The sequence below is a fragment of the Sediminibacterium sp. FW305-C-269 genome (genome assembly GCF_058231045.1).
In genome coordinates, this window is record NZ_JBIQXQ010000003.1 from 104,723 (window position 1) to 162,393 (window position 57,671).

The 57,671-nt window shown below is 47.2% G+C and carries 51 protein-coding genes and 1 pseudogene (2 of these 52 running past the window's edge); 31 read left to right on the forward strand and 21 right to left on the reverse strand.

All coding sequences use genetic code 11. The features are described 5' to 3' along the window. Nucleotides 1-675, forward strand: the 3' portion of a protein-coding gene (locus ACH3Y6_RS10400) for a sugar phosphate isomerase/epimerase family protein (protein WP_490835548.1). Its footprint begins 255 nt before the window's first position; the window shows 675 of its 930 coding nt (coding positions 256-930); the start codon falls outside the window, past its left edge; its stop codon occupies nucleotides 673-675. Nucleotides 676-801: 126 nt separating this feature from the next. After that, nucleotides 802-3,120: a beta-glucosidase BglX gene (gene bglX, locus ACH3Y6_RS10405; protein ID WP_490835549.1), complete on the forward strand. Its 2,319-nt coding sequence runs from the start codon at nucleotides 802-804 to the stop codon at nucleotides 3,118-3,120. Nucleotides 3,121-3,211: 91 nt separating this feature from the next. Here the strand turns inward: bglX and ACH3Y6_RS10410 are convergent, their stop codons facing one another. The 4 genes from ACH3Y6_RS10410 to ACH3Y6_RS10425 form a co-directional block, all read right to left on the reverse strand. Next, entirely contained in the window at nucleotides 3,212-3,532 is a 321-nt protein-coding gene (locus tag ACH3Y6_RS10410) for a Dabb family protein (protein ID WP_490835550.1), read from the reverse strand. Nucleotides 3,533-3,746: 214 nt separating this feature from the next. Further along, complete coding sequence (locus ACH3Y6_RS10415) at nucleotides 3,747-5,909, reverse strand: outer membrane protein assembly factor BamB family protein (RefSeq protein ID WP_490835551.1); 2,163 nt, start codon at nucleotides 5,907-5,909, stop codon at nucleotides 3,747-3,749. A gap of 86 nt (nucleotides 5,910-5,995) precedes the next feature. Then, entirely contained in the window at nucleotides 5,996-7,189 is a 1,194-nt protein-coding gene (locus ACH3Y6_RS10420; RefSeq protein WP_490835552.1) for a Gfo/Idh/MocA family protein, read from the reverse strand. A 115-nt stretch (nucleotides 7,190-7,304) separates the two neighbouring features. Then, nucleotides 7,305-8,495 carry a nucleoside permease gene (locus ACH3Y6_RS10425; protein ID WP_490835553.1) on the reverse strand — a complete coding sequence of 397 codons (1,191 nt, stop codon included), beginning with the start codon at nucleotides 8,493-8,495 and terminating at the stop codon, nucleotides 7,305-7,307. 149 nt (nucleotides 8,496-8,644) lie between these two features. On the opposite strand from ACH3Y6_RS10425, the gene ACH3Y6_RS10430 reads away from it, so the two are divergent. The 4 genes from ACH3Y6_RS10430 (at nucleotide 8,645) to ACH3Y6_RS10445 (ending at nucleotide 12,286) form a co-directional block, all read left to right on the forward strand. Then, entirely contained in the window at nucleotides 8,645-9,646 is a 1,002-nt protein-coding gene (locus tag ACH3Y6_RS10430; protein ID WP_490835554.1) for a polysaccharide deacetylase family protein, read from the forward strand. 26 nt (nucleotides 9,647-9,672) lie between these two features. Beyond that, entirely contained in the window at nucleotides 9,673-10,398 is a 726-nt protein-coding gene (locus ACH3Y6_RS10435; protein WP_490835555.1) for a ThuA domain-containing protein, read from the forward strand. Between the two features lie 41 nt (nucleotides 10,399-10,439). Next, a complete protein-coding gene (locus tag ACH3Y6_RS10440; RefSeq protein WP_490835556.1) occupies nucleotides 10,440-11,621 on the forward strand; it encodes a glycoside hydrolase family 130 protein in 1,182 nt (393 codons plus the stop codon). 281 nt (nucleotides 11,622-11,902) lie between these two features. Further along, nucleotides 11,903-12,286, forward strand: a complete 384-nt coding sequence (locus ACH3Y6_RS10445; protein WP_490835557.1) for an SET domain-containing protein — start codon at nucleotides 11,903-11,905, stop codon at nucleotides 12,284-12,286. 73 nt (nucleotides 12,287-12,359) lie between these two features. Here ACH3Y6_RS10445 and ACH3Y6_RS10450 read toward each other — a convergent pair whose 3' ends face one another. From ACH3Y6_RS10450 to ACH3Y6_RS10465, 4 genes are all read right to left on the reverse strand, one after another. After that, nucleotides 12,360-13,640, reverse strand: coding sequence for a TolC family protein (locus tag ACH3Y6_RS10450; protein WP_490835558.1), 1,281 nt, complete (start codon nucleotides 13,638-13,640; stop codon nucleotides 12,360-12,362). A gap of 107 nt (nucleotides 13,641-13,747) precedes the next feature. Next, nucleotides 13,748-15,331 (reverse strand): DHA2 family efflux MFS transporter permease subunit, encoded by a 1,584-nt coding sequence (locus ACH3Y6_RS10455; RefSeq protein WP_490835559.1) that lies wholly within the window; start codon nucleotides 15,329-15,331, stop codon nucleotides 13,748-13,750. A gap of 39 nt (nucleotides 15,332-15,370) precedes the next feature. After that, on the reverse strand, nucleotides 15,371-16,411 hold the full coding sequence (locus tag ACH3Y6_RS10460) for an HlyD family secretion protein (protein WP_490835560.1): 1,041 nt from the start codon (nucleotides 16,409-16,411) through the stop codon (nucleotides 15,371-15,373). A gap of 60 nt (nucleotides 16,412-16,471) precedes the next feature. Further along, complete coding sequence (locus tag ACH3Y6_RS10465) at nucleotides 16,472-17,125, reverse strand: TetR/AcrR family transcriptional regulator (RefSeq protein ID WP_490835561.1); 654 nt, start codon at nucleotides 17,123-17,125, stop codon at nucleotides 16,472-16,474. A 478-nt stretch (nucleotides 17,126-17,603) separates the two neighbouring features. Between ACH3Y6_RS10465 and ACH3Y6_RS10470 the strand changes: the two genes are divergently transcribed. The 4 genes from ACH3Y6_RS10470 (at nucleotide 17,604) to ACH3Y6_RS10485 (ending at nucleotide 22,835) form a co-directional block, all read left to right on the forward strand. Next, nucleotides 17,604-18,962, forward strand: a complete 1,359-nt coding sequence (locus tag ACH3Y6_RS10470) for a GH1 family beta-glucosidase (protein WP_490835562.1) — start codon at nucleotides 17,604-17,606, stop codon at nucleotides 18,960-18,962. A 74-nt stretch (nucleotides 18,963-19,036) separates the two neighbouring features. Further along, nucleotides 19,037-20,656: a DUF3472 domain-containing protein gene (locus ACH3Y6_RS10475; RefSeq protein ID WP_490835563.1), complete on the forward strand. Its 1,620-nt coding sequence runs from the start codon at nucleotides 19,037-19,039 to the stop codon at nucleotides 20,654-20,656. Nucleotides 20,657-20,754: 98 nt separating this feature from the next. Beyond that, on the forward strand, nucleotides 20,755-22,260 hold the full coding sequence (locus ACH3Y6_RS10480; RefSeq protein WP_490835564.1) for a S10 family peptidase: 1,506 nt from the start codon (nucleotides 20,755-20,757) through the stop codon (nucleotides 22,258-22,260). Between the two features lie 110 nt (nucleotides 22,261-22,370). Next, entirely contained in the window at nucleotides 22,371-22,835 is a 465-nt protein-coding gene (locus ACH3Y6_RS10485) for a hypothetical protein (protein WP_490835565.1), read from the forward strand. Between the two features lie 3 nt (nucleotides 22,836-22,838). Here ACH3Y6_RS10485 and treA read toward each other — a convergent pair whose 3' ends face one another. The 4 genes from treA to nhaD all read right to left on the reverse strand — a co-directional run bounded on the left by treA (nucleotide 22,839) and on the right by nhaD (nucleotide 28,110). Further along, the gene (treA, locus tag ACH3Y6_RS10490) at nucleotides 22,839-24,341 is read right to left on the reverse strand and encodes an alpha,alpha-trehalase TreA (RefSeq protein WP_490835566.1); all 1,503 of its coding nucleotides are present in this window, start codon (nucleotides 24,339-24,341) and stop codon (nucleotides 22,839-22,841) included. Nucleotides 24,342-24,350: 9 nt separating this feature from the next. Then, nucleotides 24,351-25,604 carry an MFS transporter gene (locus tag ACH3Y6_RS10495; RefSeq protein WP_490835567.1) on the reverse strand — a complete coding sequence of 418 codons (1,254 nt, stop codon included), beginning with the start codon at nucleotides 25,602-25,604 and terminating at the stop codon, nucleotides 24,351-24,353. Nucleotides 25,605-25,635: 31 nt separating this feature from the next. Next, nucleotides 25,636-26,754 carry a lactonase family protein gene (locus ACH3Y6_RS10500; protein ID WP_490835568.1) on the reverse strand — a complete coding sequence of 373 codons (1,119 nt, stop codon included), beginning with the start codon at nucleotides 26,752-26,754 and terminating at the stop codon, nucleotides 25,636-25,638. Nucleotides 26,755-26,829: 75 nt separating this feature from the next. Continuing rightward, nucleotides 26,830-28,110 (reverse strand): sodium:proton antiporter NhaD, encoded by a 1,281-nt coding sequence (gene nhaD / locus ACH3Y6_RS10505; protein ID WP_490835569.1) that lies wholly within the window; start codon nucleotides 28,108-28,110, stop codon nucleotides 26,830-26,832. A 186-nt stretch (nucleotides 28,111-28,296) separates the two neighbouring features. Here nhaD and ACH3Y6_RS10510 point away from each other — a divergent pair. Next, a pseudogene (locus tag ACH3Y6_RS10510) lies at nucleotides 28,297-28,695 on the forward strand (PPC domain-containing DNA-binding protein); the annotation flags it as partial. A 76-nt stretch (nucleotides 28,696-28,771) separates the two neighbouring features. Beyond that, nucleotides 28,772-30,016, forward strand: a complete 1,245-nt coding sequence (locus tag ACH3Y6_RS10515) for a peroxiredoxin family protein (protein WP_490835570.1) — start codon at nucleotides 28,772-28,774, stop codon at nucleotides 30,014-30,016. A 57-nt stretch (nucleotides 30,017-30,073) separates the two neighbouring features. Here ACH3Y6_RS10515 and ACH3Y6_RS10520 read toward each other — a convergent pair whose 3' ends face one another. Then, the gene (locus ACH3Y6_RS10520) at nucleotides 30,074-32,494 is read right to left on the reverse strand and encodes an alpha/beta hydrolase family protein (RefSeq protein WP_490835571.1); all 2,421 of its coding nucleotides are present in this window, start codon (nucleotides 32,492-32,494) and stop codon (nucleotides 30,074-30,076) included. 391 nt (nucleotides 32,495-32,885) lie between these two features. Between ACH3Y6_RS10520 and hisG the strand changes: the two genes are divergently transcribed. From hisG to hisB, 6 genes are all read left to right on the forward strand, one after another. Beyond that, complete coding sequence (gene hisG, locus ACH3Y6_RS10525) at nucleotides 32,886-33,776, forward strand: ATP phosphoribosyltransferase (protein WP_490835572.1); 891 nt, start codon at nucleotides 32,886-32,888, stop codon at nucleotides 33,774-33,776. Nucleotides 33,777-33,946: 170 nt separating this feature from the next. Further along, the gene (gene hisD / locus ACH3Y6_RS10530; protein ID WP_490835573.1) at nucleotides 33,947-35,227 is read left to right on the forward strand and encodes a histidinol dehydrogenase; all 1,281 of its coding nucleotides are present in this window, start codon (nucleotides 33,947-33,949) and stop codon (nucleotides 35,225-35,227) included. Nucleotides 35,228-35,262: 35 nt separating this feature from the next. Further along, on the forward strand, nucleotides 35,263-36,318 hold the full coding sequence (hisC, locus tag ACH3Y6_RS10535) for a histidinol-phosphate transaminase (protein WP_490835574.1): 1,056 nt from the start codon (nucleotides 35,263-35,265) through the stop codon (nucleotides 36,316-36,318). Nucleotides 36,319-36,375: 57 nt separating this feature from the next. Beyond that, on the forward strand, nucleotides 36,376-37,680 hold the full coding sequence (locus tag ACH3Y6_RS10540) for a PQQ-dependent sugar dehydrogenase (RefSeq protein ID WP_490835575.1): 1,305 nt from the start codon (nucleotides 36,376-36,378) through the stop codon (nucleotides 37,678-37,680). A gap of 47 nt (nucleotides 37,681-37,727) precedes the next feature. Beyond that, nucleotides 37,728-38,138 (forward strand): c-type cytochrome, encoded by a 411-nt coding sequence (locus ACH3Y6_RS10545; RefSeq protein ID WP_490835576.1) that lies wholly within the window; start codon nucleotides 37,728-37,730, stop codon nucleotides 38,136-38,138. A 16-nt stretch (nucleotides 38,139-38,154) separates the two neighbouring features. Further along, nucleotides 38,155-39,342: a bifunctional histidinol-phosphatase/imidazoleglycerol-phosphate dehydratase HisB gene (gene hisB, locus ACH3Y6_RS10550; RefSeq protein WP_490835577.1), complete on the forward strand. Its 1,188-nt coding sequence runs from the start codon at nucleotides 38,155-38,157 to the stop codon at nucleotides 39,340-39,342. Between the two features lie 76 nt (nucleotides 39,343-39,418). Here the strand turns inward: hisB and ACH3Y6_RS10555 are convergent, their stop codons facing one another. Together ACH3Y6_RS10555 and ACH3Y6_RS10560 are read right to left on the reverse strand one after the other, a co-directional pair. Next, nucleotides 39,419-39,853: a DUF2147 domain-containing protein gene (locus tag ACH3Y6_RS10555; protein ID WP_490835578.1), complete on the reverse strand. Its 435-nt coding sequence runs from the start codon at nucleotides 39,851-39,853 to the stop codon at nucleotides 39,419-39,421. A 21-nt stretch (nucleotides 39,854-39,874) separates the two neighbouring features. Beyond that, complete coding sequence (locus tag ACH3Y6_RS10560) at nucleotides 39,875-41,146, reverse strand: metal-dependent hydrolase family protein (RefSeq protein WP_490835579.1); 1,272 nt, start codon at nucleotides 41,144-41,146, stop codon at nucleotides 39,875-39,877. 270 nt (nucleotides 41,147-41,416) lie between these two features. Here ACH3Y6_RS10560 and ACH3Y6_RS10565 point away from each other — a divergent pair, with 270 nt between their 5' ends. The 12 genes from ACH3Y6_RS10565 to ACH3Y6_RS10620 all read left to right on the forward strand — a co-directional run bounded on the left by ACH3Y6_RS10565 (nucleotide 41,417) and on the right by ACH3Y6_RS10620 (nucleotide 51,964). Next, entirely contained in the window at nucleotides 41,417-42,832 is a 1,416-nt protein-coding gene (locus tag ACH3Y6_RS10565; RefSeq protein WP_490835580.1) for an anthranilate synthase component I family protein, read from the forward strand. Nucleotides 42,833-42,868: 36 nt separating this feature from the next. Next, nucleotides 42,869-43,471 carry an anthranilate synthase component II gene (locus tag ACH3Y6_RS10570; RefSeq protein ID WP_490835581.1) on the forward strand — a complete coding sequence of 201 codons (603 nt, stop codon included), beginning with the start codon at nucleotides 42,869-42,871 and terminating at the stop codon, nucleotides 43,469-43,471. 2 nt (nucleotides 43,472-43,473) lie between these two features. Further along, nucleotides 43,474-44,466, forward strand: a complete 993-nt coding sequence (gene trpD, locus ACH3Y6_RS10575; RefSeq protein ID WP_490835582.1) for an anthranilate phosphoribosyltransferase — start codon at nucleotides 43,474-43,476, stop codon at nucleotides 44,464-44,466. 1 nt (nucleotide 44,467) lies between these two features. Further along, nucleotides 44,468-45,253, forward strand: coding sequence for an indole-3-glycerol phosphate synthase TrpC (gene trpC / locus ACH3Y6_RS10580; protein ID WP_490835583.1), 786 nt, complete (start codon nucleotides 44,468-44,470; stop codon nucleotides 45,251-45,253). Between the two features lie 22 nt (nucleotides 45,254-45,275). Beyond that, entirely contained in the window at nucleotides 45,276-45,896 is a 621-nt protein-coding gene (locus ACH3Y6_RS10585) for a phosphoribosylanthranilate isomerase (protein ID WP_490836175.1), read from the forward strand. Between the two features lie 13 nt (nucleotides 45,897-45,909). Next, the gene (trpB, locus tag ACH3Y6_RS10590; RefSeq protein ID WP_490835584.1) at nucleotides 45,910-47,100 is read left to right on the forward strand and encodes a tryptophan synthase subunit beta; all 1,191 of its coding nucleotides are present in this window, start codon (nucleotides 45,910-45,912) and stop codon (nucleotides 47,098-47,100) included. Between the two features lie 59 nt (nucleotides 47,101-47,159). Continuing rightward, a complete protein-coding gene (trpA, locus tag ACH3Y6_RS10595; RefSeq protein WP_490835585.1) occupies nucleotides 47,160-47,930 on the forward strand; it encodes a tryptophan synthase subunit alpha in 771 nt (256 codons plus the stop codon). 18 nt (nucleotides 47,931-47,948) lie between these two features. Continuing rightward, nucleotides 47,949-48,530 carry an imidazole glycerol phosphate synthase subunit HisH gene (gene hisH / locus ACH3Y6_RS10600; RefSeq protein WP_490835586.1) on the forward strand — a complete coding sequence of 194 codons (582 nt, stop codon included), beginning with the start codon at nucleotides 47,949-47,951 and terminating at the stop codon, nucleotides 48,528-48,530. 59 nt (nucleotides 48,531-48,589) lie between these two features. After that, nucleotides 48,590-49,303 carry a 1-(5-phosphoribosyl)-5-[(5-phosphoribosylamino)methylideneamino]imidazole-4-carboxamide isomerase gene (gene hisA, locus ACH3Y6_RS10605; protein ID WP_490835587.1) on the forward strand — a complete coding sequence of 238 codons (714 nt, stop codon included), beginning with the start codon at nucleotides 48,590-48,592 and terminating at the stop codon, nucleotides 49,301-49,303. 51 nt (nucleotides 49,304-49,354) lie between these two features. After that, nucleotides 49,355-50,113, forward strand: coding sequence for an imidazole glycerol phosphate synthase subunit HisF (gene hisF / locus ACH3Y6_RS10610; protein WP_490835588.1), 759 nt, complete (start codon nucleotides 49,355-49,357; stop codon nucleotides 50,111-50,113). A gap of 93 nt (nucleotides 50,114-50,206) precedes the next feature. Continuing rightward, nucleotides 50,207-50,860 carry a bifunctional phosphoribosyl-AMP cyclohydrolase/phosphoribosyl-ATP diphosphatase HisIE gene (hisIE, locus tag ACH3Y6_RS10615; protein ID WP_490835589.1) on the forward strand — a complete coding sequence of 218 codons (654 nt, stop codon included), beginning with the start codon at nucleotides 50,207-50,209 and terminating at the stop codon, nucleotides 50,858-50,860. Nucleotides 50,861-50,863: 3 nt separating this feature from the next. After that, nucleotides 50,864-51,964, forward strand: a complete 1,101-nt coding sequence (locus ACH3Y6_RS10620) for a redoxin domain-containing protein (RefSeq protein ID WP_490835590.1) — start codon at nucleotides 50,864-50,866, stop codon at nucleotides 51,962-51,964. A gap of 67 nt (nucleotides 51,965-52,031) precedes the next feature. Here ACH3Y6_RS10620 and ACH3Y6_RS10625 read toward each other — a convergent pair whose 3' ends face one another. Next, complete coding sequence (locus ACH3Y6_RS10625) at nucleotides 52,032-52,388, reverse strand: ArsC family reductase (protein ID WP_490835591.1); 357 nt, start codon at nucleotides 52,386-52,388, stop codon at nucleotides 52,032-52,034. Between the two features lie 93 nt (nucleotides 52,389-52,481). Here ACH3Y6_RS10625 and ACH3Y6_RS10630 point away from each other — a divergent pair, with 93 nt between their 5' ends. Continuing rightward, entirely contained in the window at nucleotides 52,482-54,938 is a 2,457-nt protein-coding gene (locus tag ACH3Y6_RS10630) for a TonB-dependent receptor (protein WP_490835592.1), read from the forward strand. Nucleotides 54,939-54,958: 20 nt separating this feature from the next. On the opposite strand, the gene ACH3Y6_RS10635 is transcribed toward ACH3Y6_RS10630, so the two are convergent. From ACH3Y6_RS10635 to ACH3Y6_RS10655, 5 genes are all read right to left on the reverse strand, one after another. Next, nucleotides 54,959-55,477, reverse strand: coding sequence for a hypothetical protein (locus tag ACH3Y6_RS10635; protein ID WP_490835593.1), 519 nt, complete (start codon nucleotides 55,475-55,477; stop codon nucleotides 54,959-54,961). A gap of 87 nt (nucleotides 55,478-55,564) precedes the next feature. Beyond that, on the reverse strand, nucleotides 55,565-55,786 hold the full coding sequence (locus ACH3Y6_RS10640) for a hypothetical protein (RefSeq protein WP_490835594.1): 222 nt from the start codon (nucleotides 55,784-55,786) through the stop codon (nucleotides 55,565-55,567). Nucleotides 55,787-55,829: 43 nt separating this feature from the next. Then, complete coding sequence (locus ACH3Y6_RS10645; RefSeq protein ID WP_490835595.1) at nucleotides 55,830-56,609, reverse strand: (Fe-S)-binding protein; 780 nt, start codon at nucleotides 56,607-56,609, stop codon at nucleotides 55,830-55,832. A 102-nt stretch (nucleotides 56,610-56,711) separates the two neighbouring features. Further along, a complete protein-coding gene (locus ACH3Y6_RS10650) occupies nucleotides 56,712-57,041 on the reverse strand; it encodes a DHCW motif cupin fold protein (RefSeq protein WP_490835596.1) in 330 nt (109 codons plus the stop codon). Between the two features lie 96 nt (nucleotides 57,042-57,137). Beyond that, nucleotides 57,138-57,671, reverse strand: partial view of a 4Fe-4S dicluster domain-containing protein gene (locus ACH3Y6_RS10655; RefSeq protein ID WP_490835597.1) — the 3' portion only. Its footprint extends 780 nt past the window's final position; 534 of the gene's 1,314 nt are visible here — the last part of the coding sequence; the start codon falls outside the window, past its right edge — the gene reads right to left on this strand; the stop codon is at nucleotides 57,138-57,140.

The following is a 57,671-nucleotide window of genomic DNA, read 5'->3' on the forward strand; positions in this document are numbered from 1 at the left end:
GAATTCGCATCCATGCTGAACGGGATGGGTATGCACTGGCGTTCGCACCATGTATTGGGTGCCCCTTTCAAATTACCGCCCGGTTCCAAAATGCCTGTTGGTGCAGATGGCAAACCCATGGTGATACCGCCGATGAAAAACCTGCGCGATGATTACCAGGAACTGGTTGACCTGGCTGCTGAAGGCGGTGTGAAATACCTTGTCTGCGCCAATACACCCATTGGTTCGCTTGATGAGATCAAATCATCAATCGATACGCTGAACAAATCTGCTGAAGCAGCTAAAAAAGCAGGCCTGCTTTTTGCCTACCATAATCATGATGCTGAATTCAGAACAGTAGATGGCGTAGTGCCTTATGACCTGATCCTGTCGCAAACGGATCAGGATCTTGTGAAAATGGAGTTGGATCTGGGCTGGACGCTGAAGGCCGGTAAAGATCCGGTTACCATGTTTGCACAACACCCAGGTCGTTTTCATCTTTGGCATGTGAAAGATATGGATGCCCGATTTGAACATATCCTGGAAGTGGGTAAAGGACATTTCGATTTCAAACGGATTTTTGATCATGCCGGTGAGTCAGGTATGCAATATTTCTTTATTGAACAGGATGGGGCTCCCAAACCGTTCGAAAATATTGCTGCCAGCTACCAGAATATAAAAAAAATACTGAAATAATCAAAGCAAGCAAGGTTGGTTTCAGGATAGCAATCACCAAGGCCCGCTTAGTAATGGCGGGTCTTTTTATTTTCCTGACATTCGTCAGCCAATAAACAGGCAAATTTTTCTAACTTGGCCCGTCTTATGCAGGTAAACCTGTTTGTCAGCATTCACTTCAAAAATACTTTTATGAAAAAGCTATTTGTGGCCGGGGCATTATTGCTGCTCGCGTATCCATCCTTCTCTCAAAGCACTTATACGGCCAAAGCCAAAGCGCTGATGGCCAAGATGACCCTCGAGGAAAAGATCGGTCAGCTTAACCTGATTATACCCGGCGGCGCTGCAGTAACAGGTTCCGTGGTTAGTACCGACGTGGAGAATAAGATCAAAAAAGGAATGGTGGGCGGATTGTTCGGTATTACTTCGCCCGAGAAAGTCAGAAAAGCACAGGAGCTGGCTGTGAACGGCTCGCGTTTGCATATACCCATGATCTTTGGTCTGGATGTGATCCATGGTCATAAGACCATTTTCCCCATTCCACTGGGATTGTCTACTTCCTGGGATATGGGGCTGATTGAGCAATCCGCCCGTATCGCTGCCAAAGAAGCAACAGCTGATGGATTGAACTGGGCTTTTTCACCTATGGTCGATATTGCCCGTGACGCCCGTTGGGGAAGGATCTCGGAAGGTTCCGGTGAAGACCCTTACCTGGGTGGCAAGATCGCCCAGGCGATGGTGCGTGGTTATCAGGGATCTGATCTGTCAAAGAACAATACCCTGATGGCCTGTGTAAAGCACTTCGCATTATATGGGGCATCAGAAGCAGGGCGTGAATACAATACCGTTGATATGAGCCGCATCCAAATGTATGAATATTATCTGCCACCATACAAAGCTGCCATCGATGCAGGTGCGGGAAGTATCATGAGCTCCTTTAACCTGGTTGATGGTGTACCTGCTACCGGTAACAAATGGCTGCTGACAGACCTGCTGCGAAAAGAATGGGGCTTCAATGGTTTTGTGGTATCTGATTACACTTCGCTGAATGAAATGATCAACCATGGTATGGGCGATCTGCAGGCTGTTTCTGCATTGGCACTGAAAGCCGGACTGGATATGGATATGGTGGGCGAAGGCATGCTGACCACACTGGCCAAATCATTGAAAGAAGGAAAGGTAACTCTGGCAGATATAGACAAAGCCTGCCTGCGCATCCTGGAAGCTAAATACAAGTTGGGTCTATTTGATGATCCTTACCGGTATATCGACGAATCCAGGCCCACTAAAGAAATACTTACAGCCGATAATCGCTCTGCTGCCCGCAATATCGCGGCACATAGCATGGTGCTGCTGAAGAACGATAAACAGGTATTACCGCTGAAACGCTCCGGTACGATTGCACTGGTAGGTCCACTGGCCGATAACCGCAGGAATATGCTGGGTACCTGGGTAGTTGCCGGCGATTGGAATAAATCGGTCAGCGTTTTGGAAGGGTTTAAAAATGTAGCCGGATCAGGCGTGAATATTATTTCAGCCAAAGGCGCCAATATCACGGATGATACGGCCATGTTCCTGAAACGTGTGAATGCCTTGGGAGTAGAGGCTGTGATCGACCCAAGGTCACCACAGGAAATGATCGATGAAGCCGTTGCTGCAGCCAATAAATCGGATGTAGTGGTAGCGGTAGTGGGAGAGTCGGCAAATATGTCCGGAGAATCTTCCAGTCGTTCGGACATCAGTTTACCGGCAAGCCAGCAGGCTTTGCTGAAAGCTTTACACAAAACCGGTAAGCCCTTGGTTGTCGTGCTGATCAATGGAAGACCCCTTACACTTGTGTGGGAGAACGAACATGCCACTGCTATCCTGGAAGCATGGGCACCGGGAACAGAAGCCGGAAATGCCGTTGCTGATGTTTTGTTCGGCAATTACAACCCTTCCGGAAAACTCTCTGCTACTTTTCCACGCAGTGTGGGACAGATTCCTATTTATTACAACCACAAGAATACCGGCCGTCCCTATGATGGAACAGGAGGAGCCAAATTCAAAACAAGTTACCTCGATGAAGTGAATGAGCCCTTGTATCCTTTTGGTTATGGATTGAGTTATACGCAGTTTGATTACAGTCCCATAAAACTGAGTAAGACCGTTTTGAAAGGAGAGGAAAAACTGACGGCATCCGTAACCCTGACCAATAGCGGTAAATATGCCGGTGAGGAAGTGGTGCAATTGTATATTTCAGATCCCGTTGCCAGTGTAAGTCGTTCTGTGAAAGACCTGAAGGGATTTCAGAAAGTGATGTTGCAGCCAGGTGAATCCAGGGAAATAAGTTTCACAATTACCACCGAAGAGCTGAAATTCTTTAACAGCGAACTCAAAAAGGTATGGGAGCCTGGGAAGTTTGTTATTCATATCGGCACCAGCTCTTCTCATGTGAAGTCTGCAGAAGTAGAATGGAATAAATAATCATTGACAGAATAAACGTCATTTCGGTCGTAGTGAGGAAGCGGCTTTCGGTAAGCTTCCTTTTTGTGCTACCGAAATGACGTTTTTATTTTCAGTAGGCCCCGATCGAATCCAACACTTTCACTTCCTTCCACAAATGTTTACAGGTGTTCACAAAATGTAAATGAATCGGATCCACCTGGTATGCATCCTGCGCTTCCTTATTGGGGAAGATGGCCAGCCAGGAAAACTGGTAACTGGTATCGATCACATCTCTGTTGGTGGAAGCGGGTATCCCGATATGGAATTGTTGTATAGCAGGTACTTTGCTTAAAGCTTTCAGGCCGGCCAATAGAGCGGCATGGTCTTCTGGTTTCTCCGGATAAGCCAACCAGAAGTATACGTGGTGGATAAAAAGGTCTTGGGATAACATGGGTGGAGGGTTAATGTGGTTAAACTGGTTAAATTAGTTAAAGCTGTTAAAAGGGTTAAAATAGTTAAACTGGTTAAAAAGGGTTAAAGCCGTTAATAGGTTAAAATGATTCAGGTAGTAGCTGTTACAGTTAACATGTATTGGATCGAATGACTTTCTTTAACTACCCCTTTAACTTTTTTAACCCTTTTTAACCAGTTTAACTTCCTTCCCCTCATCTTCTGCTGTTCAACGTAAATGCAACATAACTGTCGCCCGAGGTTTTGCCGAGTTTGCCGCCGCCGCAGGCGATGACGATAAATTGTTGTCCATTCTTTTCATATACGGAAGGCGTGGCAAAACCTGATGCCGGCAGGTTATATTCCCATAAGAGCTGACCTGTACGTTTATTGAATGCCCGGAAAGTATGGTCGCTGGTGGCGGCAATGAAGACAAGTCCTCCGGCTGTGACCACGGAGCCTCCATAGTTTTCGGTTCCTGAATGGATACCCCGTGCTTTCAGTTCCGGGTAATCGCCAAGGGTTGTTTTCCATTCCAGTTTGCCCGTATTCAGGTTGATGGCGTTTAAGGTACCCCAGGGTGTATCTACCGCGGGATAACCTTCTTTGGTCAGAAACTTGTTATAACCGGTGGAAGTATAGGGCACCTGGGCATAGGCATCTGTTGGTTTGTGTGGCGCCACGAAAGATTTTTCCTGGCTGCTCCTGATCGAAAGTACATAAGATGCAATGGCTTCAGTTTCTGCACTGCTGAGTTGTTTGAATGCCGGCATCATTCTGCGGCCATTGCTGAGTAAGGCTTTAAATGAATCGATCGGATACTTTTTTTCAATGCCCAGCAGGGAAGGATTGTTTCCAGATCCCTGTCGCTGTGCACCATGACAGGACATACAGGTCGTGGTATATAAACGTTTACCGGCTTCCAGGTTGGTTTCCTCTTTCTTTTTCTGGTCTTTAATATCAATCATCGTCAGTATCCAGGGCATTTCGCTGGCATTCACATACAAGATACCGGAGCCGGGATCAAAGGAAGGGCCGCCCCATTCTGCACCACCATCAAATCCGGGAAAAATAACCGTGCCTTGTTTGGAAGGAGGTGTAAAAAGATGCGCATGTTTGGTAGCCAGCCATCTTTTCCTGATATCCTGGTAGGAAGATTCCGGAACGATCCTGTTGAGGTCATTTTCTGTGAGTAATTGCCTGACAAAGGGTTTCGGAAAACTGGGTATGGGTTGTGTGGCCCAGGGTTTTTCTCCTGTCAGTTCTGTTTCGGTAGGAACCGGTGTTTCTGTTATGGGGTATAGTGGTTTTCCGGTTGTTCTGTCAAGAAGGAAAATGAAACCCGATTTGGTCACCTGTGCAATGGCTTCTCTTTTTTGCCCGTCTTTGGTAATATTCACTAATACGGGTGCTGTGGGCAGGTCTCTGTCCCATAAGTCATGGTGTACTGTCTGATAATACCAGATTCTTTTGCCGGTAGCTGCATCCAGGGCCAGTACAGAGTTGGCAAAAAGGTTCTGTCCGGTTCTTTTGCCTCCGTAAAAATCGTAGGAAGCTGAACCGATGGGTGCAAACACAATACCTTTTTCTTCATCCAGACTAAAACCCGACCAGGCATTGGCGCCGCCAATATGTTTATAGGCTTCTTTGTCATCCCATGTTTCGTACCCCTCTTCACCCGGATGGGGTATGGTATGAAAGATCCACCTAAGTTTGCCGCTATAGACATCATATGCACGAATATGTCCGGGTGCAGCAGTGGCTCCTTCGTCAACCCGGGTTCCTATGATGATCATGTCTTTGTAGATGATACCCGGAGTGGTAGAGGCAACATACAGGTCCTTTGCTTCCCGGTCAAGATCATTGTGCAGGTCTAGTCTGCCTGCTGTTCCGAATCTGTTCACAGGTTTGCCGCTGACAGCATCTATACAGTAGAGGTGTGCACCTGCTGCATAAAAAATGCGCGCATCTTTTCCCCGGTTGCTGAAATAAGTAACACCCCGGCAGACATTCATCGAAAAATATCCCTTTCCCTGCACATTGGTAATTGTGTCAACCGGGTCGAAAACCCAGTTCTTTTTTCCGGTAGCGGCATCCAGGGTAAACAGTTTAAGTTTGGGTGATACACCATAGAGTATGCCATTCACCACGATGGGGTTTACCTGTATCTGTGTTCTTTCCTCCGCATCACCTGTATGGTATTCCCAGGCAACTGCCAGTTGGGTCACATTGGAGGTGTCAACGGTTGTCAGTGGAGAATAGTGTATGCCTGTTTTGCTGCCGCCATAGACAGTCCATTCGGAAGGATCGTGTTTGCAGGAAACCAGTGCCATCAGCAAGATGGTTACTGATAACCCTGACCGATGGTTGTATTTCATATGATGATTGCTTGTTTAAAATAAAAACAGGGAAAAGAACAATGAAACCTACACTTCATCATTCAACATTCCCTGTTCATGATTTCTTATTCAACGATCCGTTCAATGATCTTGCCGGATTGTTTGTTTTTGAGGATGAGTTTTTTAGTGCCGTAATGTGTCATCTCTTCTTTTACCAGGTAGTGATCGGCATCGTATTCAACCAGATGGCTTTCCTTACTCAATCCTGTTTTGCCTCTCCAGATATCGAGTTTTACCGGTTCCCATAATTTTGTTTTGGCAGAACGGTAAGCAGCATCCAGTATCGCATTCACCACGTATCCGTCATAGAAGGTTTCTTTCGGGTCAATACCTTTCTCCATAGCGTTGAACATGTCCATGAACATGTGGTTGTAACCCAGTTCGTTCAATTCGTCGCCTACGGGGAATAACCAGCCTGTATTGCTTTCCGCTTTCTCAGCAATATAATCGCCGCCTTTTCCGGTGGTGAACATGTCAAAACCGGTACGCAGGAAACTATTGATCCAGATGGTTCCTTCGCTTCCCATCACTTCATCGCGCAGATCAAGGCCGCCGCGGAAGGTCCAGCTGACTTCGAACTGTCCGATGGCGCCATTTTCGTATTTAACAAGGCCAATGGCATGGTCTTCCGCATCGATCGGTTTTACCTGTGTGTCGGCCCAGCACATGACTTCCACCGGTTTGATGTCTTTGCCGATATAACTACGCGTGATCTCAACGCAGTGACAGCCCAGGTCAAGTATACAGCCCCCACCAGCCTGTTCAATATCCCAGAACCATTCGCTGTGCGGGCCAGGATGGGTTTCTCTTGACTTGGCCCAGAGTATTCTGCCCAATGCTCCTTCTTTTACACTCTGACTGGCTTTGATGAATTTGGGCGTATAGACCAGGTCTTCCAGATAACCGTTAAATATGCCGGCTTCTTCTACGGCCAGTAACATGCGTTTGGCTTCTTCTGCATTGCGACCGAGTGGTTTGGTGGTCATTACGGCTTTCTTGTGTTTGCAACAAAGCAGCACAGCCGTTTCGTGCAGGTTATTGGGAAGGGCGATACAAACAATATCTACCTCCGGATGCGCAATGGCTTCTTCCATCTGGGTGGTCCAGTGCTGGCAGCCATAATCTTCTGCAAATTTCCTGGCACTTTCTTCCCTCCGTGCATAAATACTGAATACTTTATCCCGGCTTCTGTAACCTTGTAATGAGTCGGCATAAAATCGTCCGATAAAACCGGAACCCAGCATAGCAATTCGTTTCATAATTGGTTGTTATTTGTGTGGTTATTGAATTTTGAATGGTCGGTGGTGAGTCGTCAGTGGTGAGTAGTGAGTAGTGAGAATTTTTACTGCCCACTGACCACTCACTACTCACGATTCACGAAACAGCCGTTTTCTTTTCTTTAAAGAATAATATGAAATAAATGAGCACACCTAAGGCGATATAGGCAGGTACCATCCAGATACCTTGCCAGTTATGCGTCCCGGTTGCTAATTTATACTGATCAACCGTAAAACCCGAAAACCAGGTACCGATAAACATACCTACGCCATAGGTGGCAAAAGTGAATAAACCCTGTGCGGCATTTTTGATCTTTTCCCCGGCTTTTTTCTCTGTGTACATATAACCCGTGACAAAGAAGAAATCATAGCAGATGCCGTGGAGGATAATTCCTCCATACAACATCCAGCTGGTGGTTTCGGCATTGCCGTAAGCAAAACAGATATACCTGAGTATCCAGGCGCTCATGCCCATCAGCAACATCTTCTTCACACCTATGCGGTTAAATAGGAATGGGATGGCAAGGATGAATACCGCTTCTGAAACCTGTCCCAGTGTCATCTTGCTGGCAGCGTTTTCAAAACCGATCTCATTCAGGAATGGGTTGGCAAAACCATAGTAGAACGACAGTGGTATGCACACCAGTATGGCAGCGATAAAAAAGATGAGATAGGGCTTTTCTTTGAAGAGTACGAAGGCTTCTGTACCTAAAGCGCTCGATGCATCCGAGGTCTGTGCTTTGGGTGGTGTATTGGGCAGTACAAAACTCAGCAGCCCCAGTCCTGCAGAAACCGCAGCGGCCATATGGAAAGTGGCAGAAGTTTTTTCAATACCCAATTGACCGATGAGCACGCCGGCAACGATCCAGCCAAGGGTCCCAAAAACCCGTATCCAGGGAAATTGCTTACCGGGATCGGTCATTTGTGAAAATGCTACGCTGTTACTCAAAGCGATGGTTGGCATATACAGAAGCGAGTACACCAGGATGACCCAATAAAACGTGTTGCTATGCTCAATCCTGGTGGCCAGGAACAGCAGCAGGGCACCAACAAGGTGTAAGACCCCCATGATCCTTTGCGCTGCAAAAAAACGGTCAGCGATCAGTCCGACAAAAAAAGGGGAGATCATGGTAGCGATGGCCAGCGCACTGTAAGTAGCCCCAATCTCAATACCGGTAGCATGGAGGTGTTCCACCATATAGGTTCCCATGGTCACGTACCAGGCACCCCAGATGAAATATTCAAAAAACATCATGGAAGCCAGTAATGAGCCCGTTTTTGCTTTCATAAGCAGCGTTGTTTTGATTTTCTTTCGTTAGATTTAATCTGTGATTTGCGAGGGTTGAATGTAAGCATAATTAGTAATTAATAATTAGCAATTAATGATTATTTATTGACCTGTTGCGGCTTTCTACGATTGTTTTTTTAAATTCCATTATGAAAAAGATCTTTTTCCTTTTCCTCACTGCCAGCCTGTTCTGCGTTGTTGTTTTTTCGCAAACGGATAGTACTTATGCGGAAAAACTGGGTTATCCCCGCGGGACCAAACTATTGATCCTGCATGTGGATGATGTGGGTATGTCGTTCGACTCGAATGAAGGTGCCATCAATGCCATCACCAAAGGCGTAGCCAGTTCCCTGAGTATTATGATGCCCTGTCCTTGGGTGCCGGCATTTGTCCAGTACATGAAAGCGCATCCGGGATTGGATGCGGGTCTGCACCTGACGCTCACTTCTGAATGGAAAGGGTACCGGTGGGGACCGTTATCGGGTAAGAATACCACACCGGGACTGGTGGATGCAGAAGGTGCTCTTTGGCCGGATGTCAATGATGTGGTGCAACATGCCAGCGGTGATGAAGTGGAAAAGGAAATAAAGGCCCAGCTGGAAAGAGCCCGCGCCATGGGTTTTGAACCTACCCATTTCGATACGCATATGGGTACGCTGCTGGCCACTCCTGAATTTACCCAGCGATATATAAAACTGGGTATCGATAACCAGATACCGGTGATGCTGCCTGCTGGTCATGCAACATTGATCAAAGCACAGATGCATGCACCTGAAGAGCAGATACAACAAATGCGCATGATCGGTAGCCTGTTGTGGAAGGCCGGTTTACCCGTACTGGACGATCTGCACAATGAGAGTTATGGCTGGCCCATCCCAAAAGAGATTGCATCGGATGATGCCAAACTCCAGGCCTACAAGACAAAGAAATATATTGAAGGTGTCCGTTCACTGAAACCGGGTCTTACCATGATGATCATGCATTGTACCGCTACCTCTGATGTGTTTCCGCATATTTCAGATTCGGGCCCGGTGCGCAGGGGCGATATGCTGGCTATGATGGATCCTGCCCTCCGTAAAGCCATCCAGGATGAGAAGATCATCGTTACTACCTGGCGTGAAATGATGGAACGAAGAAAAAAAATTAAATAAGCACTTAACTGTACAAAAAATATAGCATGAAAAAAAATAACAGATTCATTGGTGTCCTCTTGTTGGCAGTCGCATTAGTTTCGTTTGTCAATTCAAAGAAAACGCCGCATATACTGGTATACGCTAAGACAAAAGGGTTTCATCACAAGTCCATTGCTGCCGGACTCGGTGCTATTCAAAAATTGGGTTTGGAAAACAATTTTGCCGTAGACACCACAACGGACTCTTCTTATTTTATTCCGAAAACGCTGAAAAAATATGCCGCAGTTGTTTTCCTGAGCACTACCGGAAATGTGTTGAATGATGAGCAACAGGCTGCTTTTGAGCAATACATACGTTCGGGACATGGTTTTGTTGGAGTGCATGCGGCAACAGATACGGAATATGACTGGCCCTGGTATAACCAGTTGGTAGGTGCTTATTTCCAGAGCCACCCCAAACAGCAGGAGGCAATGCTGCAGGTGATTAATGAAAGCCATCTTTCCACCCAACACCTCCCCAGGTCCTGGAAACGTTTTGATGAGTGGTATAATTTTAAGCGTATACAACCAGGTCTGAATACCCTCATCACCATTGATGAAAAGAGTTATACGGGCGGTACCAATGGCGATGTGCATCCTATGGCTTGGTATCATGATTTTGATGGAGGTCGTTCTTTTTATACAGCCCTCGGACATACCGACGAATCCTACAGTGACCCCCTGTTTCTAAAACACCTCCTGGGAGGGATTTTATATGCGATAAACCCGTAAACAGAGAAAAAAATTTAAATTATCTAAAGAGAATAATTAGCATGAAACTATCCCGCTCGTTAGGTTGTATGATCTGTTTCCTGGTGATACTGACCTCGTTTACTGCCTGTAACAATCCTGCTTCCAAGGAGGGGGCAATCGTAATACTTGACAGCAGCACGGACTGGGCCATGCTTGATTTTGAAAAAGCGGATAACAACAATCCTGTCTTAGCACCAGCCAATAACCAGTTTTTCGATCCGATATGGAAAAAGAAACTGGCATGGGAGGAGAAAGATGTGTTTAATCCTGCCATCGTGGTTAAGGATAATAAAATATATATGTTATACCGGGCACAGGATAAAATCGGTCTGCCCGGGGGAACATCCAGGATCGGCCTTGCCGTTAGTACAGATGGCCTGCATTTTACACGGAATCCGGAACCGGTGTTCTTTCCGGATCATGATGCATTCCAAAAATATGAATGGCAGGGCGGGTGCGAAGATCCGCGCATAGTGGAAGATGAAAGCGGTACCTACTATATGACCTATACCGCTTTTGATGGTAAGACCGCACGTTTGCTGATGGCCAGTTCCCGGGATTTGCTGCATTGGACCAAACATGGGTCTGTCTTTGCGGTTGCAATGAATGGTAAGTATGCAGATCTGTGGTCCAAATCGGGCAGTATTGTTTCCCGATATGAGAATGGCAGGATCATCGCCGTAAAGATCAAAGGGAAATACTGGATGTATTGGGGTGATCAGTATATATGGGCCGCTACTTCAGATGACCTGGTTAACTGGACACCGGTAGAAATGGCCTCCGGAGAAAAAGCACCCATTCCGTTACGGGGACAGGCACTGAATATGCCCGATCTGAAAATAGTAGTGACTACCCGTACCAAAAAATTTGACAGTGACCTGGTTGAATCCGGTCCGCCGGCCATGCTTACGGAAAAGGGTATTTTGCTGATCTATAATAGTCGCAATATTCCTGCTATCGGCGATACCAGTTTGCCTGAAGGTACCTATGCGGTAGGGCAGGTGCTGATCGATAAAAATGATCCCACCAAAGTGATCAGACGGCTCGACAATTATTTTATGAAACCCGATAAACCTTACGAATTAACGGGACAGGTGAACCGGGTTTGTTTTGTAGAAGGACTTGCACAGTTCCAGAACAAATGGTTCCTGTATTACGGAACAGCAGATTCGAAAATAGCGGTTGCGGTGAAGCGTCATTAATGAATCGGCTTGAATTGATTTTTTTCTATTGTTGTGTTTGACCTTTGCTTTTTTAAAGGCATTTCATCATTCTTTATTTCGTACATCACAGAACCGCAGAAATCGGGGAGCTTGCGCTGAGGGCAGCTAACTTCAACATTTTCCGACAAGACGGGATTCCTTGCCTATCTGCCGTCAGGCAGGTTCATATGTTCATATGTTCCTTGCTCCTTGATTCTTGATTCTTGTTCCTTGTTCATCTGTTCATCTGTTCATCCGTTCATTTCTCTTATCTTCATGTCATGATTCTTCCTGTATTAGTCATAGCGCCATCCGGTGATCGGGGCCGGGGCGTGTTTACCACAGAACCGCTTCCGGAAGGAACATTGATAGAAGTTTCTCCGGTGTTGGTACTGAACGAAACCGAAAGAGCAGAAGTAGAGAAGACCCAACTGTACAATTATATTTTTGAATGGGGCCCTGAAAGTAAACAGTGTTGTATTGGTCTGGGCTACCTGTCCATGTACAACCATTCTTACCAGGCTAACTGTAACTACGACATGGATTTTGAAGATGAGCGCATGAGCATCCTAACCGTGCGTCCTGTTGAAGCAGGCGAAGAGCTTTTCATCAACTATAATGCTACCCCCAATGATGAAAATCCCATCTGGTTTGAAGCGAAATAACAGTTAGTAGCCAGTAATACAACACCTGCCATTACTGACTACTAACTTTAGACTATTAATTTTTACCTGTTAACTACCAATACTGATACCCCATTAATCTTGTTAACTCTAGCTTCGCCAGGCACAACTGGTACTCATATTGCAGCCGGGCAAGTGCGGCCCGCTGCAGGTTGGTACTGGTATTGGTGATCTCAAGATTGGTTCCGGTGCCATTTTTCAAACGGACACTGGCCAGTTGCTGGGCAGTTTGTGCCTGCTCAATTTGTCCCTGGGTATTTTTGATACGTTCCAGATTACTACCGATATCGGTCAGCGCCTGTTTAATATCTTTTTTGTAAGTACTGCTCAGGCTCTCCACTGCCATTTCGTTCTGTTTGATGATGTTCTGCTGCAGTTTTTGCTGCTGTTTGTTCTTGCCGCCATTGTAAATAGGTACCGAAAAAGAGATGCCGGTCAGGTAATTAAAACGCATATCGGCTATATATGGTACATAACCGTTTTTTACACCTGCAGCGGCACGCAGGCCGATCACGGGTTTGTCGGCTGTTTTGGCAATGGCCAGGTCACTGTTGGCTTGTTGGATCCTGTCTTTTGCAAGGATAAAATCGGGATTTTGTGTTTGGGCCGTCATCAGGGCATTGCTGGCATCCGTGAGATTCACATCAAAATCAAAGTTCTGTCCATTGTTCTGCTTGCTGCCGGTGGTGTACTCCAGCAGATTCAATTGTTTCTGCAGGCTGTTGTTGAGGTCAACCTTCCTGTTTTTTTCGTTGTCGATGGCTGCCTGTATGTTCAGCAGGTCTATGCGCAACGCAGTACCATTTGCCAGCTGGCTCTCTACAATCCGCCTGTTCTCGTTCAGGAAGCTAAGAACACTGTCCTGAATGCTGATGGCTTTCTGCAGGAACACGATATTGTAGTAGACATTGGCTACCTGGAATGCCAGCTGTGCCTTGGTATATTCTACCTGGTGTTTGGCAAACTGCAGGTCGTCTTTATTGCGGTTGATGTTGGCCTGTAACCTGCCAAAATCGAACAGTGCATAGTTGGCATTAATGGCTCCATTCAGGTTATGCAAGGGCGCAAACTGGAATTTTTCGCCGTTGATAGGTAATTCGATCTTGGGCCGGACATAAGCGTAAGAAGCATCCGCCGTAACCTCAGGAAATTTGTTCAGCTGGGTGAGTGCCAGTTTTTCCTGGGCAGTGACAACAGTATTTTCTACTTCCTTCAGTTTAGGAAAATACCCGAACGACTGCCCGATCAGGTTTTTCAGTTCCGCATTCACTTTCACCTGTGCATGACTGGCCAGGCTGATCAATGAAAGGGTTGATACAAAGATTATTTTTTTCATTTTACGTTTATACTTTTAAAAACCAGTCCGAAGATTGGCGGATAGTTATTATTTATATTCTTTCACTCCATTCACTCATTCACTCACCCACTCATTCACTCATTGCCCTAATGCGTTTCCGCAGCTGCTTTCATCGAAGCGGCGATCTCCGCAGCAGATTTTTTCTTTACCCGCAGGAAAGCTACCAACGGTATTACCAGGACAAAGAAAATGGCCGTTAGCCGGAACGTATCGAGATAGGAGAGATAATATGATTGCCTGTCAACAATGGCATTAATGGTGGCCAGTGCTTTGTTGGCAGCTCCGGCCACATCACCCGAACGGGCAATAAAACCCTGGGTAAGTGTATTGCTTCTTTCGAGGAACATCTGTGACTCACCGGTTACTTTACTTACCAGGTCGTAACGGTGTTGTGCGTATTGATGGGCGATATAATTATTGGCCAGTGCAATACCGAATGCACCGCCCAGCTGACGTATCATGTTATTAAGTGCAATACCTGCAGCGTAGTCTTTAGGCTGTAAACCTGCTACTGCCTGGTTGATCAGGGGTAATTGTACCATACTGATACCCACAGCACGTAAGGCAAGCGGAACAAAGAAATCCTGCTTACCTACATCCGGACTAACACTGGCGCTCATCCAGGCGTAAGCAGCGAACAGCAGAAAACCAATTACCACAAAAGGTATGGGAGAAACGCCTTTGCTCATGGTTTTCCCGATAATGGGCATCATGAGCACCGTAATGAGGGTGGGCGCCAGCAGGGTCAGACCGGTCTCATATGCCGTAAATCCCAGTGTGCGTTGGGCCAGTACAGGGAACACGAATACGGAAGTGAAAAGCCCTACACCCACTACAAAAGTGAAGATGGTGGTGAAAGCCAGGTTACGGTTGCCCAGCACACGCAGGTTCACTGCAGGATTCTTGATACTGAGCTCATACCAGATAAAGCCTACCATACCGATAAAGGCCAGTACTGCGGTGATGCGGATGATGTTGCTGCTGAACCAGTCCTCGGATTCGCCCCGTTCCAGCACATACTGTAAACAGCCGATGCCTATGGATAGCAGCAGGATGCCGGTATAGTCGATCTTGATCTCTTTTTTTCGTTTTCCTTCTCCTTCTTTTTTTTCAATGAAAGTGAACGAAAGGAAAGTGGCGAGGATACCGATGGGTATGTTGATCATGAAGATCAACGGCCAGGAAAAATGATCGATGATATAACCGCCCAGTGTAGGTCCCAGTGTAGGACCCAATACGATTCCCATCCCGAACAGGCCGGAAGCGATGGGGCGGTCTTTAGGTTCAAATGCATCGAACAGGATGGCTTGTGAAGTTGACAGCAATGCACCGCCGCCCACACCCTGTATGAACCGCCAGATGATCAACTCCACCAGTGTGTCAGACTGTCCGCACATGTACGAGGCAATGGTGAAGATGATCATGGAAACGATGTAATAATTTTTTCTTCCGAAATATTCTGCGAGAAATCCGGTTAGCGGGATGATGATCACATTGGCAATGGCATAGGAAGTAATTACCCAGCTCATGTCCTCAATGTTCACTCCCAGACTGCCGCTCATGTCGGTCAGAGCCACGTTTACGATGGAAGTGTCGATCAGTTCCATCACTGCGGCTGTGACTGTTGTCAGCACAATGATCGCTCTCGCAAATCCCTTAGGTGTTGCCATGTATATAATTTATCCTCCTGCAAGGAGGCCAGGATTTAGTTAATGGATTTCTGCACTTACATATACGCTCAAACCGGCGCGCAGCATATTGCGGTACTGGTTGATGTTGTTGATCAGGATTTTCACCGGTACGCGCTGGGTGACTTTCACAAAGTTTCCACTGGCATTATCGGGAGGCAGTAAGGAGAATTTAGCACCAGTGGCTTCACTCAAACTTTCGATGGTACCTTTGATCTTCACATCCGGGAATGCATCCACTTCTACATCCACTTCCTTGCCCGGGTAAAGTTTCTTCAACTGGTTCTCTTTAAAGTTGGCCACGATCCAGTAAGTGGTATCGTTCACGATCGAGAAAAGTGGGGTTCCGGCTTGCACATACTGTCCCTCCGATACATTTTTCTTGCCGATACGGCCAGCCTGTGGCGCAAATATTTTGGTGTAGCTGATCTTGAGTTTGGTCTGCTCAATCTTTGCTTTTTTTACATCCAGCGCAGCAGTGGCTTTCTGCACACCTGCCTGTAATACTGCAATACGGCTTTGGGCCGCAGTAAGATCGGTGCGACTATTTTCCAACTGTTGTAATGCGGTCTCCGCATTGAACTTTGAATCGTCCAGCTGTTTGCGCGTGATGGCCTGTTCGGCATAGAGGTTCTGGTCGCGTTTCAGGTCATCTTCCGCTTTCTTGCGACGTACCTGGCTCAGTTCGATATTGCCCTTGTTGACTTTGAGTGATACCACGGCGTTGTTAAGTGCCGCTTTGGCGTTGATGATGTCTACTTCTGCCTGTCGGTAATCGGCTTCCATCTCCAGTAACTGGGTCTGCAGTTCCGCATCATCCAGCTCTACCACCAGTTCACCTGTTTTTACCGAATCATAATCCTTTACGGCAATATGTTTCACATAACCCGCCACACGGGGTAATACCGGTGTGATCTGGGTCTCTACCTGTGCGTTATCGGTGGTTTCATGGGTAAGGGCAAAATGGATCTTCTTATACCCGTAAAAACCGGCCACCAGCAGTGCCAGGACCAATACGATCAGTTTTACCGGTGATTTTTTTTCGTTACTTGCTTGCGACATAAGGTTGTGTATTTACTTGTTATGGTTGTTTACATGATTCATCATTCCTTGTTAGTATGTTCATCTGCTCCTTTCTTCCATCAGGTAGGAATGCATCACCTGCTTCAGGTGTTTGATAACCCTTTTCTGGAAGGTATCGTCCGTATAAGGGTCAAAATTATCCTTGGACTCGACCAGCATCACACACAGCGATTTGGATAACATCACCTGGTTGATGGTGCCGATCAGTGTGGCCATGGTAAGCTCAGGATCCACTTTGCGAAAAACTTTCTTGCGGATGCCCTTTTCAATGATATTGCGCAGGGTATGGGTATTCTGTACAAAGATCCGGATGATATTGTCGTGCAGGGCCTCGCGCTCTTCCTTCAACAGCTCCTGGTAAAGAATGCGGTGGAAGGAGGGCTGTGACAGGATCTTGGCCACATAATTCTCGATGATGGCATCAATTTTCCCGATTTCGTTCAGCGTTGTATCGGCCTCTATCTCATCGAGTTTGCCACGCATGAAAGTGGCACGGTGCTCAACAATGGTCTCGAACAGTTTTTCCTTGCTGCCGAAATAATAATTCACCATGGCCACATTCACATCGGCCCGGGCTGCCAGATCGCGGATAGAACTTCCTTCAAAACCCTTTTCGGCAAACAGCTCAATGGCAGCATTGAGGATATGTTGTTTCTTGTCTGATAACACCTGCCCGGAATTTTCCTGTACCATATCAGTAATTTTGAGGGCGCAAATTTTAAACAAATGTTTGAATTAAACAAACGTTTGATTAAAATTTGACAAATACATTACCCTTCCAGGTAGCGTGCAATTGATTAATTCGATTGATTATCAATAATTTATCTCGTTCACGGTTTCCGGATATTTTCTGTGAGCTGGCGCATGGGAGGTCGTTCACGTTCTTGCCAAAAGGAGTTTCGAGTTCTTCTGCAATCATTTCCGGGCTACCAAGTAGATAAGAAAGGAACGCCACTGCCGGGAGGCTAAATAGCGATCACCGGTGGAAACCCCGGCAGCTGTGTATGGTGGTAATCTTCTTTACTTGATTGATGAGTTCTATTTGCAGGTATTCGAATTGCGGTAAGCCAACAGCGGGGAATACAGGCACACAAAAAATGATCACTAAAAATAACGATAGCTTAATACCATCTTAACAAATGCATCGGTGAACTTTGCTCAAACCAGTACCTTGCAACATCCGCATCATTTTTCGGCAAATAGCTTTGGCAAAGATTTTCTGTGGGGAGTGGCCATAGCCGCTGCACAGAACGAAGGGGCGTATACTACCGATGGCAGGGGATTGTCCATCTGGGATACTTTCTCTCGTCGCCCGGGTAAGATCAAGGGCGGTGCCAAACCCTACGAAGCCTGTGATTTTTATCATCGCTACAAGGACGACCTGATGCTGGTAAAAGCACTGGGTTTTACGGTATTCCGTTTTTCCATTTCGTGGAGCCGTATCCTGCCGGAGGGAATTGGCAGGGTAAACAGGGAAGGTATTGCTTTTTATCACCGTTTGATAGATGAGTGCCTGTTGCTGGGCCTGGTTCCCTATGTTACTTTGTACCACTGGGATCTACCACAGGAACTGCAGCGCAATGGCGGCTGGACCAGTCACCAGATGCTCAAATGGTTCACCCGTTTTGTTACGGTTTGTTGCGAGGAATATGGCGATAAGGTAAAGAACTGGATCGTCCTGAACGAACCCATGGGATTCACATCGTTGGGATATATGCTGGGTGTGCATGCTCCGGGTAAAACGGGTATCAGTAATTTTTTCTCAGCAGTACACAATGCGGCACTTTGCCAGGCAGAGGGAGGAAGGTTGGTGCGGTCACTGGTGCCTGGAGCAAATATCGGTACCACGTTCTCCTGCAGCGAAGTGATGCCTTATACACAACGGGAAGAAGATGTGCTGGCAGCCAAAAGAGCAGATGCCCTGCTGAATCGTTTGTTCATCGAACCTTCACTGGGAAGGGGGTATCCGCAGGTAGACAATTTCCCTTTGCTGGATAAACTGCACCTGCACAACAAAGCCTGGAAATATACTGAACGGATGCGATTCAATTTTGACTTTATCGGCATCCAGAATTATTTTTCTGTAACAGTCAGGTACAATGCGCTGATCCCGTACCTCCATGCTTCAGAAGTGAAAGCCACCACCCGTAAAGTACCCCATACGGCCATGGGCTGGGAGATCAATCCCGATAGCTTTTACCGGATGATCAAACGTTTCTGGCTGTATGGAGGGGTGAAAGAGATCATTGTAACGGAAGGAGGAGCTGCTTTCAAAGACCTATTGGTGAACGGGGTGGTGGATGATTCGGAGCGGATCAATTATTTCAAACAATACCTGCAGGCGGTACTGCGTGCTAAAAAAGAAGGGGTGAATGTAAATGGATACTTTGCCTGGACACTTACCGACAATTTTGAATGGTCCGAAGGATACCATCCCCGTTTCGGGCTCATACATGTTGATTTTGCTACACAGCTGCGTACCATTAAAAACTCTGGCTACTGGTTTCGTGATTTTATGAGGGGTTCCTGAAGTTTTGTTGTTAAGTTTGGTTACCTAAATACCGAACTATGCTGCGTTATTGCCTCTCATTTCCCTGTATGTTTATGGCAGTTGTCTTATGCGCACAAACGGTCCGTATTCCGGCTTATACCGGTTATGCAGTACCTGTTGAAAAAGAGGCGTCGGATATGTTCTCGGTACAGAAAGGTTTGCATTGGACGGATACCAGGCAAGAGATAAGTTATTCTTTTTATGTACGCAAAACAGGAGTGCTTCAACTAACGCTGTTAGCCAAGAATTCGGTAGCAGGTTCGCAACTGAAACTGCTGTTTAATGGTCAAGAAAAATTATTGCAGGTGCCCGCCGGTAAAACCTTTACGAAAATACCTGCTGGCCGCTATACGATCAGCGATACCGGTTTTTATACCCTCCAGCTCAAAGCAGTAAAAAAATCCGGTACAACCATAGCTGATATCAGTGCTGTAGAACTGACCGGCACTGCAGCCGATATTCATTTCAATCCTAAACCCCGCCGCAATGCAGCATCCGTGCACCTGCGTTATCCATTACCTGATTCAGTGAAAGCAGTGACTTTTTACAATGAGATCATGGTTCCCGAAGGTGCAGACCTGGAACATAGTTATTATATGGCTTGTGGTTTTGCAAGGGGCTATTTTGGTATACAGGTGAACAGTGCTACGGAAAGGCGTGTAATTTTTTCTGTATGGGATGCAGGAAACGAAGCCGTTGACCGTACCAAAGTCCCTGATTCTAACCGGGTACAATTGCTGGCCAAAGGAGAGGATGTGATAGCGAATGATTTCGGTAATGAAGGAACCGGTGGTCATAGTCATTGGGTGTACCCCTGGAAAGCCGGACAAACCTATCCGCTGATGGTGACCGCGCTGACCGACAGTGCTTCGGCAACAACCATTTACACGGGTTGTTTCTTTTTGCCTGAAATACAGAAATGGAAACTCATTGCCAGTTTCAAAGCGCCATTCGATGGTAAATACCTGCGAAATCTCTATTCCTTCAGTGAAAATTTTGCAGGTTCCAATGGGCAGCTGAGGCGTAAAGTGTTTTTCGGAAATCAATGGGTGCAGCGTGAGAACGGTTCGTGGAATGAGCTTACCCAAAGTAGCTTTTCTTATGATGCTACCGGTAAAGCTGGCGACCGGATCGATTATGGCGGTGGTGTGTCCGATGATAGGTTTTACCTGTGGAACGGCGGCTTCCAAAAAGCCAATGCGGTTTATGGACAGGTGTTTGAAAGGAATGCTGCGGGTAAACGACCTTCGATTGACTGGACAAAAAATGCCGACAGTGCCAGACAGGCCATGAAAGACAAAACATTGATACTGGAAGCGGTGCAAAAAAAGGAGATCGATACCACGGGTTCAAATGAGGGTGTATATTATCATCTTCTTCGCGAAGGAACCGGCGCCGCTGTTTCGGTGGATGATACGGTGACTGTTTTCTACAAAGGCTCACTGCTGAAAGATGGCAGTATCTTTGACCAGACCAAAGATAAACCTGCTACATTTCCCTTAAAACGGCTCATCAAAGGTTGGCAGGTGGGTCTGCCTATGTGTAAAGTAGGTGGCAAGATCCGGTTGCTGATCCCTTCCGGACTGGCATATACCATCCGCAGCCGAAGCAAAGCCATTCCTCCCAACAGTGTGCTTGTATTCGATATTGAAGTGTTGACCGCAAAAAAATAGATCACTGCGTCTTGGCGTGAAAATCTACCTCAACGGGAAAATCGGAATGCCGCAGGTGTAGAAAACAATCTGTATCTTAATCATTCAATTCTAACTGTATGAGAACAATGATTGCTCTGGCAGTCTGCCTGCTTAGTATAACCGCATTTTCCCAAAAAGCTGTCACACCTGCCCCGGCCATACCCGAACTGTTGCCTGCTGGTGTAGAAGTGACCGTTACCAGGAACAGTGTGGTAGCCGATGGTAAAAAGATCGATTATACGGCCCATACCGGGTACCTGAATCTGAAGAACGATACTGGAAAACTGATTGCTAAAGTGTTCTTCACCTATTATCGTAAAGAAGGGGAGGAGGCGGGCAAGAGGCCTGTAACTTTTACATTCAATGGCGGTCCCGGTTCTTCTTCGGTATGGCTGCATATGGGTGGTCTGGGTCCCAAACGGGTGTTGATGCAGGATGACGGAACGGCCACAGCACCACCCTACCAATATGTAAGTAATGAATACACATGGCTCAATAAAACCGACCTGGTGTTTATTGATCCCGTATCCACAGGATTTAGCCGTGCTGCTCCGGGTGAAAATCCCAAACAGTTTCACGGATATGTGGAAGATATCTCTTCTGTGGGCTCTTTTATCCGTCATTTTTTGTCGAGGTATGAAAGATGGGGTTCACCCAAATTCCTGGCTGGCGAAAGTTATGGCACAACGCGTGCGGCGGGACTGTCTAAATTTCTGCAAGACAGATACCGAATCTACCTCAATGGTATCTTCCTGATCTCAGCCGTACTGAATTTTGGTACCAATGATTATTATGTGGGAAATGACCTGCCGCGGGCCCTCTACATTCCTTCATATGCTGCGGCTGCCTGGTACCATAAAAAACTGGCACCTGCCTTACAGGCTGATTTGAAAAAAACCTTACATGAGGCAGAACAGTTTGCGCTGGGTGAATATGCATCCGCTTTGCTGAAGGGCGGTTGGCTGACCGATGCAGAGAAAGATGCAGTTGCCGCTAAAATGAGTTATTACACGGGACTGAGCAAAGAGTTTTGTCTGCGCAGCAACCTGCGTGTGGAGGAAGGCCGTTTCTGGAAAGAACTCCGCCGTGCAGATGGCCTGATCATCGGCCGTCTGGATGCACGTTTTACCGGTCGAGACATTGACGATGGGGGAGAAAATTTCAGCTTCGATCCCTCTTTTGCCAATATCGATGGTCCGTTCACGGCTACCATCAATGACTATTTTCAAAAGGAGCTGAACTTCAAGGAAGAGAAAGGCTATAATATCTTTGGAGATGTGGGCCCCTGGAATTACAACAACGTACAGAACCAGTTCTTGAACGTAGCCGAAAGCTTACGTGATGCTATATCGAAGAACCCCTCCCTGAAAGTATATCTTGGCTGTGGTTACTACGATTTTGCCACACCTTATTTCACGGCCCAATACGATCTGGAACATATGTTCCTCAGGCCGGAACAGCGGAAGAATGTGAAAGTGTATACCTATGAATCGGGTCATATGTACTATATCCATAAACCAGCATTGCAGCAGTTCAAGAAGGATGTGGATGAGTTCTTTAACTGGAGTAGTAATGTGAAATAAACAGTAAGATCCCGGGTACGACCGGGATCTTTGCTTTTTTGGGGTTTCATGACCATCGTCATTTGTTTAACTGCATTATTTTTCTTTATTTGTATAAACAATGCCATAAGATGAAAACAGCCCGCCAGTTATCCATTGCCATACTAGTGCTGCTCGCCATCACTGCGCTGTATGGAAGTTATCACATGATCACCGATCCTACCGGAGCTTCGCTCGGTTTGCCTTTTTACCTGTTGAATGGCTCTTATTTTACGGATTACCTGCTGGCAGGTTGGGTACTGCTGATCGTGGTGGGCCTGTTCAGTATGTACGCCATGGCACAAACCTTGCGTAAGGGCCGCAGCTACTCTTTTCTGATCATGCTGCAGGGGGTACTGCTCTGTACTTTTGTTACGATTCAGATGTTATTGCTGGGGGAGACCTTTATGATCCAGTATGTATACATGATCATCGGTATCGTTCTGATTGGGTTGGGCGCCTTGCAGAACCAACGCAAGATCGTATCTGAAGCGGAGAAACAACGTCTGCACCCGGCTCCGAAAAGCCATCACCACAAACACCGGAAACACAAGTAGGATTTAACTGACAGACCTGAATTTCAGGTACACACCATTGGTCCAGCCAAAACCGTCCTGGTTAGGATATTCACCTCCGCCCGCCTGGCTGCCGGTATCGGTTACATTGTATTTTTCCATCAGTTTGCCGGTAGCCGCATATACTTTCTCATTGTTGTGCATCCAGTTATCCCTAATCTTCTTTGCAAGTGAATGGAACCCGTATGGTACCCTGCTGAACGCCTGGTAGGCTATCCATTGGAGTGGCGCCCATCCGTTAGGTGCATCCCATTGCTGTCCGGTGTGCTGCAGGGTGGTGAGCAGTCCGCCAGGTTGCAGGAACCTGCTCTCTATGATATCCGCCACTTTCCCCGCCTGTTGCATATCTGCCAGTGCAAAGAACAGTGGAAAAACGGCTGCCAGTGTATATGCTTCTGAAGACCGGTTCTCGCGGAACTGGTAATCGAAGTAAAACCCTTTCTCTTCGTTCCAGCAATATTGCTGAATTGCTGTCTTTCTTTGGAGGAAACGTGCAAACAACTGCTCACTCTTTGCCGTATTGCCCTGGTTGCCGTATGTGATGGATAACAGCATTTCCATAGAACACAAAAGAGAGTTCAGGTCAACAGGGATCAGATCTGTGGTTTGAATGGTGCCCATATCATCCTTATCCTTGAACCAGCGGCTGCTGAAATCCCAGCCTGATTCTGCTGCTGCACGGATGTGCCGGTACACTTCCGACGGGTTACGGCCCGATCTGCTGGCCAGGTGTTGGTCTTCTATGAATGCTTCCGGTCGGGCTGTGTCAAAATCGTCCCAGTAACGGTTCAGGACAGAGCCATCCGACATTCGAACCGAACGACGGTGTGTGGGGCAGGTATCAGAAAGCTGTTCTTCGCCATCCATCCAAAATTGGTATTCTCTCTCCAATTGGGGAAGATAGTGCAGCAAAATACCATCACCTTTCATTTCCGACAGTAATAAAACCATTGAGGCAAAAAAAGGCGGTTGTGAACGGCCTAAATAATAACTCCGGTTACCGTTGGGGATAAAACCAACCGTATCGATCAGGTAAGCAAAATTGTTTACCATATTTTCGATAATATCTACCCGTTTGGATACCTGTAAACCAAGCATCGTGAAATAACTGTCCCAGTAATATACTTCCCGAAAACGGCCACCCGGAACAATATAGGGATGAGGCAGTGGTAACAAACTACCGGCTTCCCGATCGGGTGTACGGGTGAGTACATCCCAAAGCTCTGATATATGCAGGGTAATGGGTTTGTTGGCAGACCTATAACTGCTATCGGGTTCGGATGGTAATTGGAAATGAGATTCTATGAATGCCAGGAGGTTGAAGCCTGCTGTTGTTTTGGCACTGTTGTAGGCGGTAATAATATTGGCTATCGGTTGCAAAGGAATCGCATCCACGAAATACTTGGAATCTGCAAAGAGCCCGCTGCGCTGTACGTCTTCATACAGTGGGGATAGCTGATCCAGCGTAAGATAGTTGGTAAGCTCCATGCGTTATCATTAATGCCCCTGTTCCGGATTGGCCAGTTTGAACCGGTTTTGCAGGCGTTTGAAAATAAAGAGACAGGTGATGAGTATGGCCATCGGAACAAGAGAAAAATAAAAGGCAGTTTGCCCGCCGTACTTTTCAAAAATATGTCCTGTGATGATGGAGCCGGTTGTGCCGCCCAGTGCCGAGAAGATGATGATGAGACCACTCATCAATCCATGTTTTTGCACAGGTAGTGTACTCAGTATCACGGAATTCACGGCTGGGTAAATAGGAGCGATCAGCAATCCGATAAGGGGGAAAATGAATGCAGCCAGGGGTGCACTGCTCCATCCGGTAATGGGTTTGCCGGACACATTCTCTGCCATAGGTATGGCAAGTAATACTAATGCAGCGGCCAGTATCAAAGACCCGGCCAAGACCAGGAACCAGTTCATTTTTTTCAGCAGTAATCCTGCGAGGAACCTGCCCACGGCGGTAGAACCTGCCAGGATACTGGCCATCTGTATACTAAGGGCAGCGGGTAGCAGCAGCACTTTGTTGTTGAAAGTGGGAAGCCAGCTCATGATACTCTGCTCAATCAGTACATAAAAGAAAGCACAGAAAATAAATACAAGCACAATAGGAGACACCATCAGCCGGAACATTTTGCCAAAGTCTTTTACCAGAGAGCCGTTCTCCTGGTTCCTTACCGTGGATTCATCCAGGGGCGCGCTTAACAACAAAAGGAAGGCAGCCAGTGAGATGGCACCCAGTACATAATACACTTTCAGCCATTGGGTGGATTGCGGGTTCTGATCATCTACAAAATAGCCGAAAATGAAATAGCCGGTAAGGATGCCGATCATGAAAAACGATTCAATGAAGTTCATCAGGCTGATATGTTCTTTCTCATTACGGGTGACCAGGCCGATGGTACTGTAGACAGACATCTTGATCAACGCGAAACCAGAACCTACAGCGGCGAACAATAGCTTGGTAGTGAAGAAACTTCCGGTAAACGGCATGATGAAGCAGATGGCTGTTACAAATCCTAATGCGATCAGCATCGCATTCTTATAACCGATACGGGTTATGTAGGATGATACCAGGAACGAAACGATGGCGATGCTCAGGTCTTTGAAGGCTTCCAGTACCGAAGCGGCTCCCTGGGCCACACCATAGTTGTTCTGCACCTGCAGGATAACGGTTCCTACACTGTTCAGCAGGATGGCAAAAACAAAGTAATTGAGAAAAAGCGAGGCTTTGATCTTCCAGTTCTGCATAATGCTGTTTTAGGTTAGCGGAATGCGGTTCTTATTTTTCCAACAGTTGCAGGCATACCGGGCTGGGGACTTCTACTTTCTGTGGGGTAGCCTGTAATAGCCCCGTCTTCTGGTTCCTTTTAAAGATCACAATATTATTCGTCTTCTGGTTGGCCACCAGCAGATATTTTCCGCTCGGATCAATGATGAAATTCCGGGGTTGCATGCCTTCTACCGATTGATAACCTACGCTGGTCAGTTTCCCACTTACCGGGTGGATGGAGAAGATGGCAATATTATTTTCTTCGCCTCGATTGGATGCATAGAGAAATTTTCCATCGGGCGATACATGGATATCCGCACTGCCAGGCTGTCCCGTAAAATTATCCGGGTGAGTGGCAATGGTTTGGATATTTTTCATGATACCATTACTGTAAGTAGATACGGTAACCGTTCCCGTAAGCTCTTCTATGCGATACACCCATTTTTTATTGGGATGAAATGCCAGGTGTCTGGGACCACTGCCTGGTTCGGAAGCACTGAAAGGAACGGCTGCAGGTTGTAAAGGTTTTTGATCGGTGGCAGTAAAGCGATAACTCATCACTTTGTCCATACCCAGATCTGGTGCCAGGATATATTGATAGTCTGGTGAGAAAAATGTGGCATGTACATGTGCACTGGTCTGCCGCTCTTTGTTACCACCGGAGCCTTTGTGCTGGATGAGTTGTGCATAAGGTGCCAGTGTTCCATCAGGATTTACCGGCAGTGCCGATAGGTTACCGCCACTGTAGTTTGCCACAACGACCCATTTACCCGAGGGGTGCATCGTTATAAAACAAGGATCATCGCCACCGCTGACTTGCTGGTTCAGTAACCGCAATTGTCCGTTGGCCTTGTTAAAAGCATAAGCACTTACCCGTCCTGGAATATTACGTCCGGTTTCATTAACGGCATAAACATACCGGCCATTGGGTGCTATCGTAAGAAAAGAAGGGTTGCTGCTGCTGTCGGTATTGCTTATCCAGTTCAACTCTCCGTTCTGGGCATTGAACTCGTATACGTAAATGCCTTTGCTGTTACCTGTGGTATAGGTGCCGACAAACAGGAAATAGTGCTGGGCATATAAAGCCGGGGCTGACAAACATAGGCATAGGGCAAACAGGTATCGCATACGGAATTATTTTAGGACCTGTAAGATAAAGATTGCCCGTGAGATATGAAAGTAGCCTTTATTAGATCTGTTATTTTAATACAGGTGCAGTGCATGCTGCAGGATAAATGTGAGAATACCGCCCAGAAATCCCAACAAAGCCAGCCAGCCGATTTTTTTGAGGTACCACACAAAATCGATCTTTTCAATACCCATGACAGCCACACCGGCTGCGGAGCCTATGATGATCATACTGCCCCCTGTTCCTGTAGTAAGCGCCAGGAATTCCCAGAAGGGGTGATCAGTCGGATAAGTGGCCAGATCGTACATACCCTGTGATGCTGCTACCAGTGGTACATTGTCTACAAGTGCAGATAGCACACCCAATGTAGCACCAATTAGGTAATCGTTTTGTAAATGCGTACTTAAAAAAACGGCCAATTGTGTTAGTATGCCAACCGATTGTAAGGCGGCCACTGCCAATAAAATACCGAGGAAAAAGAGGATACTGGATGAGTCTATCCGTTGCAGGGCTCTGGCCACGGTGTATTTTTCTGCCAGCTCAGCATCTTTCCTTTTGTGCAGCAGGGTAGTGATGACCCACATACAACCCAATGCCAGCAGCATACCCATAAACGGGGGTAAATGGGTAATGGTTTTGAATACCGGAACAAATACAAGAAAACCTATCCCGGAGAACAGCATAATACTTCCCTCTTTTTTCTCCCTGGCCGTGGTAGTAGCCAGGGGCTGTAATACCAGTGTTTTTCCGGCAAAACGCCTGGCAATCAGCAAAGTAGGTATCAAGCCCACCACCAGGCTGGGCAATATCAGTTGTTGGATGATATTGAGTGCAGTAATCTGTCCGCCAATCCAGAGCATGGTAGTGGTTACATCACCCAGTGGCGACCAGGCCCCGCCTGCATTGGCCGCGATTACGATCATACCTGCAAACCATAATTTATCCTCTTTATCTGACAGAATCTTGGCACAGAGCGACGTCATAACAATAGCTGTAGTCAGGTTGTCCAACAGCGCAGAAAGGAAAAAAGTGATGGCGGCGATGAGCACTAACAGGCTTGATTTACGTGAGGCGGTGATCTTTTCTGTAATGATCTCAAAACCATTGTGTGAGTCGATCAGTTCCACGATCGTCATGGCGCCCAACAGGAAAAACAGGATCGAAGCGATCTCTCCCAGGTGGTGCATCAGTTCTTCTACAGCTGTGTGCGAGTCAGTTCCCTGCAGGAGGTAAATGGTCCAGCAAAGTACGCCAGTGATCAGCGCAGGTGCAGCTTTGTTTAACTGCAAAGGATGTTCAAAGGCGATGGCAAGATACCCTATCACAAAAATCGCTATCAGTAAAAGTGTGACCATGATAAATGAATTATTATGAGCAGATACATACAAATATATTCTTTAAAGTAACACCGGTTTACCTTGATAGCGGTTGTTCCGATGGTTTATTTATATTCGTAACATGCGTTATCCGGCTTTTTTAGTGACGGTCTTTCTTTTTTTGATTATTGCCTGTAATCCTTCAGCTATTATGCAACCGAATTCAAAATACATGCTTTCCGTTTATTGCCAGGACAGGATCTGAGAAAATCCATAGAACAGTATGTAAGGGAGCATAAGATACAGGCAGGATGGGTTGCCTCCTGTGTCGGCAGCCTTACTGAATACCAGCTCCGTTTTGCCAACCAGGACAGGGCTTATGGCGATAAAGGACATTTTGAGATCGTGAGTCTCACCGGAACCGTTTCGGTGAATGGCTCGCATCTGCATATGGCTGTTTCTGACAGTACCGGCAAGACCATCGGCGGCCATTTGCTGGACGGGAATATTGTCTATACCACAGCTGAGATCGTGATCGGCGAATCCAAAGAACAGGTATTTATGCGCGAAAAAGATGGGTCTACACCCTGGGAGGAGTTGCAGGTAAAGCCCGCAAAGCCATAAATGTATGATAAGTCAGTTTTTACGAATCCGGTAAATTAACATATTGGGTTATCAGGTGAGTTCTATTTTCGTATCCATGAAAAAAGTTATGGTATATCAATGTGTGAAATGGGTATTGATGTGTATGACCATGCTGACAATGGTGCATGCACAGAAAGGCCCGGAAAATACTGCCTGGTTCGGGTATTTGTTGCGGGAAGACGGCAAAAAGGTTCGTTTTCATTTCGATCTCCGGACGGAGAACCATAAGCCGGTGATGTACATCATCAATGCGGCTGAAAAGTTGCGGGTAGATAAGATCCGGTATACTGCCGATTCTATATTTATTGAAATGCCGGTTTTTGAATCCTATTTCCGTGCCAGGAGGGTGTCTGCGCAAAGATGGGAAGGCTCCTGGACCAATGCAGGATCCACCCAATGGATCGTAATGCCATTCATAGCTGAACAGCAGGCGGCAGTTACACAGCCGGCACTGGCAGCACCTAAGACCGATATCACAGGTAAGTGGCAGGTAACGTTGACCCGTCCGAATGGTACTACAAGACCCGCTATAGGTGAGTGGCAGCAGAAAGGCAACCAGCTTACAGGAACTTTTCTCGCGCCTTCCGGTGATTATCGTTATCTCACTGGTGTGGTTAATGGCGATAGCCTGCAGCTGTCGACCTTTGATGGGGCACATGCTTTTCTGTTCACGGCAGGTATCAACAATGACAATGAAATAACCGGGGGCATGTTTTATTCGGGGGCTACCGGAGTAGAGCCCTGGGTGGCTGTCAGGAACAAGGATGCCAGCTTGCCTGATGCTGCTGCCGTTTACCTGAAAGAAGGCCAGGAAACACTGAATTTCCGTTTTCGTGACCTTGATCAAAAATGGGTATCGATCAATGATGCCAAGTATAAAAATAAAGTTGTCGTAGTGCAGATCATGGGCTCCTGGTGCCCTAACTGCATGGATGAAACAGCTTTCCTGAGTGACTATTACCGGAAAAACAAACAGCGCGGGGTTGAGATCATTGGCCTGGCATACGAGTATAGTACCGATTTTGAAAGGGCCCGCAACAGTATCCGGAAATTCAAGGACAGGTTCCAGGTCGGCTATCCGTTATTGAATACGGGTGTTGCGGTATCCGATAGTTTGCGTACGGAAAAAACGCTGCCGCAGATCACGCCCATCAAAGCATTTCCTACCACAATTTTTATCGGGAAGGATGGTAAAGTGGCAAAGATCAAAGCAGGTTTTGTAGGACCCGGTGCGGGTATGTATCATGAACAGCTGAAAAAAGAATTTGAAGCAACTGTTGAACAGTTGCTGAAACAATAATGAAAAGGGCTCACAGATTAGCTGTGAGCCCTTTTCATTACAGGTAGTTCTTGTTATTTATTTGGCGTTCTTCACATATTTCTCCAGCCACTGGTACTGCTCCCATAAAGTGTGCAGTACGTTTTCCTTGCCACGGTAGCCATGGGCTTCATAGGGCAGAAATACAAAACGAACCGTACCGCCATTTCCTTTGATGGCAGCAAACAGACGCTCGCTGTTGATGGGGTAGGTGCCGGTATTGTCGTCTGCTTCGCCATGTATCAGGAGGATCGGTGTTTTGATCTTGTCTGCATAACTGAAGGGACTCATCTCATAATAGAGTTTGGGTGCCTGCCAGTAGGTACGGTCCTCGTTCTGGAAACCAAATGGCGTTAATGTTCTGTTGTAGGCACCGCTGCGGGCAATACCTGCTTTGAACAGGTTGGTATGCGCCAGCAGGTTGGCGGTCATGAATGCACCATAACTGTGCCCCCCAACTGCCATACGGTTCCTGTCACCCACACCCAACTCAACCAGCTTGTTGATGGCGGCTTCTGCATTCAGTGTTAATTGCGCAACAAAATCATCGTTCGGTTTTTTATCCGGTCCCGTTGCCACGATCGGCATTTCTGCATTTTCCAGGATGGCATATCCCTGTGTTACATAATAGATGGGTGTGCCCCAGCTCAAGGTGGTAAAACGGTCCTTACTTCCACGTACCTGTGCAGCATCGGCGGCAGAGTTGAATTCGCGCGGATAGGCCCAGATCACCACAGGTAACGGACCATCTTTGTCCTTGTTGTATCCCTTGGGCAGGTACAGGTCGCCGGTAAGGTCAACCCCATCAGCCCTTTTGTATTTGATCTTTTCTTTGGTCACGCCTTCCAGTTGCGGGTAGGGGTTGGTAAAATGGGTGATGGCCTTATCAGCCATGCGCAATACCAGGTGTTTGATATAATAGTTGGGAACTTCTTTCTGCGATTCCCTTCTGGTGAGCAATACCAGTTTATTGGCGTCGATCACATCTTCCACCGCTTCGAACACACCTTCCTGGCAGCGCCAGATGATCTCGTTCTGTTTACTGGTCAGGTCGAACTTGGCCAGGAACGGAAGATCTCCTTGGGGCGATGCACCTGTGGTATTGTTCATCAGGATCTTGCTGCCGTTATCAGTGGTCTGGATGATTGCCCGGCCGAACGCATTTTTTGTCATTACTGGAGAGCCCGGATTGTTATAGGCATCTGTCATGTTACGCTCGTACAATAACTCCAGTGTGTTGGAGGAAGCATTGAAACGGCTTACGCGGAACATCTGTTTAGACCTTGACATTTCAGTTACCAGCGCCAGTGAAGCATTGCCCCAGGTAGTGCCCGCATATCGCATCCTGGTTTTGAACAGTTCTTTTGCTTCACCGGTAAAAGGAGCACTCAATGCGTACACCGCATCGTGAAATTCAACTTGTTTTTTGATCAGACCGCTATCCAGTGGCATGGCCCAGGTAACGGTAGCAGCTTCGTCATCGCGCCAGTCATAACCGCGTGCAACGTTCTGTGTGTTGTCATAACCAGAAGGAGTTCCTTCCGTTGAAGGAAGTTCTGCCAGCACTTTTACCAGTTTGCCGCTGAGGTCGGTAATGCTGATGGTAGATGGGAACCCGTTGGCAGTGACCAGGTAAGAGAAGGGCTTGCGGATGGTACGGACCATCATGTATTTCTTATCGGGTGATAGTGAGAAACTGCTGATCAAGGCAGGTTTGCCTATTTTGGTTTCTACGCCGTTTTTATTTTGCACCAGTTGCGTGGTTGCAAAGAACTCGAATAGCTGTTCATCGTAGGGCGACTTGATCAGGTCCTGGTAAGTAGGACTGGGTGCTGTTTTACCCAGGTTCTGCTGAATGGTGGGCCCTTTGGGTGTTATGGGTTTTTTGGGCGCATTGGCCGCAGGTTGCGTAGCGGCTTTGTAAAGAATGGTAACATCGTCTACCCAGGTATAAGCGTTGCCCAATACAGTATTCAGTGGCTGTTTGTTCAGTTTACTGGCTTTTTTGGTAGCAATATCAATCACATACAGGTCTACCTGTTTGCCGGTAGTATGGGTGAATGCAATTCTGGTTTCGGATGGGTTCCAGCTAACATTACTTGCCAGGAGGTTAGCGGGTAATCCTACTACGGCAAATTCCTGGTTGTTTTTGATATTCTTTAACCGGAAATTGTTGATAAAGAACTGCCTGCTGGGCGAGAAGTTATTTGGGTTTAAACGCAGGCCGGCAATACGGCTCTCGGGTTGTCCCAGCTCCTCAACAGTTGGATACGAGTTGCGTTCGCTCAGTAACATCCATTCGGCTTTACTGTCAATACGGACGGTAGGCGTAGGCTTGGCCAGTAACAGGTCAGCCACATCTTTGGGGGGTACCTGGTAACTCGTGGCATCCTGCCCAAAGGCAATACTGCCAAAGAAAAAGAGCAGTAAAAGGGTTGTGATCGGTCTTTTGTTTCTCATGATAGTTTAGTTTGTATAGTAGGGGTTATTGGTAAACACGAACATAATCCAACGAGAGAATAATAACAACTGTAAGTTTTTTTATTAGAGTCTATCTTTTGGATACCTAAGATACTTACAAAACAGGCTTTATCGGGCTTCCGATGAACCCCTTTTGAAAAAAATTTGCGGGCAAATAGTATAGGCTGTACTTTTGTGTCCTGATATGAAAACATTCGCACATACTCATCACCATCATTTCTTACCCCAGGGGTAGGCTGTTGGTGTTTTGTGTGGTTTACGATAAAACATTAAAGGGCTTACCGAAGGGTAGGCCCTTTGCTTTTGCCCCCATCCTCTGAAGGGGGGCTATCATACTTCAGAGAAAAAAAATCGCGAAGCGATCAATGGTATGAAAGACAGTACTCAAAAAACAGCAGCAGTTGGCGACAAACTCAAGTTGGCGATCCAGAAAAGCGGCCGGCTGCATGATGATTCGATCCGTTTATTGAAAGAATGTGGTATCGATATCAGCAACGGCGTTAACAAACTGAAAGCGGAAGCCAGCAATTTTCCGATCGAAGTGTATTTCCTGCGTGATGATGATATCCCGCAATATGTGGAAGATGGGGTGGCCGATATCGGTTTTGTAGGTGAGAACGTAGTGTATGAAAAGAAAAAGAAAGTGACCGTGGCTGAAAAGCTGGGTTTTGGCAAATGCCGACTGAGCCTGGCCGTAAGAAAGGGTGAGGACTATACCGGCGTTCAGTTCCTTTCCGGTAAGAAGATTGCTACCAGTTACCCGGTGATACTGGGTGATTTCCTGAAAGAGAACGGCATTGATGCAGAGATCCACGAGATCAGCGGTAGTGTGGAGATCGCGCCAGGCATTGGATTGGCAGATGCTATCTGTGACCTGGTAAGCAGCGGCTCCACTTTGTTCATGAATGGATTGAAAGAAACGGAAAGTATCCTGCAGTCCCAGGCGGTGCTGATCAAGAACAAAGATCTGAGCGAGGAAAAGGAACAGTTGATCGCAAGACTGTTATTCCGTATCCAATCAGTAAAAAAAGCCAAGAACAACAAATACATCCTGCTGAATGCGCCCAATGCCAAGCTGCAAGAGATCATTGCCTTGTTGCCTGGTATGAAAAGTCCTACGGTCCTGCCACTGGCCGAAGAGGGCTGGAGCAGTGTGCACAGTGTACTGAATGAAAATGAATTCTGGGATATCATTGAACAGCTGAAAGCGGCCGGTGCCCAGGGAATTCTGGTGGTGCCGATAGAGAAGATGATTGTGTAGTGAGTGGTGAGTGGGAAGTGAATTGGAGATGGGGTATTGTGAATGGTCAATTGTGAATGGAGAATGGTCAATAGAGCTAATCCATTGACCATTCACAATTGACCATTGCCAACTTCCTACTCAACACTCACGATAACCTGCTCCGTTTAAAATCTTTAGAAAACAGGAATATGAAAATTGTACAATACCCCGAGAAAGCCGCCTGGCAACAATTGCTTACGCGGCCTGCTATTGATAACAGTTCGCTGCAACAGAAAGTAAGGGAGGTGATGCACGAAGTGAAGCTGGTGGGTGATGCGGCTGTAAAAAAATTTACCCGCCAGTTTGATGGTGTGGAACTGGCAGATTTCGTTGTGTCGGAGAAAGAGATCAGTGAGGCCGCGGATATGCTGTCCGATGAACTGAAGCAGGCCATCAGACAGGCTGCTGCCAATATTGAACTGTTTCACCAGAAACAAACGGCTGCAGTAGAAGTGGTAGAGACCATGCCCGGCATACAATGCTGGCGCAGGAGTATCGGAATTGAGAAAGTAGGCCTGTACATACCCGGGGGTACGGCCCCTCTTTTCTCCACCATCCTGATGCTGGCCATTCCGGCAAAGATCGCGGAATGCAAAAAAATAGTATTGTGTTCGCCCCCGGGTAAAGATGGTAAACTCAATCCGGCTATTCTATATGCGGCATCCATTACCGGCATCAGATCGGTGTATAAGATCGGTGGGGTACAGGCCATTGCAGCCATGGCTTATGGAACTGATACGGTACCGCAGGTGTATAAGATATTCGGACCGGGTAACCAGTACGTGACCTGCGCCAAACAACTGGTACAGCAGGAAGGCATCGCCATAGATATGCCGGCGGGACCAAGCGAGGTCTGTGTGCTGGCAGATGATACGGCTGATGCCGCATTTGTTGCTGCCGACCTGCTGAGCCAGGCCGAACATGGAGTAGACAGTCAGGTATTACTGGTTACCACATCTGCATCATTGTTAGAACAGGTGCAGACAGAACTGGAGCAACAATTGGCACAGTTGTCGCGCAGAGAGCTGGCTGCAAAGGCCCTGGCTAACAGTACGGCCATTCTGGTCAAGAACAGGGAGGAAGCGCTGGCCCTGGTAAATGAATATGCTGCCGAACACCTCATCATCTCCTGTAAAGATGCGGATGAAATGGCTGAGCAGGTAGTTAATGCGGGTTCTGTATTCATCGGTAACTATTCGCCGGAAAGTGTGGGTGATTATGCCAGCGGTACCAATCACACATTGCCCACCAATGGTTTTGCCAAAGCCTACAGCGGGGTAAGTGTGGACAGTTTTGTGAAGAAAGTGACTTACCAGAAATTATCACAGCAGGGTTTGCAGAACATCGGAGAGACCGTGGTGCTGATGGCGGAAGCCGAAGGGCTGGATGCACATGCCAATGCGGTACGTGTCCGTCTTAAGAAAGGATAAAAATCACTGATCATTCAAAGAATAAAGAAAATAATATGTCATTCGATCTCGATAAACTGGTCCGGCCCAATATCAAAAAACTGGTAGCGTATTCTTCTGCGCGCGATGAATTCAGCGGTGAGGCAAAAGTGTTCCTGGATGCCAATGAGAACAGCCTGGGTTCCCCGCTTGCCAAATGGTATAACCGTTACCCCGATCCGCACCAACGGGCCATTAAACAGAAACTGAGCGTCATCAAGGGTATTGGCCAGGAGCATATTTTTCTGGGTAATGGAAGTGATGAGTGTATCGACCTGTTGTTTCGCTGTTTCTGCGAACCCGGCAAGGATAATGTGATCATCTGCCCTCCAACCTACGGTATGTACGAAGTAAGCGCTCATATCAATGATGTGGCGGTGAAGAAAGCGCCCCTGCTCGAAGACTTTCAGCTGGACCTGGTTCACCTGGAGAACCTGGTAGATGCCAATACCAAACTGATCTGGCTCTGTTCGCCCAACAATCCCACCGGTAACGCTCTCAACAGAACGGATATTGAGACGGTACTGAACAATTTTGAAGGTATTGTAGTGGTGGATGAAGCCTATATCAATTTCGCCCAACAGAAATCATTCATACAGGAATTGGCCGACTACCCCAATCTCGTAGTGTTACAAACGCTGAGTAAAGCATGGGGGCTGGCGGGTCTTCGGTTGGGCATGGCTTTTGCTTCATCATCGATAGTAACGTTGCTGGATAAGGTAAAACCTCCTTATAATATCAACCAGGCCACGCAGGACCTGGTGTTAAAGGCACTGGATGAAGTAGGGCAGGTGAATGATATGATCCGTTTACTGGTGGATATGCGGGAGGCGCTGGCGGAAGTGTTCCGTTCCATGCCAACGGTTGAAAAAGTATATCCCTCTGATGCCAATTTCCTGCTGGTAAAAATAAAGGACGCGAGGAAGATATATGAATTTTTGCTGGGGAAGGGTATTGTGCTGCGCGACAGGAGTAATGTCAAGCTTTGCGAAGACTGTCTGCGCATCACCATAGGCACTGAAAAAGAGAACACATTACTGATAGATGCCATGCAAGAATGGTATGATCAATAAACAAAGCAGTGATTTGTCTGTATTACGTTGTAAATTCAACCCCTAATCAAAACACATATGAAAAAGACCATTTCTGTACTCTCACTTTTGCTGGCTGTTGCAGGGCTCAGTAGCTTAACTGCCTGCGCATCCGATTCACTCAGACTGGAGACGCCCCATTCGGTAGTGGCCGATGCGGATAATGCCGGATTGAAACTACCTGCCGGTTTCAGCGCGTTGAAAGTGGCCGACGGACTGGGCCGTGCCCGTCATATTGCAGTTACTGCACAGGGTGATATTTATGTAAAGCTGATGGGCCGTGTGGCAGAAGGAAAAGCTGTCCTCCGCTTGCGTGACACCAATGGTGATGGTAAAGCAGAAGAGATCACCGGTATGGGTAATTATGGCGGTACCGGTATCGCTATCAAAAACGGATACCTGTATGCTTCTTCTGATGAAGAAGTGTTTCGTTATAAACTGAATGAGAAAGGGGAGGTGATCAGTCCCATGCAGCCTGAGAAGATCATCACCGGACTCATCAACCGCCGTCAGCACGAATCCAAATCAATCACACTGGACAATGACGGAAATATCTATGTGAATATCGGCGCTTACTCTAATTCCTGCCAGGAGCGCGACAGGCAGCCAGGTTCTCTTGGCCGTATGCCTTGTCCCATCCTGGATTCTGCAGGCGGTATCTGGCAGTTCAGGGCCGATAAACTGAACCAGACCTATGGCGATGGAATTAAATATGCAACCGGCCTGCGCAATGTGGTTGGCCTTGACTGGAATAACCAGTTGAACCAACTGTTTGTGATGCAGCATGGCCGCGATGACCTGCACAATATCTTCCCATCTCTGTTCACCGAACAGCAGAATGCAGATCTGCCTGCAGAAACCATGTATGCACTGAAAAAAGGTGATAATGCCGGATGGCCTTACATATATTACGATCCTTTCCAGAATAAAAAAATGCTGGCACCTGAATACGGTGGTGATGGTAAAAAGGAAGGAAGCAAAGAATTCATTGATCCGGTAGTGGCATTCCCGGCGCATATGGCTCCGAATGCTTTGTTGTTTTATACAGGTAACATGTTTCCTGCCAAATACAGGAATGGCGCTTTTATCGCATTCCATGGTTCCTGGAACCGCGCACCCCTGCCACAGGAAGGGTATTATGTAGCTTTTGTACCTTTTGATGCAAACGGTAAACCGGGTAAGTGGGAGATCTTTGCCAATGGTTTTGCAGGTGTGGAAGTGGTTACCGGAACCCGTGGTGCACAACACCGCCCTACCGGATTGGCACAAGGTCCTGATGGATCACTCTATGTATCTGATGATTCCAAAGGAACCATTTATCGTATCGTTTATAAAGGAAAATAATGGTGATAAAGAAAATATTGATCCTGCCTGTCTTCATTTTAACATTGATGGCATTTCAGACAGCACCGAAAAAACAGCTACCGGCCAAAAAACCGGTAGCTGTCGCTTCGGCAGGTATAGCGGCTTCTGTAAACAGGGGCAAGACCATCTACCTGGAACGTTGCCTGGCTTGTCACCAGGTAGACGGTGGTGGCGTGCCACACCTGAACCCACCGCTCGATGGCGCATCCGGAGTGTTGGGCAAAGACAAAGCCCGCCTGATCCGCATCGTGCTTAAAGGATTCGACGAGCGGGTGGAACTGGATGGAGAATACTACAGTAACAATATGGCCGCACACGCAGATCTTTCAGACCAGCAGATTGCAGATGTGCTTACCTATATCCGCAATAGCTGGAGCAATAAAGCGGCCGCGGTAACCGCTACCGAAGTGAAAGCGGTGCGTACCAGAATAAAATGAGCAAAGCAACCTAATCATGAGCAGCAGCAACAGACAGGATACAGTTTCCAACGCTTCATCTCCCGAACTGGGAACGAAGAGGATCCTTTTTATAGACAGGGATGGGGTGGTATTGGAAGAACCACCCACCGATTTCCAGGTAGACAGTATTGATAAGATCACATTCATTCCGGGAGCGATTACCGCTTTATCACGCATAGCCGCCGACCTGGATTATTATAAGGTGATGGTGACCAATCAGGACGGACTGGGAACGGACTCCTATCCTGAAAAGGATTTTCATCCTTATCATGACCTGATGCTGCGTACCTTAAAGGGTGAGGGATTTGTGTTCGATGAGATGATCATCGACAGAACTTTTGCCAGCGACAACAAACCTACCCGTAAACCCGGAACAGCCTTGCTGCAGCATATACTGGATAATCCAACATTTGATCTGGCCAATTCTTTTGTGATCGGCGACAGGTGGAGTGATATTGAACTGGCTAAAAATCTGGGTTGTAAAGCCATTTACCTGCATTCCCCTTTGCACCAGTTAACAGAAGAGCAGGAAGCCCGCCTGCGCGATACCATTGTGTTCGAATCGGGTAACTGGGCAGATGTATATACTTTCCTGAAACTGGGCCTGCGGAAAGTGATGCATGAACGCAATACCAACGAAACCAGGATCAGGGTGGAGCTGAACCTTGATGGAAGCGGTAAGGCGAAGATAACTACCGGTTTGGGCTTCTTTGATCATATGTTAGACCAGATAGCGAGGCATGGCAAGATGGACCTGTCCATTACCACACAGGGAGATCTGCATATTGATGAGCACCATACCATTGAAGATACGGGTATTGCACTGGGAGAAGCTTTTGGCAAAGCACTGGCAGACAAACGCGGTATGGAACGGTATGGGTTTGCCTTACCCATGGATGAGGCGGAAGCCAAAGTGCTGATCGATTTCGGCGGACGCAACTGGATCGTATGGAATGCTGAATTCAAAAGGGAGAAGATAGGGGAGATGCCTACAGAAATGTTTTTTCATTTCTTCAAATCATTCAGTGATGCAGCCAGGTGTAACCTGAATATTGAATGTAAGGGAGACAACGAGCATCATAAAATCGAAGCCATTTTTAAAGCTTTTGCCAAAGCCATCAGGATGGCGGTGAAACGTGATCCGCTCTCTGATCAGTTACCCTCAACGAAGGGGGTGTTGTAGGCAAGTAGTGAATAGTGAGTAGTAAGTAGTAAGTGTTGCCCATTCACTACTCACAATTCACAGATCACGATTCACGTTAGCTTGCTCTCTTCCATAATTCCGTTCTGCCCAAGAGCGAAATGCCGATATAACCGCGTAAGCTGAGCGTTTGAGGGTCTTTCAGCCTCATGTAACTTTTGTATTCTTTCCCGTTCTTGGGATCGTAGATATGGCCGTCACTCCATTCGCCATTATTGTACCTGAAATTTTTCAGGATGACTGAGCCCAGCAAGGGCCTGTTTCTGAGGGCAGGATCGGGGTTATTGCTGTCTAATTTCGGATTCCCTTTGGGGCCATTGGGTTCTTTCATCCAGTAGAGTTTACCGAAATAGCGGTCTCCCTCTTTGTAGATCTGTATCTTGCCCTCCCCGCTGGCGCTGAGCCAGATGCCAACTATATCGTCGGCACTACTTGCAGAAGCCATGCTGATCGTGCTAAAGAAAAGGCCGATAATGGTAATCAATTTTTTCATATTCGTTGTATTTCTTCTTTATTATTGATTCAAATAGATTTTTCCATTCTTGATGACCAATGCCGTTTTGCGGATATCGGATATCTGCACAGAAGGATCCCCGTTCACGGCTACCAGGTCGGCCAATAAACCTGCTTTGATCCGGCCAATGCTGTTGCCGTATCCGAACACGTCTGCATTAACTGATGTGGCGCTTTGTAAAACTTTTATCGGTTGCATGCCATAAGCAACCATGGCTTCCATTTCTCGGGCATTGTCGCCATGCGGATAAACGCCTACATCGCCGCCAAACACAATGGTCACTCCTTTCTGTAGTGCCAATTGGAAAGCTTTCCGTTTGGTAGTGATGCGCCTGGGTTCAGGCAGACTGCCCCTTTTCCATCCATCGTATTCGCTGGTGGCTTCTGCTGCACTAAGGGTGGCGCAATAAGCTACTTTGTGTTGCAGCATCAGGTCAAAAATGGCTTCACTGGCATTGTCACCATGTTCAATGGTGGAGATGCCTGCCAATATGGACCGGCGCATACCTTCTTCCGTACTGGCATGTGCCACTACTTTACGGCCACTGCTGGCAGCAACTTCCACCACCGTTTTCAACTCGTCCAGTGTAAAAGTGGGTTCTGATCTTTTGGGATTCAGTCCCCAACGGTAATCAGCATATACTTTGATCAGGTCGGCTCCATTACCGATCTGTGTCCGGGTCTCTTTGCTCAGGGCATCCACGCCATCCGCTTCGGCTGCACCCCTGATAAGCTGATGATCCAGATTTTTCATTTTTGGTCCGTAACTGCCGGTGGCTACGATAGCTTTGGTGGCAATGATCATTCTCGGTCCGGGTATGATCCCCTTATCGATCGCCGCTTTCAATCCCACATCATCATAATCAGCACCCTCAGTGCCCAGGTCACGCACCGTGGTAAAACCTGCCAGTAAGGTTTTGTTGGCATGTACCACCGCCCTTGCCGTTCTTTCTGCCCTGGATTCGTTGAGTACCTGCTCATCCCATTTGGTTTCGTTATACGGATGCAGTAACAGGTGCGAATGCCCTTCTATCAGACCCGGTAATAATGTTTTTCCTTTCAGGTTGAGGGTGGTATAGGCACCCTCGGGTTTTACCGAACCGGCATCTCCCACAGCAATGATCCGGTCTTTTTTGACCAGCACTACCCAGTTGCTGTGCATAGATTCTCCGTCAAATACCCGGTCAGGTTTCAGTAATAAAGCGGTGTCCTGTGCATCGGCACAGAATGTACGGAACAGGCAGAAAAGCAGTAAAGCCGCAGTTATTCTCATATAGGTCTTATTAATGTGAAGTTAACAAACGATCGTACCCACTTAAAAAAAATTTGTTTTTCCAAAGTTTCTCCCACAACTTTGCCTGTAATGAACCAGATCACAAACAAATATTGGTGGTGGCATACAAACTCCGTTCGGGGATTGTAATGGCATAGCCAGTACTTTTTTGAATATTATTCAGAACCCCGACAGAGATTGTCGGGGTTTTTTGTTACTGCCCTCCCTGAAACTTCTTCACAGAATGCCGGGTGGGTTTAAAAAAGGAATATGAAGAAAATAGAATTACAGACTCAGTGCAAGAAAATGCTGGCCGACCTGTTTACGCCGGTGGGCATTTACCTGCGGGTGCGTGACCGTTTCCGGGATACGGTATTGCTGGAAAGCACCGATCACCATGCCGCTGAAAACAGTTATTCATTTATCTGCATCAATGCGATCGCTGGTATCGAGATTTCATCGACCAAAAGCATCGAGTTCAAACTGCCCGGACAGAAACCGGAACGTTTGGCGATCAAGGATACGGCAGAAGTGCCCGGACAGCTGTGGTCCTTCATGCAACGTTTTCATGCACATGAGCCTGCGGCCAAAGAAGGGAAATTCGCCCAGGGACTATTTGGTTATACCGCTTTTGATGCCGTAGAATTCTTCGATACCATTACCCTGCATACCGCTTCGGCCACGGAGCCTGCCATACCGCTGATCCGTTACCGCTTGTACCAGTATGTGATCGCCTTCAATCATTTCAAGGATGAACTGTATATCTGCGAGAACCTGATCCCGGGTATCGAGTCTGAACTGCCGATCGTAGAATCACTGATCAGGAGTAAGGATGCACCGGTATTTCCGTTTAAGATCCGTGGCGAGGAACTGTCTAACATGACCAACGAAACCTACATGGAAATGGTGCAGAAAGGGATACAGCGCTGCATGCGTGGCGATGTGTTCCAGATCGTGCTGAGCAGGCGCTTTCAGCAAAGTTTTTCCGGTGATGAGTTCAATGTCTATCGCTCACTGCGCAGTGTGAACCCATCGCCTTATCTTTTCTTTTTCGATTATGGCGATTATAAACTGATGGGCTCATCACCCGAAGCCCAGCTGATCATCAAAAACGGGAAAGCCATCGTACATCCGATCGCCGGAACCTTCAAAAGAACAGGCGATGATACGGTGGACCAGCAGATGGCCGAAAAATTGCTCACCGATGCCAAGGAAAATGCAGAACATGTGATGCTGGTGGACCTGGCACGAAACGACCTCAGTCGTGCCTGCGATGAGGTGGAAGTGAGCCAGTACCGGCAGGTGCAGTATTACAGTCATGTGATACACATGGTAAGCGAAGTGACCGGTAAAGTGCGCAAAGACCAGAATCCTTTTGAACTGCTTGCCAAGACCTTTCCGGCTGGAACCTTGAGTGGGGCACCCAAGTTCAAAGCTATGGAGATCATTGACGATTATGAACCCACGGCACGCAGTTATTATGGCGGCGGACTCGGTTTCATCGGTTTCGATGGTCGTTGCAACCATGCCATCATGATCCGCACATTTCTCAGTAAGAATAATACGCTGTTTTACCAGGCCGGTGCAGGTGTGGTAGCTGCCAGTGTTCCTGAAAGTGAATTGCAGGAAGTGAACAACAAACTGAACGCACTGAAAAAAGCCATCGAGATAGCGGAACAGATCTGATTTACGAACGAACACCTGTAGATAGAAAATAATACCATGAAAATATTAGTCTTTGATAATTACGATTCGTTCACTTACAACCTGGTTCACCTGGTGCAGAAGATTACGCATGACCAGGTAGATGTGTACCGGAACGATGAATTGCCCATGGAGAAAGTGAAGGGATATGATAAGATCATTCTTTCACCAGGCCCCGGCATTCCCTCTGAAGCAGGTATGCTGCTGCCTTTGATCAGGGAATATGCGTCAAGCAAATCCATACTGGGTGTTTGCCTGGGCCACCAGGCCATCGGTGAGGCATTTGGAGCCACGCTCACCAATTTGTCCACGGTGTATCATGGTGTGGCCACAAAGATCCATGTGCTGCATCCTGCATCGGCTGGCTCATCACTGACCACTCACCACTCACCCAGTATCTTCAGAAATCTGCCAGATACCATTGAAGTGGCCCGCTATCATAGTTGGGTGGTTGATGAGAAAGGTTTTCCGGAAGAGCTGGAGATCACGGCAAAAGACGACAATAATTATATCATGGCCCTGCAGCACCGGAAATATGATGTGGAGGGTGTACAGTTTCATCCTGAGAGTGTTTTGACGCCGGACGGTGAAACCATGATGCGTAACTGGTTAAAAAAATAGCAATGAAAAAAATATTACAGTATTTATTTGAATACAAGACACTGTCCAGGGAAAAGGCAAAGGAAGTGTTGGTAAATATGTCTCGCGGTCAATATAATGAAGCGGAGATGTCGGCGTTCATCACCGTATTCCTGATGCGTACGGTCAGCATTGAAGAATTGTTGGGTTTCCGGGATGCTTTGCTGGAATTATGTGTGAAAGTGGACCTGAAAGGTCACCCGGTGATGGATATTGTAGGTACCGGTGGTGATGGTAAGAATACATTCAATATCTCGACGCTGTCCTGTTTTATTGTGGCAGGAGCCGGACAGAGAGTGACCAAACACGGCAATTACGGTGCTACAGCGATCAGTGGTGCATCGAATGTGATGGAGCAGTTGGGCTACACATTCAAGAATGATAACGATCGTTTGCTGAAAGAACTGGAATCTGCCAATATCTGTTTCCTGCATGCACCTATTTTCCATCCGGCCATGAAGATCGTAGGGCCTATCCGTAAGAATCTTGGTGTAAGGACTTTTTTTAACATGCTCGGGCCCATGATCAATCCGGCAGAACCTGATTTTCAGCTGGTGGGTGTGTACAACCTGGAGATGGCCCGTATTTACAATTACCTGTTACAACAAACCAGCAGCGCTTTTACCATCATACACAGCCTGGATGGATATGATGAGATATCTCTAACCGGCGATACCAAAGTGATCACCCAGGATGGAGAGAAGATCATGACACCGGAACAGTTGGGTAAACGCATTGTTGCGGCAGAGGATATTTATGGGGGTAATTCTGTGGAAGAAGCAGCCAGGATCTTTACCAGGATCATCAAGGGTGAAGGAAGCTGGGCACAGAATGCCGTGGTACTTGCCAATGCCGCCATGGCACTGCATTGCACCGGCAATTATACCAGTTACGATGCCGCTTATCATGCTGCCGTAGAAAGCCTGGAAAGCGGTAAAGCATACCGTTCATTACAAACCTTAATCAGCCTGCAATAACATGAACATATTAGACAAGATAGTAGCGCAGAAACAACAGGAAGTGGCTGAACGAAAAGCCCATGTTTCGGTAGCGGAACTGGAGAAGAAAAAATTCTTTACCAGTGATGGGTTATCGCTGAAATCCTTCCTGGCAGATCCGGCGCGTACCGGCATCATTGCCGAGTTTAAAAGAAAATCTCCCAGCAAGGGTATCATCAATGACCGCGTAACTGTGGAAGAAGTGACCAGCGCCTATGCCAAAAACGGGGCTTCAGGTATTTCTGTCTTAACGGATCAGGAATTCTTTGGCGGTTCGCTGGATGATCTGCTGGCTGCCACCATTAATGATGTGCCGTTGCTCCGTAAGGATTTTATGATCGACGAATACCAGCTGATCGAGGCCAAAGCTTATGGCGCGGAAGTGATCCTGCTGATAGCCGCCTGTTTAACGCCGGTCCAGGTAAAAACCATGGCGGCTACGGCAAAAAGGTTGGGACTGGAAGTATTGCTGGAAATACACAATGAAGAAGAATTGGGACATATTTGCGAAACGGTGGACCTGGTGGGTGTTAACAACCGCAATCTCAAGACTTTCGAGGTCAGTATCGATACTTCGCTGGGGCTTATTAACAAGATACCCAAGGAAAAACCTGCAGTAGCAGAAAGTGGTATCAGCGATGTGAATACTATTGTAACTTTACGTCAGGCCGGTTTTTCCGGGTTTCTGATAGGGGAGAATTTTATGAAACAGGCCAGTCCTTCGGTTGCTTTTGCTGATTTTGTTAATCAACTAAAAGCAAAATAACATGCGGATCAAGGTTTGCGGTATGACCAGCACGGAGCAGGTTCTCCAACTCGATGACATGGGTGTAGAATTCGCGGGGTTCATTTTTTATCCCAAGTCGCCCCGTTATGTTCACAAATTCATGCCGCAGGCCGAGATTAAAAAGATCAAAGGAAAACACATTAATAAAGTGGGTGTATTTGTCAATGCTTCTGTGGAAGAGGTTTTACAGGCGGTGGACGAATGTGGCCTGTACTTGGTACAGCTGCATGGAGACGAGACCCCTAAGTACTGCGAAAAAATTGCCAATTATGTGGGTGTGGTGAAAGCATTTCGCTTACGTGAAGAAGACAATGTATTGTGGAAAGTGAAAGACTATATGGACATTGCCGATATGTTCCTGTTCGATACCGAAGGCGCTGGGTATGGAGGCACCGGTAAACAATTCGATTGGAACATCCTGCGTGGTCTGAATATTGGCAAACCGTTTTTCCTCAGTGGCGGCATCGGTCCGGATGATGTGGCTAAACTAAAAGAATTTTCCGGGGAGCCGGTATCGAAAGACCTTTTCTCGGCAGATGTGAACAGTAAATTTGAAATAGCACCGGGTATTAAAGACATGGAAATACTTCGGTCATTTATACAATCCGTAAAACAGATCTAATTAGTATAGTAAGATGACAGCAACCGCAACCTATCAGCAACCCAATGAGCAGGGATATTATGGCCAGTTTGGCGGCGCCTATATTCCCGAAATGTTACACAGGAATGTAGAAGAATTGAAAGCCCGTTATCTCGACATCATGTATGAACCTTCTTTTCAGAAAGAATTCAGGCAGTTGTTGAAGGATTATGTGGGCCGACCAACGCCTTTGTTCCTCGCAGAACGGCTGAGTAAAGAGTTTAACAGTTCTATTTACCTGAAGCGCGAAGACCTTTGCCATACGGGCGCCCACAAAATCAACAATACCATCGGCCAGATATTGCTGGCACGAAAACTGGGTAAGACACGCATCATTGCCGAGACCGGCGCCGGTCAGCATGGAGTGGCCACGGCTACGGTCTGCGCCCTCAAAGGCATGGAGTGCATTGTGTACATGGGCGAAAAAGATATTGAGCGCCAGGCACCCAATGTGGCCCGTATGAAAATGCTGGGAGCCAAAGTGATACCCGCAACCAGCGGCAGCAAAACGTTGAAAGATGCCACTAATGAAGCCATCCGCGACTGGATCAATAATCCTGCCGATACGCATTATATTATCGGTAGTGTGGTGGGGCCGCATCCTTATCCGGATATGGTGGCCCGTTTTCAGAGTGTGATCAGCGAGGAGACCCGCTGGCAGTTACAGGAAAAAACAGGAAGTGAATTACCCACCCATGTAGTGGCTTGCGTGGGCGGCGGCAGTAATGCAGCAGGCGCTTTTTATCATTTTCTGGATGAACTGAGTGTACAGCTGGTAGCCGTGGAAGCTGCGGGTCATGGTGTTAACAGCGGTATGAGTGCAGCCACTACGCAACTGGGTAAACCGGGAATTCTCCATGGAAGCAAAAGCCTGGTCATGCAAACTGCAGACGGGCAGGTAGTGGAGCCACACAGCATTTCGGCTGGACTGGATTATCCCGGGGTGGGCCCACTGCATGCGCATTTATTCGCCAGTGGCCGGGGAACATTCCTGAGTGCAACGGATGAAGAAGCCTTACAGGCGGCTTTTCATGTGAGCAAAACAGAAGGCATCATTCCTGCACTGGAAACAGCCCATGCGTTTGCTGTGCTGGGAAAACTGAAACTGAAACCAACGGATAAAGTCGTGCTTTGTTTGAGCGGCAGGGGCGATAAAGACCTAGCTACTTATATGAACGCTATGTAACACCATAAAATGTAATGCTGCCAGTATGTGTTTGATCAACCGGCGGCACCTGGAAAATTATGAGCAGAATACACCAACTCTTCGCAGAAAAGAAACAACAGGTATTGAATGTGTACTGTACGGCCGGTTATCCCGAGCTGAACAGCACGCTGACCGTAATGAAGGCCTTGCAGGACGGCGGCGCGAACCTGATAGAACTGGGTATGCCTTACAGTGATCCACTGGCGGATGGTCCGGTGATACAGGCCAGTAGTACCCGTGCTTTGAGCAATGGTATGACACTGGCCGCCTTGTTTACGCAACTGAAGGATTTTCGAAAAACGATCCGCGTACCGGTGATATTGATGGGATATATGAACCCGATACTGCAATACGGATTTGAAAAATTTTGTGCCGATGCCGCAGCTGTGGGCGTAGATGGACTGATCCTGCCAGACTTGCCCGAGTTTGAATTTGAAACAGAATACGGCCCCATCATCCGGAAATATGGATTGGATTTTATTTTTCTGGTAACCCCAGAAACTTCAGAAGAACGTGTGCGTAAGCTGGATGAATTGAGCAGTGGGTTCCTGTATGCGGTAAGCTCATCAGCCACTACCGGTAAGGACAAGGATTTTTCTGCAGTTGAATTGTACTTGCAACGACTGCAATCTATGCAACTCAGGAATCCCGTGCTGGTAGGATTTGGTATCAAGGATAAAGAGACCTTCCAGTCGGCCTGCAAATATGCCAATGGTGCCATTATTGGTACCGCCTATATCAAGATGCTGGAGAATGCAACGGATATTGAAACAGCCACCCGCCAATTCCTGGGAGAAGTGCTGAATTAAGAATGAACCTTGTCTACTATGAAACTTGCCATTGTAAAATATAACGCCGGAAATATCCAGTCCGTATTGTATGCACTGGAAAGAATCGGAATGGAAGCTGTTGTAACGGATGATCATACCTTGTTACGATCGGCCGATAAAGTGATTTTTCCCGGCGTAGGAGAGGCCAGCAGCGCAATGAATTACCTGAAAGAAAGGCAACTGGATAGCCTGATCAAAAGCCTGGAACAACCGGTATTGGGCATTTGTCTCGGTATGCAGCTGATGTGTATGCATAGTGAAGAGAACAACACAGATTGCCTGGGTATTTTTGATACGAAGGTGAAACGATTTTCCGGCAGTCTTAAAATACCGCAGATAGGGTGGAACCTGGTGCAGCAAACCCGGGAGCCTTTGTTCAGGCATCTTCCGAAAGAAACCTACTGCTATTTTGTTCATAGTTACTATGCAGATGTATGCGATGAAACCGCTGCTACCACAGAATATGGTGTTCGTTTCAGCAGCGCCCTCCAGAAACGGAATTTTTATGGTGTCCAGTTTCACCCGGAGAAAAGCGCTGCAGTAGGTGAACAGATCCTGCAAAATTTTATCCATCTATAAAATAACCTCCCAAAAAGCTTTATTACTAATTACTCATTCTCAAATAACCCTCTCTCCCCATGCAGATCATCCCCGCAATCGATATTATTGATGGAAAATGTGTCCGCCTGACGCAGGGCGATTATGACCAGAAGACCATCTATAACTCCAATCCGCTGGAAGTGGCCAAAGAGTTTGAAGATGCTGGCTTGCAGCGTTTACACCTGGTAGACCTGGATGGAGCCAAGGCGGGAGCCATTAAAAACTGGAAGATCCTGGAAGCCATTACCAAGGCTACTTCGCTGGTAGTGGATTATGGCGGAGGTATTAAAACCGAAGATGACCTGCGCACGGTATTCAGATCTGGTGCAGCTTTTGCAACCATTGGCAGCCTGGCGGTAAAGAATGAAACTTTATTTGTGGAATGGATACAGAAATACGGGGCAGAGAAATTTTTACTGGGCGCTGATGTGAAAGATGAGAAGATTGCTGTCGGAGGCTGGCTGGAAACCACTGAGATCGATATTTTCAGTTTTCTGGAAAAATACATCGGTTATGGGATTACACAGGTTTTCTGTACCGATGTGAGTAAGGACGGAAAACTGGAAGGCCCTTCGATAGAACTATACGAAAAGATCATTCACCGTTTTCCGGATCTTATTTTTATCGCGAGTGGTGGCGTGGCCACGCTCGAAGATCTGGAAGAACTGAAACTGATCGGTTGCTGTGGCGCTATCGTGGGCAAAGCGATCTATGAGAACAGGATTACCCTTACAGAATTGATCAACTTTTAATAAGCGTACCGCTGTGGGCTATCATATCCTGCAGCAATGCAAAAGAGCAATATGTTAACAAAACGAATCATACCCTGCCTGGACATCAAAGATGGCAGAACGGTCAAAGGGATCAACTTTGAGAATATCCGGGATGCCGGTGATCCTGTGGAGCTGGGTGCCTTGTATGCCCGTCAGGGAGCGGATGAATTGGTGTTCCTGGATATTACGGCAACTGTAGAGAAAAGAAAGACCCTGAGCGAACTGGTGAATAAGATCTCACATTATATCAATATCCCTTTTACAGTGGGTGGCGGTATCAGCAGTGTGGAAGATGTGCGCGTGTTGCTGCAGAACGGTGCCGATAAGATATCTGTGAACACGGCAGCTTACCGGAACCCTCAACTCATTGCAGAACTGGCAAGGGAATTTGGCAGCCAGTGTGTGGTGCTGGCGATTGATACCAAACAGGAAGCAGATGGAGAATGGTATGTGTACCTGAATGGCGGTCGCGTTAAAACCGATACGCGCTGTACCGACTGGGCCAGGCAGGCCGTAGACCTGGGCGCGGGGGAGATATTACTGACCTCGATGAATCACGACGGTACCAAACAGGGATTTGCCCTGGACATTACCGCTGCCCTGGCCGGAAGCCTGCCTGTACCGGTGATCGCTTCGGGCGGGGGAGGGACGATGGATCATTTTGTGGATGTGTTCACGACTGGGAAAGCTGATGCAGCATTGGCTGCCAGTATCTTCCATTTTAAAGAGATCGGGATACCGGAGCTGAAAAGTTATCTGCATGATAAAGGTATCGTAGTCAGGCAATAATGCCCCTGAAATTGCTGTCTGGACTGGCAAAACAATACTTACTGTACCTTTACCCCCGGTGACGGGTAACAACAATAACAGCCGAATAATGTGATGCCGTACAAGTGTGCGACGCAACAGGGGCTGACACAACAACAAAAAGCTGGAAACATGAAAATAGATTTTGCCAAATATGCGGATGGATTGGTACCGGCCATTGTGCAGGATTTCCATACGCACAAAGTGCTGATGCTGGGTTTTATGAATGCTGAAGCATTGGAAAAAACAGAGCAGACAGGGAAAGTGACTTTCTTCAGTCGCAGTAAAAAACGCTTATGGACCAAGGGGGAAGAAAGCGGTAATTTCCTAGAACTGAAAAGCATCACGGAAGATTGTGACCATGATACCCTGCTGATCAAAGCGCATCCGCTGGGGCCGGTTTGCCATACAGGCGCAGATACCTGCTGGAGTGAGCGTAATCACAGTGATAATTTCCTGTTTTACCTGGAAGATATTATCCGCCTGCGTAAGAAAGCATCTCCGGATGAATCCTATGTGGCGCGCCTGTTTGGCAAGGGATTGAATAAAATAGCCCAGAAAGTGGGTGAGGAAGCAGTAGAACTGGTGATTGAGGCCAAAGACAGTAACGACGACCTGTTCCTGAATGAAGCGGCCGACCTGATGTTCCATTATTTGCTTTTGCTTAACGCGAAAGGGCATAATTTACAGGCTGTAATGGATGTACTTCAAAAACGTCATTCTAAATAAAATATGAAAAGATTACTGGTAGTATTATTGATGCCATTGATGAGCCTGGCACAGGGTGGGCAGGGTTTTACCATGATGACGCCCACATCTGGTGTCGGTTTTGTGATCAAGGGAAACCTGACAGGTGTAAAAGACAGCACGGAAGTAGTGTTGCGGGGCGGCAGTACCGGCAATATTGTTGCGAAGGATAAAGTGAAAAAAGGGGTATTTACCCTGAAAGGAAAATTGACGGAACCGGATATTTTCCAGGTAAGTTTCAGTGGGTACCAGCAGGTACTGGACCTGTTCATCTTTAATGATAATATCACGGTTTCCGGTAACCTGGCTGAACCAGCTACGGTTCAGGTAAAAGGATCGGCCACAGAAACGGATTATGAATCATTCAAAGCGTCTTTTAATCCCCTGTTCGAAGAGCTGCGTACAAAAGTGCAGCTGATCAATGCAGAGAAAAATGCAGCCAGCAGGGATTCGCTGATCAAACTGTATTCGGTGGTCAGGACCCGGGCTTTAGCGAATGCGGAACGTTTCGCCAGGGAAAAACCCTCTTCTGCGGTAAGTTCGCTGGCTTTGTTTGCGGTGATGCCACTTTTTGAGAATGTAGAAGACCTGGAAACTGCCTACCGGCAGCTGCTGCCCTCCGCACGCCGGGGAAGTTTTGCCAGGGAAATCGAAAAGAAGTTCATTGGAAAAGTGGGTTCACAGGCAATTGATTTTACACAGAAAGATGTGGATGGGAAACCGGTATCACTGGCTTCTTTCCGAGGCAAATATGTACTGGTTGATTTCTGGGCAAGCTGGTGTAAACCCTGCCGCATGGAGAACCCGAATGTAGTAACGGCTTATCAATCCTACAAAGACAAGAATTTTACCGTACTGGGTGTTTCCCTTGATCAGTCCAAGCCCAACTGGCTGGCTGCCATCAAAGCGGATAACCTTACCTGGACTCATGTCAGTGACCTGCAATACTGGAACAATGCAGTAGCGCAATTATATGGCATACAGAGTATTCCGGCCAACCTGCTTATCGATCCGAATGGAAAAATTATTGCGCGCGATATCCGCGGCGAGGAGCTGCAGAACAAATTGAAGGAGTTACTGAAATAACCGGCCTGGTAAAATATAGCATCTCCGTTTCCTGTTGCAGGGAGACGGAGTTTTTTTTGTGAACGATTTATTTCTTGAAGGCCTTTTCGTAAACAATCGGATCAAATCCGAGGACAGTCACTTTCCCATCAGCATTTTCGATCAACGGACGTTTGATGGCGCTGGTATGTTCGGCCAGCAGTTGCACAGCAGTTTTCTCACTGGTGATGGATGCCTGTACTTCAGGATCCAGCTTGCGCCAGGTGGTACCTTTCCGGTTTACCAATGCTTCCCAGCCTGTCTGGCTGCTCCAGTTCTTCAGTTTGGTGGCAGTGATGCCCTGTTTTTTATAGTTGTGAAAGGTATAGGATATTTGGTGCGCTTCTAACCAGGTAAGGGCTTTTTTTACCGTATCGCAGTTGGGTATTCCGTAAACAGTGTACATATTGACCGATTATAGCGGCAAAAATAGTTACAGAACGACAATAATTTGAAGGATTCTCTCTCAATGACTTAATTTGTAACCAGCTATTCTTACATGGGCAGAATTTGGGTTGTACTACTATTGACAGGCTTCTTTACTTCACTGGACGCGCAGGAAAATAACCGTCAGAAAGTTCAGCTAGGAAGCCTGATCGGCAACGTGCTGGATAATGCATCCGGTAAAGCATTACCGTTTGCCAGTATGTCGCTGACCCGAATTGATATTAACCAAACGCCTCTCAGCCTGGTTGCGGATAAAAACGGGGGTTTTGATTTTGAAAAACTTTCTTTCGGATATTACCGGTTAACGATCGATGTGGTGGGTTTTGTCCAATACCATCTGGACAGTATTCATGTATATGCCGAAAGGGTAGATATTAACCTGGGTGATATCAGGCTAAGCACTTCGGCTGCAGCCTTGAACGAAGTAGTGGTGTATGCAGAAAAACCACTTATTGAAAACCGTGACGGAAAAGTTGTCTATAACGTTGCAGAAAGTCCTCTCAGTAATGGTACCAATGCCTCAGAAATGTTGCGCAACCTGCCATTGATGAATGCGAATCCTGATGGCACTTTGTTGTTGCGAGGTAAAGAACCCCTGATACTGATGGATGAGAAACCAGTGAACCTGACAGGCCAACAACTGAGCGATCTGCTGGAGAGTTTACCCGCCAATGTGGTGGAGAAAGTGGAAGTGATGCAGAACCCTCCGCCTGAATATGCTACGTATCCCGGAGGTGTCATCAACATCATTACCCGTAAGGGCCGCGTAGGTATTTACCAGAAACTGAGCTTAAGCGGTGGTACACGAGGTGAAGGCAGTGTTTCCGGACATTTCAATTATCGCAGCAGTAAACTTAATATCAGTTCAGGCATTGGTTACGGATCTTCTGTTAACCAGGGAAATTCCTGGTCGCACCGCCAGAATATTTACCGGGATTCTGTTAATTATTTTTATTCGCAGTCCGAATTCCATAACCGTAGCAGGCATCCCAATGCCCGTTTCCAGGCCGATTACGATTTTACTAAAAAGAGCACCGCCAGTTTTGTATACCAGGGTAACCTGAATTTTTACCAAAACAGCAGCCATGTATTATACAGTAATCGTGACAGCCTCCTGAATGTATACAAAGCCAGTTCGCGTGATAATGCCTACGAAGGTAATGGTTACAATCATGGCTTCTCGGGTTCATACCAGTGGAAGGGAAAGAATCCCGTAGAGAAACTGCAGGTATACAGCGGTATCAATTTCAGTAAGAATGAGAACAACCGTGATTTTTACCAACAGTTTCTCAGAACCGATTTTTTACCGACCGGGTTGGATTCTACACAGGTGCAGTTGACAGATAATTACATTACCTCCTGGTATGTGAATGCGAATTACAACAAACCCCTGAATGACACAGGAACGGTGTACCTATCCATGGGAAGCACCTATTCATCCAACACGCACCACAACATGCTCAATACCAGTTTTCTCAGAAAAGCCGACCAGGCACTGGTGGAGAATGCGATACTGAGCAACGATTTTTATTTTCATCAGTCTGTCTATACCGGCCGTTTGGCATTGGTAATAGGGCTGTGGCACAATATAAAACTGATCGTAGGGGCACAGGCAGAAAATACAAGGACCGATTTCCGTTTTGTAAAAGGGAATGCACCCAATGCCAACAACAGTTACTGGCGGGTATTACCGAATCTTACGCTGCGTAAAGAATTTGACAGGGAATTCAATATGTCGTTCGTTTTCCGGGAAACCATCCGTAGACCGGGTATGAATGAATTGAACCCTAGCATCGATTTCAGTGACCCCTTCAATGTCCGTTTTGGGAATCCCTATATCCAGCCTTCCCTGACCGATAACTTTGACCTTAATTTCAGCTATGCGGCAAAGAAGTTCAACATCAATGCCTCATTGGGGTATAACCGGGTCAAGAATGTTTTTAATTCGATCCGTACACTGATCGATAGCGGTAAAACGCAGACCACCTGGCAGAACATCTCAGACCAGGAAGAATACCAGGCCAGTGTATGGAGTGGTATCACCGTTGCCAAAAAGCTGCGGATCAGTATCAGTGGTGGATACAATTATAACAAATACAGCGCCAGAGAGAAACAGTTATACCGCTATGTGGATGGGGGAACGGCTTATGCCACTTTCAACTACACCTATTCGCCGGATAACCTTACCATCATTGAAGCCAATAACCGCTATACCAGTTTTGCCACACCCCAGGGCCGCTCACGAAGTAATGTGAACATGAGTTTGAGTGTACAGCGGAAATTTTTCAGCAAACGTGTGATCATCGGTATCTCGGCCATAGATCCGTTTGGTCTGCAGAAGTACAACGGGTTCACCTACGGTAGTAATTTCAATATTGAGAGTTACAGCATCAGTAATACAAGGAACTTCCGTTTATCGGTGAGTTATCAGTTGAGTAAAGTGATGGTGCGCAGTAACCTGAACGATAAACAGCGCAAAGAAGCACTGGATAAATTGCAACGGAAGTAATTCCTGGTATCGGTCCGTGGTTACAGGCCTGCCGATTGTTTGGCAATACGTGTGGCCAGCCAGCTTTCTCGGATCGGCACCATCCACTCGGTGAATAATGCTTTCTTGTCGCTTACCAGGTTGTTAAAATAGATCGTGTCGGGTGTAAGGAAGCCATTGTCCAAAGCATAATTGAGTTGTGTCACTGGAATGGTTTCAATCTTGTCTTTTACCAGGAATGCCAGGTTCTGACGGTTGAACATATCCACTTTAAAAGCGGCTTCTATTTTCTGGATGAAATGTACGGAGCTGTCGGTACTGCATCCGCCCACGCCTGTGTGTGTTTCATCTGCCATCAGAACGATGAACTGACCGAACAGCAGGTTGCCATATCCTTTTACGGGGGCACCATGACTTTTCCAATGCTCGATGAACTGTTTCAGCATATCTTCAATCTCCAATGCTTCACTGATGGTAAACAGGCGGTTGCTTTGGTAAAGCCATACACGGGAGGAAGGGTGAAAATCTTCCGGTATCAGGTGTCTGTATTCGAAGTCCATGCTGCAAAATTACTGTATTTGTCATAATTCCGCACGAAGCTGACTTTGCCGGGACCAAAGGTGAAAACAGGCTGTTCCATAGAGGATTCAGGGCCTGCGGCTGAAACGCATAAAACTCAGGAGGGTACCGCTAAGCACCGCAGCCAACAGCCTGGCGGCAATGGCAGAACGGGTAAAAAGCTGTGCCCTGGTTTCGGGAGCTTCCTTCAGTAACAACGATAGAAGCCAGCTGATCAGCAGGGTGGCAGCGAACATGTATGCGGTGATCGCCAGCCATTTTTTCCAGCTAAAATTTTTTCGGGCGAACATAGGTAGTCATTGTGTTTGTGTATGCCGATAAGCTTTCAGAAACCTATTCCATACTTGCAGCGATCATTTCTGCCAGGTCCAGAACGGCCACTTCATTTTCCTTCTCGCGGTTCTTGACACCGTCGGTCATCATGGTATTGCAGAAAGGACAGGCTGAGGCAATGAAAGAGGCACCCGTTGCCAGCGCTTCATCCGTACGTTCAATGTTGATGCGTTTATCGCCTGGTTCATCCTCTTTGAACATCTGTGCGCCACCGGCACCGCAGCAAAGGCCATTGGATCGGCAACGTTTCATTTCCACCAGTTCTGCATCCAGCGCTTCCAGTACTTTACGGGGTGCTTCATAAATATCATTGGCACGGCCCAGGTAACAGCTGTCGTGGTAAGAGATCTTTTTTCCTTTGAAACTGCCGCCCTCTTTCAGTTTGATCCGTCCTTCGTCAATGAGTTGCTGCAGCAAAGTGGTATGGTGGATCACTTCATAGTTACCACCCAGTTCGGGATATTCGTTCTTGAGCGTATTGAAACAATGCGGACAGGTGGTCACGATCTTCTTGATGCCATAACCGTTCAGCACCTGGATGTTCTGGTAAGCCATCATCTGGAACAGGAATTCGTTGCCGGCACGCCTGGCGGGGTCGCCGGTGCAGGCTTCTTCTTTTCCGAGGATCGCATATTTGAAACCTACTTTATCAAGAATGGCAGCAAAAGCTTTGGTGATCTTCTGCGCACGCTGATCAAAACTGCCGGCACAGCCCACCCAGAATAGGATATCGGGACTTTCTCCTGCTGCCATCATCTCTGCCATGGTGTTCACTTTCATATCCGAAAGATTTATACGAATGTAGCTGAAATTTGCATACAACAGAATGTAATGAATGTAAGAAATTGGCCTGGTTACAAGCCATTTGATCAGGCGTTTTATCTAATCAACGATCAGTAATACGCAGCCCTGTTTTGAATAGGTTCTGTGCGCATCGCTATTGTCGCCCACCGTGTAAATAAGCCCTTTGCTAAGGGTATGTTTGCTGCCGTTGGCAAGCTCAGTTTCCATGGAGCCTTCTATGCAGAAAATGATATGTCCCTTGCTGCACCAGTGGTCTGCCAGGTATTCAGGTGAGTAGGTCACCTGCCGGATCCTGACATCGTCTCGGTAAAACGTTCTCCATTCCGCAAACCCCGTAATGCCCGGTTTGATCTCCGGCGTGATATCAGCAAAGTCGGTGATGGAGAAAGGGAAGTCGGAGAGTTTCATAAGATACGTTTCAATCTTAAAGATCAAGCCCGCATATCGAAACAGTTCAATGTATCATTCATTATTCAACATTCCTTGTTCAATATTCGATATTCCCTAGGCTGTTTCTGCCGCCCATTTGTCCCGTTCATCCGGTGAGAATTTCCAGGGGGCGAAGTTATTCTCGATATTGCTGAATGTGCTGTTCCATTCCTGCGGAGCATTGCTTTCTTCCATAATCAGGGAACGGCGCAGTTCGGTGATGATGTCGAGCGGAGAAATACTTACCGGGCAGGCTTCCACACAGGCGTTGCAGGTGGTGCAGGCGCGAAGTTCTTCCACGCTGATATAATCATGCAGCAGTGTTTTGTTATCGGCTACAAACGATTTATGCTGGTTGATATTGCGGCCAACCTCTTCCATGCGGTCGCGGGTGGCCATCATGATCCTGCGGGGACTCAGCTGTTTCCCTGTAAGGTTGGCCGGGCAGGAAGCGGTGCATCGGCCACATTCTGTGCAGCTATAGGCATCCAGCAGGCTTTTCCAGCTCAGTTCAAAAATATCTTTCGCGCCGAAATGTGCAGGTGGCACCGCATCGGCGGGTACGGTTTCGGGTTGCATGGCATAAAGCACTTCTTTCTGCACTTCGGG

Bases quoted from the DNA above. Each gene is read 5' to 3' on its own strand.
- bglX (WP_490835549.1), top strand. From the start codon at position 802: ATGCAGGTAAACCTGTTTGTCAGCATTCACTTCAAAAATACTTTTATG.
- ACH3Y6_RS10410 (WP_490835550.1), bottom strand. From the start codon at position 3,532: ATGTTATCCCAAGACCTTTTTATCCACCACGTATACTTCTGGTTGGCT.
- ACH3Y6_RS10415 (WP_490835551.1), bottom strand. From the start codon at position 5,909: ATGAAATACAACCATCGGTCAGGGTTATCAGTAACCATCTTGCTGATG.
- ACH3Y6_RS10420 (WP_490835552.1), bottom strand. From the start codon at position 7,189: ATGAAACGAATTGCTATGCTGGGTTCCGGTTTTATCGGACGATTTTAT.
- ACH3Y6_RS10425 (WP_490835553.1), bottom strand. From the start codon at position 8,495: ATGAAAGCAAAAACGGGCTCATTACTGGCTTCCATGATGTTTTTTGAA.
- ACH3Y6_RS10430 (WP_490835554.1), top strand. From the start codon at position 8,645: ATGAAAAAGATCTTTTTCCTTTTCCTCACTGCCAGCCTGTTCTGCGTT.
- ACH3Y6_RS10435 (WP_490835555.1), top strand. From the start codon at position 9,673: ATGAAAAAAAATAACAGATTCATTGGTGTCCTCTTGTTGGCAGTCGCA.
- ACH3Y6_RS10440 (WP_490835556.1), top strand. From the start codon at position 10,440: ATGAAACTATCCCGCTCGTTAGGTTGTATGATCTGTTTCCTGGTGATA.
- ACH3Y6_RS10445 (WP_490835557.1), top strand. From the start codon at position 11,903: ATGATTCTTCCTGTATTAGTCATAGCGCCATCCGGTGATCGGGGCCGG.
- ACH3Y6_RS10450 (WP_490835558.1), bottom strand. From the start codon at position 13,640: ATGAAAAAAATAATCTTTGTATCAACCCTTTCATTGATCAGCCTGGCC.
- ACH3Y6_RS10455 (WP_490835559.1), bottom strand. From the start codon at position 15,331: ATGGCAACACCTAAGGGATTTGCGAGAGCGATCATTGTGCTGACAACA.
- ACH3Y6_RS10460 (WP_490835560.1), bottom strand. From the start codon at position 16,411: ATGTCGCAAGCAAGTAACGAAAAAAAATCACCGGTAAAACTGATCGTA.
- ACH3Y6_RS10465 (WP_490835561.1), bottom strand. From the start codon at position 17,125: ATGGTACAGGAAAATTCCGGGCAGGTGTTATCAGACAAGAAACAACAT.
- ACH3Y6_RS10475 (WP_490835563.1), top strand. From the start codon at position 19,037: ATGGCAGTTGTCTTATGCGCACAAACGGTCCGTATTCCGGCTTATACC.
- ACH3Y6_RS10480 (WP_490835564.1), top strand. From the start codon at position 20,755: ATGAGAACAATGATTGCTCTGGCAGTCTGCCTGCTTAGTATAACCGCA.
- ACH3Y6_RS10485 (WP_490835565.1), top strand. From the start codon at position 22,371: ATGAAAACAGCCCGCCAGTTATCCATTGCCATACTAGTGCTGCTCGCC.
- treA (WP_490835566.1), bottom strand. From the start codon at position 24,341: ATGGAGCTTACCAACTATCTTACGCTGGATCAGCTATCCCCACTGTAT.
- ACH3Y6_RS10495 (WP_490835567.1), bottom strand. From the start codon at position 25,604: ATGCAGAACTGGAAGATCAAAGCCTCGCTTTTTCTCAATTACTTTGTT.
- ACH3Y6_RS10500 (WP_490835568.1), bottom strand. From the start codon at position 26,754: ATGCGATACCTGTTTGCCCTATGCCTATGTTTGTCAGCCCCGGCTTTA.
- nhaD (WP_490835569.1), bottom strand. From the start codon at position 28,110: ATGGTCACACTTTTACTGATAGCGATTTTTGTGATAGGGTATCTTGCC.
- ACH3Y6_RS10515 (WP_490835570.1), top strand. From the start codon at position 28,772: ATGAAAAAAGTTATGGTATATCAATGTGTGAAATGGGTATTGATGTGT.
- ACH3Y6_RS10520 (WP_490835571.1), bottom strand. From the start codon at position 32,494: ATGAGAAACAAAAGACCGATCACAACCCTTTTACTGCTCTTTTTCTTT.
- hisG (WP_490835572.1), top strand. From the start codon at position 32,886: ATGAAAGACAGTACTCAAAAAACAGCAGCAGTTGGCGACAAACTCAAG.
- hisD (WP_490835573.1), top strand. From the start codon at position 33,947: ATGAAAATTGTACAATACCCCGAGAAAGCCGCCTGGCAACAATTGCTT.
- hisC (WP_490835574.1), top strand. From the start codon at position 35,263: ATGTCATTCGATCTCGATAAACTGGTCCGGCCCAATATCAAAAAACTG.
- ACH3Y6_RS10540 (WP_490835575.1), top strand. From the start codon at position 36,376: ATGAAAAAGACCATTTCTGTACTCTCACTTTTGCTGGCTGTTGCAGGG.
- ACH3Y6_RS10545 (WP_490835576.1), top strand. From the start codon at position 37,728: ATGGCATTTCAGACAGCACCGAAAAAACAGCTACCGGCCAAAAAACCG.
- hisB (WP_490835577.1), top strand. From the start codon at position 38,155: ATGAGCAGCAGCAACAGACAGGATACAGTTTCCAACGCTTCATCTCCC.
- ACH3Y6_RS10555 (WP_490835578.1), bottom strand. From the start codon at position 39,853: ATGAAAAAATTGATTACCATTATCGGCCTTTTCTTTAGCACGATCAGC.
- ACH3Y6_RS10560 (WP_490835579.1), bottom strand. From the start codon at position 41,146: ATGAGAATAACTGCGGCTTTACTGCTTTTCTGCCTGTTCCGTACATTC.
- ACH3Y6_RS10565 (WP_490835580.1), top strand. From the start codon at position 41,417: ATGAAGAAAATAGAATTACAGACTCAGTGCAAGAAAATGCTGGCCGAC.
- ACH3Y6_RS10570 (WP_490835581.1), top strand. From the start codon at position 42,869: ATGAAAATATTAGTCTTTGATAATTACGATTCGTTCACTTACAACCTG.
- trpD (WP_490835582.1), top strand. From the start codon at position 43,474: ATGAAAAAAATATTACAGTATTTATTTGAATACAAGACACTGTCCAGG.
- trpC (WP_490835583.1), top strand. From the start codon at position 44,468: ATGAACATATTAGACAAGATAGTAGCGCAGAAACAACAGGAAGTGGCT.
- ACH3Y6_RS10585 (WP_490836175.1), top strand. From the start codon at position 45,276: ATGACCAGCACGGAGCAGGTTCTCCAACTCGATGACATGGGTGTAGAA.
- trpB (WP_490835584.1), top strand. From the start codon at position 45,910: ATGACAGCAACCGCAACCTATCAGCAACCCAATGAGCAGGGATATTAT.
- trpA (WP_490835585.1), top strand. From the start codon at position 47,160: ATGAGCAGAATACACCAACTCTTCGCAGAAAAGAAACAACAGGTATTG.
- hisH (WP_490835586.1), top strand. From the start codon at position 47,949: ATGAAACTTGCCATTGTAAAATATAACGCCGGAAATATCCAGTCCGTA.
- hisA (WP_490835587.1), top strand. From the start codon at position 48,590: ATGCAGATCATCCCCGCAATCGATATTATTGATGGAAAATGTGTCCGC.
- hisF (WP_490835588.1), top strand. From the start codon at position 49,355: ATGTTAACAAAACGAATCATACCCTGCCTGGACATCAAAGATGGCAGA.
- hisIE (WP_490835589.1), top strand. From the start codon at position 50,207: ATGCCGTACAAGTGTGCGACGCAACAGGGGCTGACACAACAACAAAAA.
- ACH3Y6_RS10620 (WP_490835590.1), top strand. From the start codon at position 50,864: ATGAAAAGATTACTGGTAGTATTATTGATGCCATTGATGAGCCTGGCA.
- ACH3Y6_RS10625 (WP_490835591.1), bottom strand. From the start codon at position 52,388: ATGTACACTGTTTACGGAATACCCAACTGCGATACGGTAAAAAAAGCC.
- ACH3Y6_RS10630 (WP_490835592.1), top strand. From the start codon at position 52,482: ATGGGCAGAATTTGGGTTGTACTACTATTGACAGGCTTCTTTACTTCA.
- ACH3Y6_RS10635 (WP_490835593.1), bottom strand. From the start codon at position 55,477: ATGGACTTCGAATACAGACACCTGATACCGGAAGATTTTCACCCTTCC.
- ACH3Y6_RS10640 (WP_490835594.1), bottom strand. From the start codon at position 55,786: ATGTTCGCCCGAAAAAATTTTAGCTGGAAAAAATGGCTGGCGATCACC.
- ACH3Y6_RS10645 (WP_490835595.1), bottom strand. From the start codon at position 56,609: ATGAAAGTGAACACCATGGCAGAGATGATGGCAGCAGGAGAAAGTCCC.
- ACH3Y6_RS10650 (WP_490835596.1), bottom strand. From the start codon at position 57,041: ATGAAACTCTCCGACTTCCCTTTCTCCATCACCGACTTTGCTGATATC.